Raw genomic sequence first — 57,671 nt, 5'->3', positions numbered from 1 at the left:
CCGAGGGGGCGGTCGTCGGTGTCGGCGGCGACATGGACCCGGTGGGTCTCGATGTAGACGGGCCCGACGGTGAGCCGGGTGACCATCGAGGCGTAGTGGCCGTCGTAGGCACGGGAACGGCGGACCATCCTGGTGAGCCGGGCCGCGTCGGCGCCGGTCGCCCGCCGGACACGGATGCCGTCGGCGCGGGGCGCCGGGACCGCTGCCGTGACGGGTGAGCTCATGGCGTGAGTATGACACGCGGGTCAGGTGTGCAGAAAAAGACAGAAAGGGTGACCAGCGGGGTCGAACAGCACCCGGACGTCGTCCTGCGGCCGGCCGGCCGCCTCGCGGGCGCCGAGGGTGAGGGCGTACGCGGCCGACGCGTCGAGGTCGTCGACGTGGAAGTCGAGATGGAGCATCTTCTGCTGCGCGCCCGGCTCCTCGGGCCAGACCGGGGGTTCGTACCCCCGCTCCCCCTGGAGGGCGAGCCGGACCCCGGCGCCGCCCAGCGGCTGGAGGAGGATCCAGTCGGGTTCGGCGGCCCGCACCTCCCAGCCGAGGAGCCGCCGGTAGAACTCGGCGAGCCGGGCGGCGTCGGCGCAGTCGAGGACCACGGTGGCGAGCACGGGCCGGGGCGGCGGGGGCACGGCGATCCTCCGGTGATCGGCCCGGCCGCCCCGCCGCCGGTCGGCGTCAGGCCGTCGCGCGCCAGTAACCGAGCGCGTTGACACGGTCCTTGGGGAGGGCGAGTTCCTTGCGGACGTACGAGCCGAGGGTACGGGTGGTGGCCGTGTCGCAGGCGATCCAGACGTACGCGGTCGTGGGGTCGCCGATCAGGGCGGGCAGGGCGGCCTTCACCTCGGCGACCAGCCGGGCGCCGCGGTCCTCGCGGGGCACCGTGCGCAGTTCGTGGAGGCCGGGGTCGAGCCGGAACGGCAGTCGCGCGTCGGACTCGTGGCCGGTCTCGAAGAAGACGGTCGCGGGCACACCGGGCAGGGCCTCGATGAGGGAGTTGAGCGCCGGGAGGGACGCGGGGTCGCCGACGGCGACGATCCGCCCGGGGGCCGGGTCGGGGACCGTGAACCCGGTGCCCTGGAGGGTGGCGTCGATCGTGTCGCCGTCCCGGGCGGCGCGCGCCCAGTCGCAGGCGGGCCCCTCGTGGAGGGCGAACTCCATGCTGAAGGTGCCCTTCTCCGGGTCGGGGTCGACCAGGGTGTAGGCGCGCTGATGGGGTTTGCCCGCGTTGTCGAACCAGACGCGGACCCACATCGTGGGATGGACACCGGTCTGCGCGAGCATGTCGCCGTCGGTGAAGTGGACGCGGTGGAAACGGTCGCCGACCGCCTCGGTCCCGGTCACGGTGAACCGGAAGTCCTTCCCCCGCATCAGCTTGAGGACCACACCCTCCCAGCCATGCCCCACGCCCGACTCCTTCCGCTTCGTTCGTGTTTGTTCATCCGAACGCTCGTGCAGTAACTTAGGTCAGCCTAACCTAAACGAGGTGGGTCGTGGTCATCGAGGGGCGGGACAGGTGAACTTCAAGGTCTACCGGGACGACTGGGGGATTCCGCATCTGCGGGCGGAGGGTGCCGACGGGCTGGCGCACGCGCAGGGGTGGAACGCCGCGGTCGACCGGGCGTGGCAGATCGAGGTGGAGCGGAACCGCTTCCAGGGCACATCCGCGTCCTTCCTGGGCGCGTCCGCCGCCGGCTGGGACCGGTTCGCGCGGCAGGCCCGTCTCGACGACACGGCGCGGCGCTGCTACGAAGCGCTGGACGACGCGACCGCCGCGTGGGTCCGTCACTACGTGGCCGGGGTGAACGCGGGCATGGCCGAAGGGGCCCGGCGCGCGCCCCAGTTCGCCGAGGTCGGTCTGGAGCCGCGGCCGTGGGAGCCGTGGGTACCGCTCGGGATCTGGCTCGGGACGCATGTCCTCTTCGCCGGCTTCCCCACCAAGATCTGGCGCGAGGAGGTGGCCCGCGCCCTCGGTGACGCGGCCGTGGAGCTGTTCTCCGCCGAGGGCGCCGACGGGTCGGGGAGCAACGGCTGGCTCGTCGGGGCGGGCGGTACCGCGCACGGCGCCCCGCTGATCGCCGGGGATCCGCACCGGCCGGTCGAGGACCCGGGGGTCTATCAGCAGATCCGGCTGGCCTGCGACGAGTTCGACGTGGTGGGGCTCGCGATGCCGGGGGTCCCCGGCATCGCGCACTTCGGCCACGCCGGGTCCGTCGCCTGGGCCATCACCAACGCCATGGCCGACTACCAGGACCTGTACCGGGAGCGGCTGCGCGACACGCCCGGCGGCGGACTGGAGGCCCTCGGGCCCGAGGGCTGGCGGCCGGTGCGCGTCCACACCGAGACCGTGGAGGTCGCCGGGGGCGCGCCGGAGGTCGTCGAGGTGCTGGAGACCGATCGCGGCCCGGTCGTCGTGGGCGGGCGCGGCGACACGGAGGTGCTCGCTCTGCGGACCCCGTCGCGGGTCACGTCGGATCTCGGCTTCGCCGCGCTGCCCGCGCTGCTGCGGGCGCGTACCACCGGCGACGTCGACCGGGCGCTCGACGGATGGGCGGAGCCGGTGAACGTGGTGCTGGCTGCCGATACCGAGGGCGGGCTGCTGCACCGGGTCGCGGGCCGGGTGCCCCGGCGGCCCCGGGAGAACCTGCTGCGGACCGTGCCCGCGTGGGAGGCCGCGTACGTCTGGCGGGGCTGGCGGACCCTGCCGGCGGCGGCCGTGGGGGCGGTCGCCGTGATGGCGAACGAACGGGGGATCGCGGAGCCCCTGGGCGTGGAGTTCGCCGCCCCCCACCGGGCCGAGCGGATCCGGGAGCTGCTCGGGACGCGGCGGCTGTGGACCGCCGACGGCATGTCCTGCGTGCACATGGACACCCGGCTCGACTCGGCCCGCCCCCTGCTCGCGGCGCTGGACCGGCTCGACGGGCTCGGCCCCGCCGCGACCGCGGCCCGCGCCCGGCTGCTGGAGTGGGACCGGCGGATGGACGCCAACAGCACCGACGCCGCCCTCTACACCGAGGTCCGGTCCGCCGTGGTCCGGCGGCTCGCCGCGCACCCCTTCTTCGCGGGGCTCGCGAAGGCCGTCGGGAACGGCGACTGGCCCGATGAACTGCTCCCGTGGACCGCGTTCGTGCCCCGGGTCGGCTTCGCCCTGGAGAAGCTGCTCGGCTCGGCGTTCCTGCCGCCCGGGGATGTGACGGCGGCGGTCCGCGGCGCCCTGGAGGAGGTCGCGACGGCACGGGCGGGCACCGCGCGGCAGGAGCCCGTATGGGGCGACCGGCACCGGCTCGCGCCCTGGCAGGCGCTGCCGGGCGGGAAGCACGACGAGGCGCCCGAGGGCGGCTGGCCCGGTCTGTCGGGCGACCACGACTGCGTCCTCGCCACCACGAGCGTCCCCGGCGTCACGGATCTGAGCTGGCGCGGCCCCGCCGCCCGCTATGTCTGGGATCTGGCCCGCCGCGACAACAGCCGCTGGATCGTGCCGCTGGGCGCCTCGGGCGTCCCCGGCGACCCCCACCACCGCGACCAACTGCCCCTGTGGCTGACGGGAGGGCTCGCGCCCGTGGTCACCGACTGGAACAAACTCACCGAGGAGAACCCGACCGATGTCCACTGAATCCCCCGAATCCCCCGCCGCCGCGCCCCCCGCGAGAACGGCTTGCCCCGCCGTGCGCGAGGCCGTCCACGAGCAGAAGGTCGACGGCTTCGGGACGGTACGCGTCGTACCGCTGGACCCGGCCGCCGACCTCGACGTCGTGCACGGATGGGTCACCGCTGAGCGCGCCCGGTTCTGGGGCATGCTCGACCACACCCGCGAGAAGGTGCGGGAGATCTACGCGTATGTGGACTCCCTCCCCACCCATCACGCCTTCCTCGTCGAACGGGACGGCACCCCGGTCGCGCTCTTCCAGACGTACGAGCCGGCCGCCGACCCGGTCGGCGAGTGCTACGACGTCCTCCCGGGCGATGTGGGCGTCCACATCCTGATCGGCCCGGCACCCGACGGGACCCCCACCGGGGAACGCGGCTTCACGACCGGGCTGATGACGGCCCTGATGGAGTTCGTCTTCGCGGACCCGGCGGCCCTGCGGGTCGTCGTCGAGCCGGACGCCCGCAACGAGAAGGCCATCGCCAGGATGCTCGCCGCGGGCTTCGAGGCGGGCCCCGAGATCCAGAAGCCGGAGAAGCGGGCCCTGCTGGCGTTCCTGGGCCGGGAGCGCTGGGCGGCCGCGGTCGGCTGATCCCCCGCCGCGTGCGGGGGCCGCGCCCGGGGAGGGGACGGGCGCGGCCCCCGCGCGCACCGATCGGGACACCGTATGCGGGAGACGGGGACGGACATCCGCCCGGAGACCGAAAGCCTTTGCGGGACCCGTCGATCGCACGGGTGTCTTCCTCCGGAGCCCCTTCCGCACGGCGCGCCCGGCAGGGTACACAGGGTGCTGATCACCCCGGGAGGCACCCGGCGCGCCCCGCTTTGGCATATGCCAACAGCATCGGCTGGTCGAGTGTTGCCAAATGCCTTACGAGCTCTCGCTCCCTGTGCAACAGTCGTAACGACCCTTGTTCCGACCGTGACCCAGACCGGCCCGAGGCCACGCCTGCATCGGAGTACGACATGCCGTCCCACGTGTTCGAGGACCGCCCCGGCGACCTTCCGGAGGACGGATCCGGCACGGGTTCCGTCGCCGTCGACGCGCTGATCAGCCGGACCCGCCGGCTGAGGGGGGCGGTGGACCGGGTCCGCCGTGACACCGTGACGGACGAGGATCATCCGCAGGACCGCTGGCGGCGGGCCCTGTGCGATCTGGCGGTCCATCAGCTCGATGATCTCGGCGCCCAGCTGGGGCAGTTGCGCCGGGGCCTGTCCGACGAGGCACCCGGCGGCGAGGGCGACCGCGCCCTCACCAGCCCGCCCGTCCGCCTCCCGTACCCCGATCCCTTCGAACAGGTCGAGCAAGTCCGGCAGGTCGAGCGGATGGCGCCGGCCGGCCCGCAGGAGCCGCAGCCGCGGTACGACGCGCCCGAACTCGCCGCGTACGAGGCGGATCACGCGCAGGGCTCGGGATCCCTGCTGAGCCGGGTCGGCAGCGCCGAGTGGAATCTGCTCACCGACGCGGTCAGCTGGTCCGACGAGCTGTACGGCATCCTCGGCCGGCCCGCCGGCGGTGACGCCATGACCCTCGACGAGCTGCCGTCCGTGGTCCACCCGGACGACCAGGCGCTGCTGACGACCCTGGTGACGGGGTGCCTGGTCGACGGACGCCCCATCGACGGGGAGTTCCGCGTCGTACGGCCCGACCGGCAGGTGCGTACGGTCCATATGATGGGCGAGCCGGTCCTCGGCCCCGACGGCTCCACGGCCTCGATGTGGGCGGTGTTCCGGGACGTCAGCGCCCTGCGCCGGAGCGAGCTCGCGGTACGGGAGAGCGGTGAGACCCTGCGGCGGCGGCGGCACGCCGAACTGGCCGAACGCCGGATGGCGGTCGAGTTGCAGGAGGCGGTCCTCCCGCCCTGGCGCGGCTCCCTCACCTTCCCCATCGGCGGACCGGCCGAACTCGACGTCGCGGCCCGCTACTTCCCCTCCGGCAACTCCGATCTGATCGGCGGCGACTGGTACGACGCGCTGGAGCTGCCGACCGGCGCCTTCGTCCTGAGCGTGGGCGACCTGACCGGGCACGGGGTGGCCGCCACCTCGTCGATGGCGATGCTCCTCGGCGCGCTGCGCGGGATGGCGGTGGCGGGCGTCGCCCCCGGGGCGGTGATGGGCCATCTGAACCATCTGCTGGAGACCTCCGTCCAGCCCACCCTCGGCAGCGCCGTCTGCTGCCAGATCGACCCGGCCCGGCACACCCTCACCTGGGCGCAGGCGGGCCATCCCGCCCCGCTGCTCTTCCGCGACGGGACGGGACGGACCCTGCCCCCGCCGGACGGCGTCCTGCTGGGGGCCACCTCGGCCCCGGAGTACGAGCAGAACGAGGTCCAGCTCCGCCCCGGGGACCTGCTGGTACTGCACACCGACGGACTGACCCGTACCGCCGCGGCCGACGAACCGTCCGGTACCGCCCGGCTGCTGGGTCTGGCACCGGTGTTAGCCGGGGCCCGCGACGCCCAGGACGGCGTACGGCTGGTCGCCGAGGCGTTCGGCGGCGCCGGACGCACGGACGACGCCTGTGTGATGGTGGCCAGGATCGGCGAGTAGGACTTCCCGCACGACCGGGCGACGGGGCGACGGGGCAGCCGGATGACGGGGTATCAGGTCGTGCTGAGCCGGGCCCGTTTCGACGGGCTGTACGGCAGCGCCCGCTCCAGCTCCTCCCGCAGGGCGCCGACCGTGGCGTGGTCCGAGTACCGCCCGGTCAGCCGGTACATCTCCCGCAGCCGGTCCCATGTCCGGTGCGACGAGGTCTCCCCCATAGACACCAGGGCGAGCCGGGCGTAGCGGTCGGCCTCCTCCGGGTCGTCGGAGATGAAGCAGGACGAGGCCATCGAGATGTAGTCGAAGATCTTCGACCGCTGCCGGCCGCCCTCCCGCAGCTCCAGCGCCTTGCGGGCATGGCCCTGCGCGACGGTGGCGGCCGACGGCTCGTGTTCGGCGAGCGTACGGTAGGCCAGCGCCTCCATCCCGTGCAGATCCGCCTCGTCGAACATCTGCATCCAGCACGGTGGCGGCACATCGCTCCGGTCGGAGACGAAGAGCTGCTCCGCCTCGCCGAGCTTGCGCCGCATGGCAGACCCCTCGCCCATCGCCGCCTGGGCCCATGCCTCGATGGTGCAGAACATCGCCCGGGTCCTCGGCAGGGTCTCCACCCCCGACCCGGACTGGGCCAGCTTCATCAGATCGAGGGCCTCGTCGGGACGGCCCAGATGGATCATCTGGCGGGCGGCCCTGGAGAGCGCCTCACCGGCCCGGGGCCGGTCGCCGCCCTCGCGCGCGGCATGCGCGGCGATGACGAAGTACTTCTGGGCGGTGGGTTCCAGACCGACGTCGTGCGACATCCATCCGGCGAGTACGGCGAGATTGGCGGCCACGCCCCAGAGCCGCTGCTGGATATGGCCGGGATGGCGGTAGGCGAGGATCCCGCCCACCTCGTTGAGCTGGCCGACGACGGCCTTGCGCTGGAGTCCGCCGCCGCGGGAGGCGTCCCAGGCCCGGAAGACCTCGACGGACCGTTCCAGGGCCGCGATCTCCTGCGATCCGATGGGCGCGGCCTCGTAGCGGTCGTACCCGGCGGGGTCGGCGAACGCGGCGGTCGTGGTGAAGGAGGAGTCGGTCACGAGTGCGGGTTCACTGTGCAGCACGTCGTACATGGCGCCGGTGAGTGCGGAGCCCGCGGCGAGCGCAGCGCCCGCGCCCACCAGCCCGCGTCGGTTGAGCATGAGGTCCATTCCCGTGAATTCGGTGAGGACCGACGCCGTCCGGTCGGGCGCCCAGGGAAGGCCGTCGGGGTTCGCCGCGTGCTCCACGGCCCGTGTGCCCTTGCCCCTGCCCGCTCTCCCGTTCCGGACGAAGCCCAGGTCCTCGGTGGTCACGACACGGCCGAGCCGCTCGGTGAAGAGGGCGGCCAGCACCCTCGGCACGGGATCGCGGGGGGTCTCCCCCATGTCGATCCACCGCCGTACCCGTGAGGTGTCGGTCGCCAGCTGCGGATGGCCCATGGCCGCCGCCTGCCGGTTCACGAGTCTCGCGAGTTCACCCTTGGACCAGCCGGCCATGCCGAACAGGTCGCTCAGACGGGTGTTGGGTCCGCCGGTCACGTAAGCCCCCAGATTCTCGGCTGAGTCGACAGTAGTCCTCCGCCAGGGGGGTGGCGACTATTCGCCAGGGTTCGCCAGGGTCCGCCACATGGTGTGCCACCCGTGCGCTGGTGTGACGTAGGAACGCGCCACCCCGGCCCCGCCGTAGGCCGCACTCCCCCCGGGTGCGGGGCCCTCGGGCCGGATCGGCGCAGGCAATCCGTCGGCACACGAAGGGATCTGCTCCCCCCATGTACACAGCATCGTCCTCCGTGTCCGTCCCGATCCGGCCACTGCGCCCCGGCGTGCCGGCCGGCGCCGGACCGTATCTCGATCCCAAGCCCGCCGCGGGCCGGTTGCGGCGGCCCGCGCCGGCGGTGGGCCAGCCGCTGAGCGGCAGAATCGATCTGTCCGGCCCCCAGGGCGCGCAGCTGAGGATGGCGGTCGCCTCGGTGCACCGGATCTGCCCGGAGTTCCATCCGGTGCAGGTGCTGCGGCGCAGCGGGCGTTCCGTGCTGATCGTCGGGACGACCGGGCGCACCACGGCCGTGGCCAAGTGTCTGCTGGACCACTCGCCGGCGTGGACGGAAAGGTTCCGGCACGAAATAGCGACGTACCGCACCTTCGTCCGGCACCGTCCCCAGGATGTCCGGGTACCGCGGCTGGTGGCCGCGGACCCGGAGAACTGCACCCTGGTGATCGAGCGGATGCCGGGCAGGGCGGCGGCGCTGAGCAGGCATCCGGCGGAGGCACCGCCGCGGCCCGATGTGCGGTCGGCGGTGGCCGCGATCACCCGGCTCAACGACTGGCGGCCGCCCGCCGGTCTGTTCGAGGCCCCGCTGGACTACGCGTCCCGGATCACCCGCTACCACGAGCTGGGGTTCTTCACCGATCGCGATCTGGGGGATCTTCAGAAGCTGCTGCGCGGTCCGTGGTCGACCGGCGGGCGCGGCACGGTCGCCGAGTTCTGCCACGGCGACGCGCTGCTGTCGAACATCCTGCTCTCGCCGGCCGGTCCCGTCCTGGTCGACTGGGAGCACGCGGGCTGGTATCTGCCGGGGTACGACCTGGCGACGCTGTGGGCGGTCCTCGGTGACGCGCCGGGCGAGCGGCGGCGGATCAGCCAGCTCGCGGGGCGCAAGGGACCCGCGGCGCGGGACGCGTTCCTGGTCAATCTGATGCTGGTACTGACCCAGGAGATCCGTACCTACGAGACGGCGGTGCAGCGGACGATGCGGGAGGCGCCGTCGGTGAGCGGTGCGACGGGCGGCGGGCCCGGTGGCCTTTCGGCCGGTGAGGAGCAGCGGCTGCTGCTGCGGCGGCTGCACGACGACTGCGCGATGGCCCGCAGGGCGGTACGGGCGGCGGTCGGTACCCGCTGAGTATCCTTCCGGGGGCGTGCGCGGACGTCCCCCCGGGTCGCGGTGCGACCCCTGCGATGGGCCCGGTGCCTCGGCACCGGGCCCGCCGCATGTCCGGGACCGCCCGATGGGTCCGGTGGGTCAGCGGGTGCGGCCGGTGACGTACCGGGCGAGCACTTCGGCGTCGGGGAAGCCGGGCGGCAGGGCGATCGTTTCCCGGTGGTCGCAGCGGTCGCGGTGGGCGGGGTCCGGCAGGGGGGTGACGCTGAGGGAGTGGACGCGGCGGATCTCGCGGCCGGCGGAGTCCTCCACCCGGGTGATGTGGTGGACGGCCCGGTCGATCTCGTCCCAGGCGAGGACGGTGGGCCGGTGGGCGCCCTGGCGGTAGTGCGCGAGGCCGTCCTCGTACAACTGGAACCAGATCGCGGGGCGTTCGGGGCCCGGCCGGTGGGCGACGGCGACGAGTCCGACGATGAGGGTGATGAGGTAGCCGAAGCCGAGTCCCAGGACGATCCAGCCCGCGTGGTCGGTGTCGCCCCACGCGCGCGCCAGTCCCCAGGTCGTGACGGTGCCGACCAGGAGGGCGATGGAGCCGATGGCGGCCGCCTGGAGCCAGGAGCCGTTGCGCCGGCGTCCGCCGACGGCGTGGTGGGCGGGGCCCGCCCAGCCGCGTTCGCGGGCGGCGTCGGTGAGGAGTTCGGCGATGTCGTGCGGGACTCCGACCCTCTGCATCTGCTCCCCCCACTGCCGGTCCCGGCACCGGTGCCGGGTGTTGGTGTACGGACAACCCGGCAGATCGTACACGGAGCGTCGAACGTCCGTCCCATGACCATTCCCGGGGTCCCGCCGCCGGTCGGCGGCCCGGACCGGTGGGACGGCGCGGATCGGGGCCGGGCGTCCACCCCGGGGCGGGCGCACCGGTGTTCGAGCCGCCGTTCCGCCGGGGGTACACAGCTCGGGGCGGCCGGGGTGCGGGACGCGCGCTCCGGGGCGTGCGGTCCGTCAGGGCTGGTGGGGCGGGGTGTCCGTCACCCCGGGGGGCGCGAGGCGAATGGCATGCGCCCCACAGGTGAATCCGTACGACGGTATGACTCGTTGAAGGGGAGTGTGCTCCGTCCGGGGGACGGGCAGACATGGGCCGCAAGAACGTTCCGCCCCGATCCGAGAGGCCCGGCACGCATGGCTCAGCCCTTCGTCCTGCCCGATTTCTACCTGCCGTATCCGGCGCGGCTCAACCCGCACGTCGAGACGGCACGGACGCATACCCGGGCATGGGCCCGGGAGATGGGGATGCTGGAGGGTTCGGGCATCTGGGAGGAGCGGGATCTGGAGGCCCACGACTACGCGGGGCTCTGCGCCTACACCCACCCCGACTGCGACGCGGAGACCCTCGCCCTGGTCACCGACTGGTACGTCTGGGTCTTCTTCTTCGACGACCACTTCCTGGAGGTCTTCAAGCGGACCCGGGACCGCCGGGGCGGCAAGGCGCATCTCGACCGGCTGGCCGCGTTCATGCCGGTGGATCCCGCGGCAAAGGTGCCGGAGCCGGTCGATCCGGTGGAGGCAGGGCTGGCCGATCTGTGGCGGCGTACCGTGCCCGCCATGGGCCGCGGCTGGCGGGCCAGATTCACCGAGTCCACCCGCAATCTGCTGAACGAGTCCGACTGGGAGCTGGCCAATATCGACGAGGGCCGGGTCGCCAATCCGGTCGAGTACATCGAGATGCGCCGCAAGGTGGGCGGCGCGCCCTGGTCGGCCCAGCTGGTGGAGTTCGCGGCGGGGGCGGAGCTGCCCGCGTCCGTGGCCCGCGCCCGCCCGCTGCGGGTGCTCACCGAGACTTTCGCGGACGCCGTCCACCTCCGCAACGACCTCTTCTCCTACCAGCGGGAGGTCGAGGACGAGGGCGAGCTGAGCAATGGGGTCCTGGTGCTCGAGACCTTCCTCGGCTGTACGACGCAGGAGGCGGCGGAGTCGGTCAACGATCTGCTGACCTCCCGGCTCCAGCAGTTCGAGAACACCGCGCTGACGGAGGTCCCGGCGCTCTGTCTGGAGCGGGGGCTGCCCCCGGACCAGTGCGCGGCGATCGCCCTGTACGTCAAGGGGCTCCAGGACTGGCAGTCCGGCGGCCACGAGTGGCATCTGCGCTCCAGCCGCTATATGAACGAGCACGCCGGGACCCGCGGCGGCCCCTTCGGCAACTCGCTCTTCGGCGGCGCGCTCGGCAGCTCCGCGCTCGATGTGCGCACGCTCTTCGGCCGGCCCGCAGCCGCCCGGCGGCGGGCCCTGTCGCACACCCCGCACCGGCGGACCGGCCCGTCGCTGCTGCCCGAGTTCGATCTGCCGTTCCCGCTGCGACTGAGCCCGCACCACGCGCGGGCCCGGGAGGCGTCGATCGCCTGGACGGAGCGGATGGGGCTGCTCGGGGACATCTGGGACGGTCCCATGCTGCGCGGATTCGACCTCGCGCTCTGCTCTGCGGGGATCGACCCGGACGCCACCCCCGAGGAGCTGGAACTCAGCGCCCTCTGGCTGACCTGGGGCACCTACGCGGACGACTACTACCCCATCGTCTTCGGCCGCCCCCGCGACGTGGCGGGCGCCCGGCTGACGAACGAACGGCTGATGGGCTGCCTGCCGCTGGACGACCCGGCCGCCGCCCCCGCGTTCGCGGTGAGCCCGCTGGAACGCGCGCTGGCGGATCTGTGGGTACGGACCGCCGGGCCGATGACGCCCGGGGCCAGGACCGAACTGCGGACCGCGATCGGGGCGATGCTGGACAGCTGGATCTGGGAGCTGGGGAACACGGCACAGCACCGGGTGCCCGATCCGGTGGACTATCTGGAGATGCGGCGCGCCACCTTCGGCTCCGATCTGACAATGCTGCTCAGCCGGCTGCGGCACGAGCGGGGAGTGCCGGAAGCGGTGCTGCGCAGCGGCCCGGTGGCCGCCCTGGAGAGCGCCGCCGCGAGCTACGCCTGTCTGGTCAACGACCTGTTCTCGTACCAGAAGGAGATCGAGGTCGAGGGCGATCTGCACAACGCGGTGCTGGTCGTGGAGACCTTCTTCGGCTGCGACTATCCGTCGGCGGTGGGGATCGTGGCCGATCTGATGCGGGGCAGGCTGCGGCAGTTCCTGCATATCAAGGCGCATGAACTGCCCCTGATCTGCGCCGACTTCGGACTCCGGGCGGCGGAGCGCGCGGCCCTCTCGGCCTATGTCGGCGAGCTGGAGGACTGGCTGACGGGCGTCCTCCACTGGCACCGGACGGTACGGCGCTACGGCCCCGACGACGTCCGGTCGGGGGCGGGGACGGCCCGGCTCGGGCAGCCGTCCGGGCTGGGGACGTCCGCGGCCCGACTGGCGACCCTCCTGGCCCGCTGACCGGAACCGGGAACCGGGACGGATATGGGAAAGCGCCGGGCGGCCCGCCGGGGCCGCGCGGCGCTCCGCGGACTCAGCCCTGCTGGAACAGCTCCGCGGGCAGCGGCTTGAGCAGCGCGTACAGATCGTCCGTGATGGGGCGGTCCCAGCTGGCGATGGTCACCAGGACATGGTCGCTGCGGTCGAACTGGACGCAGGAGATCCGGCTCTCGGAGAGCTTCAGCCGCCGTACGATCAGCAGATTGTCGCCCTGCATCACGGGGACGTCCTCCGAGCCTGTGACCTCGACGGGCTCGTCGTTCTCCAGGGCCAGCAGCAGCTGGGCGACCTCGAAGGGGATCTGGCCCTCCTCGAGGTCCCGGGCCGGGGAGCCCTCCGGAAGATTGCCGATGATCATGGCGGGGCCCCGGCCGCCGAACAGGTCGTACCGGAGGAAGACGCCCTGGCAGGTGCCGTCGGGCGCGGGCAGCAGCCCCGCGCCGAGATTTCCGGGCCAGTCACCCGGGTCCATGGCCAGGACGTCGAAGTCCGGGCCCGCGGGTGTGGCGGGGCTGCGGCGGCGGAGGAAGGACATACCGCCATGGTACGTGGCCGGACGCGGTGACCGGACTCCGGGCGGGCGCCTTCAGGTGGTGGGGGGTTCGGCGCCGACCAGCCACATCGCGAAGAACTGGGACCCTCCTCCGTAGGCGTGGCCGAGGGCCCTGCGGGCCCCGTCGATCTGGTGCTCACCGGCCTCGCCCCGCACCTGCTGGGCCGCCTCGGCGAAGCGGATCATGCCGGAGGCGCCGATGGGGTTGGTGGAGAGCACTCCGCCCGAGGGGTTGACCGGGAGATCGCCGTCGATTGCGGTGGCGCCGGACTCGGTGAGTTTCCAGCCCTCGCCCTCGGCGGCGAAGCCGAGGTTCTCCAGCCACATCGGCTCGTACCAGGAGAACGGGACGTACAGCTCGGCGGCGTCGATCTCACCGCGCGGGTCGGCGATCCCGGCCTGCCGGTAGACCTCGGCCGCGCACTCCCGGCCGGCCCGCGGGGAGACGAAGTCCTTGCCCGCGAAGAGGGTGGGCTCACTGCGCATCGCGCCGCCGTGCATCCAGGCGGGCGGGCGCGGGGAGCGGGCGGCGCCCGCCCGGCCGGTGAGCACCATGGCGCAGGCGCCGTCGGACGAGGGACAGGTCTCGGAGTAGCGGACCGGGTCCCAGAGCATCGGGGACGACAGGACCTTCTCCAGGGTGATGCCGGGCTCGTGGAGATGGGCGTACGGGTTTCTCAGAGCGTTGCGGCGGTCCTTGTAGGCGACGAGGGCGCCGGTGCCGGCGGGGGCGCCGCTGCGCCGGATGTAGGCGCGGACATGGGGGGCGAAGAAGCCGCCGGCCCCGGCGAGCAGCGGCTGCTGGAAGGGGACGGGCAGCGAGAGGCCCCACATGGCGTTGGACTCGGACTGCTTCTCGAACGCGACGGTGAGGACGGTGGTGTGGACGCGGGCGGCGACGAGCTGGGCGGCGACCAGCGCCGTTGAGCCGCCGACGGAGCCCGCGGTGTGGACCCTGAGCAGCGGTTTGCCGACCGCGCCGAGGGCGTCGGCGAGATACAGCTCCGGCATCATGACGCCCTCGAAGAAGTCGGGGGCCTTGCCGATGACGACGGCGTCGACGTCCGCCCAGTCCAGTTCGGCGTCGGCGAGGGCGCGCAGGGCCGCTTCGCGGACGAGTCCGGCGATGGAGACATCGCGGCGGGCGGCGGTGTGCGCGGTCTGGCCGACGCCGACGACGGCGACGGGCTCTTTGGACACACGGGGGGTCGGCATCACCGGGGGTCCCCTTCCAGGACGGTGACCAGGTTCTGCTGGAGGCAGGGGCCCGAGGTGGCGTGGGCGAGGGCGCGGTCGGCCTCGCCGCGGTGGATCGCGGCGGCGGCCTCGCCGATCCGGATCAGTCCGGCGGCCATCATCGGGTTGGCGGCGAGCGCTCCGCCGGACGGATTGACCCTCACGCTCCCGTCGAGGTCGAGGGCCCGGCGCAGCACCACCTCCTGGGAGGTGAAGGGGGCGTGGAGTTCGGCGAGGTCGAGGGGGCGGCCGAAGGCCCCGGCGCCCTTTGCGGCGAGCCGGGTCGACGGCGAGTCGGTGAGATCGCGGACGCCGAGCGAGTGGGCCTCGGTCCGGTGGTCGGCGCCGGTGATGTAGGCGGGCCTGGCGCACAGGTCCCGGGCCCGGTCCCCGGCGGCGAGGATCACGGCGGCGGCGCCGTCGCCGACGGGCGGGCAGTCGCCGGTGCGCAGCGGGTGGACGACGGGTTCGCCGTGCGGGACGGCGCCGCGGAGCTGGGCGGCCGGGTGGTGGGCGGCGTCGGCGCGGCTGCGGGCGGCGATCGCCGCCAGCGCGGGTTCCGTGGTGTGTCCGGCGTCGATCAGGGCGCGGGCCTGGAGTGCGGCCAGGGACACCGAGTCGGGCCACAGGGGGGCGGTGTAGTAGGGGTCGAGCTGGCGGGTGAGGACGTCCCGCAGCGATCCGGGGGACGACTTTCCGTGGGCGTAGACGAGGGCGGTGTCGGTCTCGCCGGTGAGGAGCCGTACCCAGGCCTCGTAGAACGCCCAGGCGCCGTCGGTCTCGACATGGGACTCGGAGATCGGGGGCCAGGCGCCGACGCCGTCGAGGGCCATGGTGAAGGAGAAGGCGCGGCCCGCGAGGTAGTCGCAGGAGCCGGAGCAGGTGAAGCCGATGTCGGCGGTGCGCAGACCGGTCGCGTCCAGGACCCGGTGCAGGACCGGCATCAGCATCTCGACCTCGGAGACGTCGTCGGCGCGCCGCCGGTGGACGGTCTGTGCGAAGGCGACGACCGCGACGGGGACGGTGCCGGGTGGCGGTGTCACAGCAGCTCCTTGTAGGTGTCGTAGGCGGCGTCGGGTTCCCCCGTGGGGCGGTAGTGGTCGGGATGGCGGGCGTCGCCGGTCCAGATGGGTTCGACCCGCAGTCCCATCCGGACCTCGTCGTAGGGGATGCCGGCGATCCGTCCGTGGAGGGCCAGGTCGGCGCCGTCGAGGGCGATATGGGCGTAGACGTAGGGCACCTCGATATCGAGGTTGCGGGCCTTGATGTTGACGACGCAGAAGGTGGTGACGGTGCCGCGGGGGCCGACGTCGACCTGGTCGGTGGTGGCGACCCCGCAGGTGGGGCAGGCGCCGCGGGGCGGGACGTAGACCTTACGGCAGGAGGGGCAGCGCTCACCGGTGATCCGGTGGCCGGCGAGGGCTTCGAGATGGCGGGTCTGGGCGCGGCCGGGGGTGTGGGTGTAGTCGAGCCGGGCAGGGGTGACGATGCCGGTGACGGGGTCGTCGAACACGCCGTCGTGGGGGTGGGGTGCGCCTCGGGCGGGCTCCGCTGGGTCCGTGCGGTCCGCGAGTTCGAAGCAGGCAATGTCGGTGATGGCGCCGGTCCGTCGTCCGGCCCAGCGGATCCGGACCCGCGCCCCGGTCCGTACGGCTTCGGGTCCCGGCGCGTCGAGGACGTGCAGCAGGGCCGTGTCGGCGCCGTCGAGCCGGACGAGGACCCAGGCGAACGGTGTGGTGAGCGGCTGGTTCGGGCGCGGGTCCGGGTTCCACGCCCAGGTGGTGACGGTCCCGGTGGTGCCGACCTCGACCAGGTCGCGGAGTTCCGCGGCGGTGGCGGGGTCGTACTCGACGGGCGGGACGAGGACCCCGCCGCCCGTGGTGCGCACCCCGAGGACGACGCGTTCGCGCAGCCCGGTGAGGAAGGCGCTCTGGACCGGGCCGAGGGACCGGGTGAAGGGGAACTCGACGGTCAGGGGGGCGGTCGGGGGGCGGCTTCCGGCCGGGACGGGGGCGGGCACGGTGGTCATACGGGCGGGCTCCTCGACGGATCAGCTGCGGCGGTAGACGGGGGCGCGCTTCTCGGCGAAGGCGCGGGCGCCCTCCTGGGCATCACCGGTGTCGAAGACGGGCCGGCCGCGGGCCAGCTCGGCGGCGAGGCCGTCCTCCTCGGAGAGGGCGGCGGTCTCGTACACCGACGCCTTGACGGCCTCGACGGCGAGCGGTCCGCAGGCGTTGACCAGCTCCGCGACGGCCAGGGCCTTCGCGAGGGCGGTGCCGTCGGGGACGACCTGGCCGATCAGTCCGATGTCGCGGGCCTCGGCGGCGCTGTAGGGGCGGCCGGTGAGCAGCATTTCCAGGGCGTGGGTACGGGGGATCTGGCGCGGGAGCCGTACGGTGGAGCCGCCGATGGGGAAGAGGCCGCGGCGTACCTCGAAGAGTCCGAAGACGGCGCTCTCGCCCGCGATCCGGATATCGGTTCCCTGGAGGATCTCGGTACCGCCCGCGACACAGGGGCCCTCGACGGCGGCGATCACCGGTTTGCGGGGGCGGTGGTGGCGCAGCATCGCCTTCCAGTGCAGATCGGGGTCGGCCTTGAGCCGGTCGCGGTACGGGTCGCCGGGTGCCGGGCGGCCCGCCAGCGCCTTGAGGTCCATGCCCGCGCAGAACGCGCCGCCCGCGCCGGTGAGGACGATCGAGCGGACGGTGTCGTCGGCGTCGGCGGCCAGCCAGCCGTCGTGGAGGCCGACGAGCATGGGCGGGGAGAGGGCGTTCCTCGCCTCGGGGCGGTTCAGGGTGAGGATCATCGTGGCGCCCTCGCGGGTCACCGTCAGATGTTCGGTACCGGTGGTACCGGTGGTACCGGTGGTACCGGTGCCGTCGGTGGGGGTGGTGCTGTCGGTGCCGGGCGCCGGTCCTGTCCCGGTGTCCGCCGTGCCGTCGTCGTCGTGCCGTGCCATGCGCGGGCCTCCCGTCGTCGGACGGGAACAGGTTGCAGCAGCCGGGCGGCTGGTACAAGGGTTTTCTGACAGATAGTCAGATCATCTGTGCGGGCCCTCTTCCCACTTGGGCCGCCGGGCGCTCTAATGACCGCCTGTCCGCCGGTTCGGCACGCCTCGCGGGGTGTCCCGGCACATGTGTCGCCCGTACGGCGGCCGGGCCGCGGACGCCCTCTTCGCGCGTGGGTCGTACGGGCGGGGAGACGAGCCGGCAGCACCCGCGGAGTCCCGAGCACCCGGAGCAGGGGGCAGGAGGAACGGTGGAGTACAACCTTGCCGACCTTTTCGAGTCCGTCGTCGACGTCGTCCCGGACCGTGAGGCGCTGGTCTACGCGGACCATCCCGGTACGGGCGCCGAGCACAGGCTGACGTACGCGGAGCTGGACGCCGCCGCGAACCGGGTCGCGCACCACCTGGCGGCGGCCGGGCTGCGGCCCGGGGAGCACCTCGGTCTCCATCTCTACAACGGCGTCGAATACCTCCAGACCGTGCTGGGCTGTCTGAAGGCCCGGGTCGTACCGGTCAATGTCAACTACCGCTATGTGGCGGACGAGCTGGCCTATCTCTACCGGGACGCGGATCTCGCGGCGCTCGTCTTCGACGCCGGGTTCGCCGGGGAGGTCGCGAAGGCGGTGCCGAGGGCCGGGCGGCTGCGGCATCTGCTGCGGGTGGGTCCGCCGCCGGCGGACGCGCCGGGTCCGGCCGCGGTCCCCTTCGAGGAGGCGACGGCCGGGGCGTCGCCGGAGCGCGGCTTCGCCGCCCGGTCGGCGGACGACCAGTTCATCGTCTACACCGGCGGGACCACCGGGATGCCCAAGGGGGTGATGTGGCGTCAGGAGGATCTGTTCTTCGCCGGGCTCGGCGGCGGCGCGCCGACGGGTGAGCCGGTGCGCCGCCCCGAGGAGCTGGCGGAGCGGGTGGCCGCCGGGGGCGACGGGATCACCTTCTTCCCCACGGCCCCGCTGATGCACGGCACCTCCACCCTGACCGCCTTCATCGGCTTCGACTTCGGCCAGCGGGTGGTGCTGCACCGGCGGTTCGTGCCGGGCGAGGTGCTCCGTACGATCGAGAAGGAGCGGGTCACCTCCGTGTCACTGGTCGGGGACGCGATGCTCCGGCCGCTGGTCGACGCGCTCGCCGGGCCGCTGCGGGGCACCGATCTGTCGGCCCTGTTCAGCGTCTCCTCGTCGGGCGCCGTCATGTCGGAGACCGTACGGGCCCAGTTCGCGGCGCTGGCCCCGGGTGTGCTGCTGCTGAACAACTTCGGTTCGTCCGAGTCGGGTTTCAACGGGACGGCGACCGAGGACTCCGGGCCCGAGCGGGGTTTCCGGCTGCGGATGAACGAGCGGACGGCGGTGGTCGACCCCGTGACATTCGCCCCGGTCGCGGTCGGCGAGCCGGGCCGGATCGCCCAGCGGGGCCATGTCCCGCTGGGCTACTACAACGACGCGGCGAAGACCGCGGAGACCTTCTTCCGGCGCGGCGACGAGCGGTGGGTGCTGCTCGGCGATATGGCGACCGTCGACGAGGAGGGTGTGGTCACGGTCCTCGGCCGGGGGTCGCAGTGCATCAACACCGGCGGCGAGAAGGTGTATCCGGAGGAGGTGGAGCAGGCCCTGAAATCGCATCCGGACGTCTACGACGCCCTGGTGGCCGGGGTGCCGGACGCGACCTGGGGCCAGCGGGTCGCGGCGGTCGTCCAGGTGCGCGACGGGGCCCCGCCGCCCACGCTGGACGAGATCCGGACGCACTGCCGGGGCATGATCGCCGGTTACAAGCTGCCCCGCCGGCTGGTGGTCGCGGCGGAGATCCGCCGCTCCCCCACCGGCAAGGCGGACTACCGCTGGGCACGGTCCGTGGTGTCGGAGGCCGCCCCGGGGTGAGGGACGCCCCCGGACCCCGGGGCCAGGGCCGCGCGGATCAGCTGGACCGGGTGCCAGGCCGTGCGTTCGGTGCCGTGGAAGATCTGCTGGCGGCAGGAGACCCCGGTGGCGACGATCACGGTGTCGTCGCCCTCGGCCCGTACCGCGGGGAAGAGCCGGTCCTCCCCCACGGTCAGCGACACCTCGTAGTGCTCGGACTCGAAGCCGAACGAGCCCGCCATCCCGCAGCAGCCCGCGTCGACCTCGACCACGTCGGCGCCCGGGATGCGGCGCAGCAGTTCGACGGTGGCGGCGGTGCCGACCTCGGCCTTCTGGTGGCAGTGGCCGTGGTAGAGCAGCCGTCGTCCGGCCGGCCAGCTCTCGGCGTCGAGCCGGAGCGCGCCCTCGTCGATGGCTTTCACCAGCAACTCCTCGACCTGGGCGACCCGTCCGGCGATATCCGCGACGGCCGAGTCGCCGGGCAGCAGGGCGCGGTGCTCGTCGCGCAGGGTCATCAGACAGGACGGTTCGCAGCCCACGACGGGTGAGCCGGGCGGGGTGGTCTCGGTCAGCAGGTGCGCCAGTTTGAACGCCTTGTCGGCGGCGTCGTCCACCAGCCCCTTGGAGAGGCTGGACCGGCCGCAGCAGCCGCGGCTCTCCAGCCGGACGTCCCAGCCCGCGCGTTCCAGCAGCTCGATCGCGGCCCGCCCGATCTCCGGCTCGGTGTAGGTGGTGAAGGAGTCGGCGAGATAGGTGACGGCGCCCCGGCCGCCGGGGGCGGGGGCGTGGCGCCGGTGGCGGCGGAACCAGCCGACGAGGCTGCGGCGGGCGAACCGGGGCAGCGGTCGCTCCCGGGCGATCCCGAGGAACCGGTCCAGCAGGATCCGCAGCGGCCCGATCCGGCCCGGGAGGTTGGAGAGCGGCGCGGTGGCCGAGCCCAGCCGGTTGAGGAAGCGGATCGATCCGAAGATCCGGGACCGCAGCGGGACACCGTGGAGGTCGTGGTGGTGCGAGAGCGCCTCGGCCTTGAGGGTGGCCATGTCGACGCCGAGGGGGCATTCGCTCTTGCACGCCTTGCACATCAGACAGAGGTCGAGGACCTCGTGGAGGCGTTCGTCGCCGAGCGCCTTCTTGGGGTCGGGTTCGGAGAGGGCCTTGACGAGGGCGCCCGCCCGGCCGCGGGTGGCGTCCTCCTCGTTGCGGGTGGCCATATAGGAGGGGCACATGGTGCCGGTGCCGCTCTTGCGGCACAGGCCGATGTTCATACAGCGGTCGGCGGCGCCGCGCATTCCGCCGAGGACGTCGAAGTCGAGCCGGGTACGGAACTCCGGGGCGGGCGGCAGGGCCGGATCGCGCAGATGGTCCGTCATCGCGGGCGCGTCGACGATCTTCCCCGGGTTCATCCGGTCGTCGGGGTCGAATACCCGTTTGACCTGGCGCATCGCCTCGTACAGGGTGTCGCCGAAGATCTCCCGGTTGAACTCGCTCCGGGCCAGACCGTCGCCGTGCTCGCTGGAGTTGACGCCGCCGTACTCGGTGACCAGGTCCTTGATCTCCTCGGCGACGGTCCGCATGGTGGCGATCTGCCCGGGGTCGGTGAGGTCGAGGAAGGGCCGGATGTGGAGACAGCCGACGGAGCAGTGGCCGTAGAAGCCGGCGGACAGCCCGTGGGCGTCGAGGATCTCCTTGAAGCGGGCGGTGTACTCGGCGAGATGGACCGGGTCGACGGCGGTGTCCTCGACGAAGGCCAGGGGCCGCCGGGTGCCCTCGCCCGCCGCCATCAGGAGCCCGAGTCCGGCCTTGCGCACCTTCAGCAGCGCGCCCCGCTGCTCCGGGGTGGTGGCGAGCAGGGTGTGGTAGCCGTGGCCCTCGGCGCGCCACAGTGATGTCAGCCGGTGCAGCCGGTCCTTGAGTTCGGCCTCGTCGTCCCCGGTGAAGGCGACGAAGAGGAGGGCCTCGGGGTCGCCTTCGAGCAGGGCGCCCAGGGACGCGTACTCGATCTTGCGGCGGGAGAGTTCCAGGATCGTCCGGTCCATCAGCTCCACGGCCGACGGGTCGAGGGAGAGGGCGGACTCGGTGGCCCCGATCGCCCCGGCGACGGAGGTGAAGTGGCCGACGGCGAAGAGGGTGTGCCGGGGTTTGGGCACCAGGTCGACCAGGGCCCGGGTGGCGATGACCAGGGTGCCTTCGGAGCCCACCACGAACTTGGCCAGGTCGAACGGGGTATCCGTGCGGGCCAGCCGGTCGAGGCGGTAGCCGCAGGCGCGCCGCCAGAACCGCGGGAAGCCGTCGGCGATCGCGTCCGCGTTGGCCCGCACGATCTCGGGGAGTTCGCGGTAGAGCCGCCCCTCCAGGGTGGCGCGGCCGGCCCGGCGGGCGCGTTCCGCCTCGTCGACGGGTTCGAAGCGGGCGGTGGTGGCGTCGGAGAGGACCACGTCGAGGGCGCGGACGTGGTCGATGGTCATCCCGTGGCGCACCGAGCCGCTGCCCGCGGAGTTGTTGCCGATCATGCCGCCGAGGGTGGCCCGGTTGCTGGTGGAGGTGTCCGGGCCGAACATCAGCCCGTGCGGGGCGGCGGCCCGGTTGAGCCGGTCCTGGACGACACCGGGTTCGACCAGGGCCGTACGGGAGGCCGGGTCCAGCTCGATGATCCGGTTCATATGGCGGGACAGGTCGATGACGAGGCCGGGTCCTACGGTCTGGCCGGCGAGGCTGGTGGCCGCGCCCCGGGGCAGGACGGGCAGACCGTACTCGGCCGCGGCGGCGACCGCGGCCCTGACGTCGTCCTCGTGCCGGGGGAAGACCACGCCCCTGGGCACGATGGCGTACATGGAGGCGTCGCGGGAGAAGAGGTGGCGGGTGTAGTCGTCGAAGGCGACCTCGCCGTCCAGCTCCCGGCTCAGCCGGCGTTCGAGAGCGCGGTCCGCGGCGGGGGAAGAGGCGGGGTCCGGGGCCGGGGGCACGGCCTCGGGGGTTTCGTGGACGGATGTCATCGGCGCGGCTCCCAGGAGAGTGCGGTCGGGCTGCGGTGCGTCACGGCGTGCTGAGCACCTCCAGGGCGGCCGGGAGTCCGGCCGGGTCGGCGGAGACTCCGGCGAGGCCGAGGCCCATCTGCACACCCGCGAGGGTGCCGGCGAGCGTCAGATCGTTGAGGTGGCCGAGGTGGCCGATGCGGAAGACCCGGCCCGCGAGCTTGCCGAGGCCCGCGCCGAGCGACATGTCGAAGCGCTCCAGCACGATCTCGCGGAGCTTGTCGGCGTCGTGCCCCTCGGGCATCAGAACGGCGGTGAGGGAGCCGGAGTACTCCCGCTCGTCGGCGCAGAGGACCTCAAGACCCCAGCCCCGGACGGCGGCCCGGGTCGCCTCGGCGTGGCGGGCGTGCCGGGCGTAGACCTCGGGGAGCCCCTCGGTGTGGAGCATCTCGACGGCCTCCGCCAGCCCGTACAGCAGGTTGGTGGCGGGGGTGTACGGGAAGAAGCCGCGCCGGTTGGCCTGGAGGATCGGTCCCCAGTCCCAGAACGAGCGGGGCAGCCGGGCCTCTTCACGGGCGGCCAGGGCCTTGGCGCTGACCGCGTTGAAGCCGAGGCCCGGCGGGAGCATCAGGCCCTTCTGCGAGCAGGAGACGGTGACGTCGACGCCCCAGGCGTCGTGGCGGTAGTCGATCGAACCGAGGGAGGAGATGGTGTCGACCAGCAGCAGGGCGGGGTGTCCGGCGTCGTCGATGGCGCGGCGGATCTCGGCGATCCGGCTGGTGACTCCGGTGGAGGTCTCGTTGTGGACGACGCAGACCGCCTTGACGGTGTGTCCGGTGTCGGCGGCGAGCCGGCGGGCGAGTTCCTCCGGGTCGGCGCCGTGCCGCCAGTCGCCGGGCACGACCTCGGTGACCAGACCGAGTGCGGTCGCCATCTCCTCCCACAGGCCGGCGAAGTGACCGGTCTCGAAACAGAGCACCCGGTCGCCGGGGCTGAGGGTGTTGACCAGGGCGGCTTCCCAGGCGCCGGTGCCGGACGAGGGGTAGATCACGACGGGTCCCGTGGTGCCGAACACGGGCTTGACGACGTCGAGCAGACGGGTGGTCAGGGCGGCGAACTCGGGGCCGCGGTGATCGATGGTCGGGGCAGACATGGCGCGGAGCACCTGGTCGGGAACGTTGGTGGGGCCGGGGATCTGAAGGAAGTGACGGCCGGTGCGAACGGTCATGGAAGGGACTCCTCCAAGGGCTTGTGCCGTGTCGCGGCACGTTGTACCGTAAGATGGCACGGGGAGAATGACACGGCCCGACCGGGGAGTCAATGCATGCAGAACGTTCTCAACGCGCTCCGCACCCTCGAAGAGGTCGCGGAGCGGCAGCCGGTGGGGGTCGCGGAGCTGGCCCGCGCCCTCGGCCTGCCCAAGAGCTCGACCCAGCGCGCGCTGGTGACGCTGCACGAGGCGGGGTGGATCAGACCGGCGCCGGGGACTCCCACCCGATGGGCGGTGACCACCAAGGCACTCCATGTCGGACGGCGCGCCACGGGCGAGTTGAGCCTGCGCGACATCGCGGTGCCCGTGATGGAGGAGCTGCGCAGGCGGACGGACGAGACGGTGCATCTGACCGTGCCCGAGGGCGGCAAGGTGGTGCTGATCGAGCGGCTGGAGACCAGTAAGCCGGTACGGATCATCCTGCCGCTCGGGCACGCGCTGCCGGTCCACGCCTCGGCGAACGGCAAGGCGCTGCTGGCCGCGGGGGCGCCGGAGGCGGTGGAGCGCCTGATCACCGGGGGCCTCGAACAGTTCACGGACACCTCGATCACGGACGCCGGCGCCCTGCGCGCCGAGCTGGCCCGGATCCGGGAGCGGGGGTACGCGACCAACCGGGGCGAATGGCGGACGGACGTCTCGGCGGTGGCCGCCGCGGTCCTGGACGCGGACGGCACCCCCGTGGCGAGCATCAGCGTCAATGTCCCCAGCAGCCGGATGACCGACGAGAGCCGGGCCGCCCTCGGAGCGGCGGTCCGGGACGCGGCACGGGCGGTCGGCGAGGCGCTGGGGCGGCGGACCGGGTCAGGGTGACGGGTCGGGGCGACGGACGGGGGTGACGGGACTGAGGTAATGAGACCGGCGGGCGTACCGGGATACGGCACGAACCGGGGGCGGAGCCGGGCCGTTTCGGGGATTTTCCGCGCGACCCCTTGACGGGGCCGGGGAGCGGGTCTTGCATACTCCTCATTGCAGAATTCATATTCCATATGGCGGAAAACATGTGATGCGTGGGGACAGCGCGTCACCCATCCCGCCCCCTCGGCACCGCCCCCCACCTCCGCACGCCCCGTCCGGCGACGGCCGCACCCGGTCTCGCCGGCCGCCGGCGCGCGGATCCGACGGTGCCCCGCCCGCCAGTGACCATCGGCCGAAGGCGAGGAAGCCTCGTGTCAGATCACGTCATAGCCATTACCGCCCTGGCTCTGGTATTCACCATTGCCACCGTCACCTCGGTTCATATGGGGGCTCTGGCCATCGTGGCCGCCTTCATCACCGGGACATTCTTCTTCGAACAGACGTCGGACGACATCTTCGGGGGCTTCCCCGGCGATCTCTTCGTCGTTCTGGTCGGCGTCACATTCCTCTTCGCCATCGCCCGTAACAACGGCACCGTCGACTGGCTCGTCCAGGCGTCGGCGCGGGCCGTCCGGGGCCGGATCGCCCTCATTCCCTGGGTGCTCTTCCTCGTCACCGCCGTACTCACCGCCGTGGGAGCGGTGGTCCCCGCCGCGGTCGCCATCGTCGCCCCGATCGGCGCGGGCTTCGCCGTCCGCCATCGCATCAATCCCGTCCTGATGGGCCTGTTCATCATCAACGGGGCCAGCGCCGGGGGCTTCTCCCCCATCAGCGTCTTCGGCAGCATCACCAACGGGGTGGTGGAGCGCAACGGACTCCCGGGGAATCCGTCGCTGCTCTTCGCCAGCTCCTTCGTCTTCAACGCCCTGCTCTGCCTGGTCGTCTTCTTCCTCTTCGGGGGACGCGGCCTGCTGGGCCGCCGGGTGGGCGCCGAAGGACCGCCCGGCGGCGCGGCCGGGCACTCCGGGAGCGGATCGGGACCGGACTCCCGGCCCGTACACCCCGACGGCGGCGGGGTATCCCCGCCACCGGGCGGCGGCCGGGGCGGCGTGGCGGTGGCACCGGCCCGCGCCACGACCGGGACGGTCACCGCCGAGCCGCCCGAACTCCGGCTCGACCGCGTACGCGCCCTGACCCTGCTCGGGCTCGCCGGACTGGTGGCCGGCGCCCTCTTCTTCGATCTCCATGTCGGACTGCTCGCCCTGACCGTCACCGTGGTCCTGTCGCTGCTCTCCCCGGAGTCGGCGAAGGGGGCCGTGGACCGCTGCGCTTGGTCGACGGTGCTCCTGGTCTGCGGGATCGTCACCTTCGTCGGGACGATGGAGCGGATCGGCACCATCGAGTACCTGGGCACCAGGGTGGCGGACGTCGGCGCGCCCCTCTTGGGCGCCCTGCTGATCTGCGCGATCGGGGCCGTCGTCTCCGCCTTCGCCTCCACGACCGGCATCCTCGGCGCGCTGATCCCGCTCGCGGTGCCCTTCCTGCTGGCCGGGGAGGTCGGCGCGGTCGGTCTGGTGATCGCCCTGGCGATCTCGTCGTCGGTGGTGGACTCCTCCCCCGTCTCCACCAGCGGCGCGCTGGTGACCGCGAACGCGCCGGAGGCCGAACGGGAGACGGTCTTCCGCCGGCTGATGGTGTGGGGGTTCGGTATGGCGGCCGTGGCGCCACCGCTGACCTGGCTGCTGTTCGTGGTGCCCGGCTGGCTCTGAGAGCGGCCCCGGCGGAACATCCGCGGCGGGGAGCGGCCGGCGCCGCCGAGCGGAAAGGAGATCACCGAAAGGCCCCCGGCCCGTCCGCGATGTACGGCGGACGGGCCGGACGTTCGCCCGTCGCGGGGGCGGTCTTCCGGCCATCCTCCGGCGGGCGGCGGCCGGGCCGGACGGCGGCGGATGCGGAGGGAAACGTACCGGTGCGGGTCCACCGGAACCGACCGGCGCGGAGGAACGCATTCCTCTGCCCGGTCGCACTGCCTGGAAAAGGCGGAAAACAATTCCTCCGAGCCGAGTTACCGGCGGGTCATATTCCGGACGTGGATTCCGGCCAGCGCCCGAACGCCACCGGGCGTATTAGTCACTTAGTCAGTGGTGCGGGTTTCAACCGTGCTGAACTGGTTAACAGTGGCGCACAGCGCGTCAGGCAGACGCGCTGTGGGTGTGGAGTCGCGAGTGGAGGAACATCACATGACGAGCGTTCTGCTGGTCCACGCGGTGTCGCTGTGGCGGGCGTCTTTGGCCTGTCTGCTCAGTCAGGACGGAAGCCTGGAGATCCGTGCCACGGACAAGGGCGGGGTGAAGGCCGCGGTGGCGGAGTGTCCACCGGACGTGGTGGTCACCGACCTGGAGTGTCCGCACTCCATGGAGGTTCTGACCTTCATGGAGTCTCTGCGCGCCGACGCCGAGTTCCGCCCCGGTCTGGTCGTGCTGGCCCGCGCGGACCGGACCGGCGATCTGCGCCGGGCCGGGGACGCCGGGGCCACCGGGTACGTCGACAAGCTCGGTCCCGTGGGCAGTCTCGGGGACGCGGTGAGCAAGGTGGCGGCGGGCGGGCGGCATATCGACGAGTCGCTGGCTTTCGGCCTGTTGCGCGCTTCCGAAGTGCCGCTGTCACCACGGGAGTTACGCGTGCTCGAACTGGCGGCGGAGGGCGAGTCGGTGACCTCGATAGCCAGCGCCCTGCATCTGGCGAGCGGCACGGTGAGAAACTATCTGGCGGCGGCGATACGGAAGACGGGCGGGCGCAACCGGCTCGACGCGATACGCCTGTCCAGAGACTTCGGCTGGTTGTGAGAGCGGCGACCGGGCGGGCGGAGGGCCGCCGCGGGCACCGGGATCAACGGGGGCGGTGGGCGAGGTCCGCCGGAGACGGGGGCGCGGACGCCGGGGCCGACTCGGGCGCCGGAGACGGGGGCGGGGACGGTTCGGGCGCCGGGGACCGGAGGCCGGTGAGTTCCCGGAAGAAGGCGGAGCGGGCGGGGAGTTCGTCCGGGGTGCCGTACGCGGTCCTGGTGCCGTCCATGACCAGGACCCGTGCGGCGCGGCGGGCCGAGGCGAGCCGGTGGGCGATGACGACGAGGGTGTCGGCGCGGGCCGCGAGGGCGCGCTCGGCACGGGCCTCGGCACCGGGGTCGAGATGGCTGGTCGCCTCGTCGAGGACGAGCAGTGGCGCGGTCGCGACATGGGCGCGGCCCAGGGCGACGAGTTGCCGCTCCCCCTGCGAGAGGAGCCGGGGGTCGAGAACGGCGTCGAGGCCGCCGAGCCGTTCGGCGAGGGCGCCGAATCCGATGGCGGTGACGGCGGCGAGGAGTTCGCGGTCGGGGGCGTGGGGGCTCAGATAGCGCAGATTGTCGCGGAGCGTGCCGGTGAAGACGTACGGGCGCTGGGGCAGCAGGGTCCGTACGGCGGTGGGTTCGGCCTCGGCGGTGGGGCGGCCCAGCCAGCGGACCTCGCCCGCGGTCGGGAGGGCCAGGCCCGCGAGGACGGCGGCGAGGGTGGACTTGCCGCTGCCGCTGGGGCCGACGACGGCGAGATGGTCGCCGGGGCGCAGGCGCAGGTCGAGCCGGTCGAGGACCGGGCGGGCGTGGGGCCCGTACGCGAACGAGACGGACCGCAGCTCGGCCAGGGGGGCGGGAGCCGGCGCGCGGGCCCCGGGTACGGTCCCGGGCCCGGGATCCGGCGCGGGGGCCGGGTCGGGGGACGAGGCCGGGTCGGGGTGCGGCCCGGGATCCGGGTCGGGCGGCAGGGTCACCGGGCCGGTGAAGCGGTCGAGGACGACCAGCAGCCGTCCGCCGGCGGTGCCCAGCGCGGCCAGCAGGGCGTTGAGCGCGGGCCCCAGGGACGTCGTCAGATAGGTGAAGGCGCCGACGAGTTCTCCGGTGGTGAGGCCGCGGCCGAGCAGCCACGGCGCGGTGGCGAGGAGCAGCAGCGGGGGCAGCCGCTCGCCGACGGCCAGGGCCAGGATCCGTACGGCGCTCCAGCGGGCCAGCGACCGGGCGGCGCCGGTCTGGGCGGCGGCGAGCTCCCGGGCCCGCTCCCCCACCGGTCCCGCGGCCCCGGCGGCGGCGATGTCGCGCAGGGACGCCGCGGTGCGTCCGGCGTGGGCGGCGAAGTCCTCGTCGGCGTCGAGATAGGCGCGTTGCCGGGCCCCCATCGGGGCCAGGGTGGCCAGGAACAGTCCGATGCCGGCGAGCAGCGGCGGTACGACGACGACCAGGAGCAGCGGGGAGAGCGCGGCGAGTCCGGCGAGTGCGGCGGCGGCGGTGAACACGAAGCCCCGGACGGCCAGGACCAGTCCGGCCCAGCCGTCGCGGGCGATCTCGCTCTGGTGCGTGACCTGCGAGACGGCGCCGGTGGTGGCGCCCGGGTGGCCGGGGTCGGTGGCGAGGGCGCGGGCGGCGGACCGTCGTACGAGTCCGTCGCGCAGCGGTTCCACGAGGTCGGCGAGGGCGGCGAAGACGCCCCGCTGGGCGAGGAAGGCGGGGACGACGGCGACCGCGGAGACGGCGAGCCAGAGCATTCCGGTGGCGGGCGCGCCGGAGAGGAAGCCGTCGTCGAGGGCTCGGGCCACGGCGAAGCCGCCGACGAAGGTCTGGGCGAACTCCAGCAGGGACCAGGCGGTGAGCCGCCGGAGCGCCGGGCGGCGCGCCCGCAGGAAGGGGAGCCCTTCGGCGGTGACGCGGCGGACGGAGCCCCGGGCGGAGGGGGCTTCGGCCGCGGTCACGGCCGTACCTCCTGCACGGACCCGGTGGACGGCTCGCCCGGCTGGTCCCGGGGCTCGGCGGTGTCGAACACGGCGCGGTACTCCGGGTCGTGCCACAGCTCCCGGTGCGGTCCGACCGCGCGGATCCGGCCGTCCGCCAGCCAGACGACGCGGTCGGCGGCGGCGGCCGTCGCGGCGCGGTGGGCGACCACGAGCCGGGTGCAGCTGCCCGCGCGGCGGGCCAGGGCGCGCTGGACCCGGGCCTCGGTGACGGTGTCGAGGCTGGCGGTGGCGTCGTCGAGGACGAGCAGCCGGGCGGGCCTGACGAGGGCGCGGGCCAGGCCGAGGCGCTGGTACTCGCCGCCGGAGAGGGGCGCGTCGGCGAGCGCCGTGTGCCGCCCGTCGGGCAGCAGGGCGACGAAGCCGTCGGCGGAGGCGTCCCGCAGGGCCGCCTCGATCTCGGCGGGCGCCGGCCGGTCGGGGCCGAGGGCCACGGTGTCCTCGATGGTCGTCCCGAGCAGGGCGGGGCGGGCGAAGGCGCAGGCGACGTCGTGGCGGAGCCGGACGGGATCGACGCCGTCGAGGGGCACGCCGTCGAGGGCGACGGTGCCGGCGTCGGGGTCGGTGAGGCGCCCGGCGACGGCGGCCAGCAGGGACTTGCCCGCGCCGGAGCGGCCGACGACGGCCGCGGACGTACCGCCGGGCACGGTGAGCGTGACGTCCGTCAGCAGGGCGCGGCCGTCGCGGTGGATGCCGATACCGCGCAGCTCCAGCCGTCCGGGGCCGCCGTCGGGGAGGGTGAGGGACCGGTGGGGTACGGGGGCGAGGGCGAGCAGCGGGTCGAGGCGCCGGGCGGCGGCGCGGCCCCTGGCCAGGGCGCCGAGGGTGGCGGTGAGGGCGCCGAGGCCCATGGCGAGGACGGCGTAGCGGGCCACGGCGAGCAGTTCGCCGACGGTGATGGCGCCCGCCGCGAGCCGGGTTCCGGCGACGGCGAGGACGAGGACAGTGAGCAGCGGCATGAGCACGGCGGCTTGGCCGGTGGCGGTGCCCTGGATGCGCCAGGTGCGCCGGCCGTGGGCGGCGAGCCGGGTGAGGGGTTCGGTGATCCGGCGGTGCTCGCGGGTCGCGGTACCCGCGGCGCGTACGGTGGCGATCCCGTCCACGGCCTCGGTCAGCCGGGTCGCGACGAGGGCCTGTTCCCGCTGGTAGTCGGCGGCGGCGTCGGCGCTGCGCCGGACCAGGGCCCCGAGCAGCAGGGCGACGGCGGGCAGTCCGGCGACGAGGGCGATACCGGTCCACGGGTCGACGGCCAGCAGGGCGATCGCGGCGCCGATGGGCAGCAGGGCCGCGGCGACGGCGGCGGCGGCCGATACCGGGACGGACGCGGCGTCGGCGGCGTTGGCGGTGGCCCGGGTGGTGAGGTCGCCGGGCGGCAGCTCTCCGGCGCGGTCGGGCGCGGCGCGCACCAGCCGGTCGACGACCGTGGTGCGCAGCCGGGCGGCGCGGACGGCGGTGCTGGTGCCGCCGAGGAGGGCGACGAGTGCGTCGAGCCCCGCTTCGGCGGCGGTCAGTGCGGCGCAGAGCGCGAGTCCGGCCCAGGGGACGCCCTTTCCGGCGATCGCCTGGTCCAGGGTCCGGCCGAGGGCTGCGGGCAGGGCGACGGCGGCCAGGGCGGCGCCGACGGAGCACAGGACGAGGGCGACCGGCACGGCCCGTCCCGCTCCGGCCGGTGGCGCGGGTGGCTGGACGCGGGTCATCCGGGGCGGTCCTTCCGGGGTGCGGGCGGGGAGGTCCGGGTCGTGTCGTGTCCTGCGGATCGGGGCGCGTGAGCCGGGCGGGACGTTCGCGGGGCGGCCCGGGACGACGGGACCGGTCCCGGGCGCGGGGCCCGGGACCGGTCCGTATGCGCCGCGAGGGGCGTCAGCAGGCCAGCAGGCTCAGGTAGCTGTGGTGGCCGCAGGACGTGAGGCTCAGGTTGCTGCCGGTCTCGACGTCGCCGAAAGCCTCTTCCTCGACGGTGTCGAGGGCCTGGAGGTCGAGAAGCGCCATGGGGTTCTCCTTCATCAGTGGGGACGGTTGTGTTGCTCAGTGGTGCGCGACCCCTGGGTGGGGCCGGTCTGTGGGCCGCGGCGGGCGCGGCGTGAGGAAGGGCAGGGTCGCGGGGGTGTCCGCGTACACGCTGCCGAGGGCGAGCAGGACCCCGGCGGTACCGGTGGCCAGGTCCATCGAGCGGCGCATCAGCTGCTCGCCGGGGAAGGCGAGTTCGCCCTGGTAGGGGGTGGCTTCGAGGCCGAGGAGCCGCAGATGGCGGGTGATCGCCCGGCGGCGGTCCGCGGGGTCGCCCAGCGGGCTGCGGGCGAGCTGGAGGACGAGTCCGGCCACCCCCCGGAAGAGCCCGGGCTGCACGTAGAAGGCGGAGCACACGCCGGGTGTGATCGCCCGGCGGGCGGCCTCGAACCGTTCGTCGGTGCGGTGGGCCAGATACTCGTCGAGTACGAGGGCGAGTCCGGCGCTGCCCGCGCCCAGATAGGGCATCAGCCGCTTGCCCTCGACGACGAGGAGGGCGTCCCCCGCGCCGGGCTTGCAGCGGTCGAGGTCCCTGGAGAGGGCGGCGGCGGCCAGGTCGAGCAGGGCCGGGTCGCCGGTGGTCTCGTAGCGGCGGATGAAGAGGAGGGCGATCCCGGTGGCGCCGTGCAGCAGCCCGGTACGGGGCGAGGGGCGTCCTTCGGTGAGGGAGCGGGCGGCGTGGGCCGCGCAGCGGTCGGCGGCGGCCTTGAGGATGCGGGCGTCGGTTCCGGAGGCGTCCCCGGCGAGGTCGTCGAGGGCGAGGGCGATACCCGCCTGGCCGCTGTGGAGGTCGGCGGAGAACCGTTCGAGGGGCTGTTCGGCGACGAGCCGGGCGAGTTCGGCGGCCCGGTCGTGGTGGCCGATGCGGTGCAGGGTCCAGGCGATGCCCGCGAGCCCGTCGTGGAATCCGGGCGGGGTGCCGGGCTCGACGGTCTTGGTCCGTGCCAGCAGCCATTCCTCGGCCTCGGGGGACGGCGGGGCGCCGGTCTCCCGCAGGGCGTAGAGCACTCCGGCGGCGCCGGTCGCGAAGCACTGTCCGCCGGCTCGGGTGGTGAACTGGGTGATGTCGCCGGGGAAGCAGCGGTCGTCGCGCTCGGGGGTGAAGGAGGCGGCGATCGCCCTGGCCATGGAGTCCCGGCTGCGCGGCCAGTCGCCGGGTTCGGGGACGTCGGGCCCGGGGGTGTGTTCGGCCGGGGTGCCCCGGACGATCTCCCGTACGGCGGGGGCGAGCGCGGCCTCGTCGGTTCCGAAGAGCCGGGCGGCGTCCCGGGCGAGCCTGGGGGCGCGCCCCCGGTCGACGAAGAAGAGCGTCGTCAGGGGCAGCAGCAGGGCGAGCCTGAGGCAGGCGAGGGCGTACCGGTCGATATCGCTGCCGGTCCGGTCGGCGGGGGCGACGAAGGCGGGGTTGGCGACGGTCTGGCGGCGGTCCGTGTCGGTGGTGGGGAACGCGGCCTCGAAGTCGAGGAGGACCACCCGGGTCTCGTCCTCCGTCACCATGATGTTGTTCATGTGGAGATCGCTGAAGACGAGGCCGCGGTCGTGGACGCGGCGGACGGCGTCCTCGACGAGGCCGTGGATCCGGGCGGCCCAGTCGGCGTGCTCGGCGGCGGCTTCGGCGGACGGTTCGGGCACATTGAGCGGGAAGCGCCGGGCGAGCAGGGTGTTGAGGGTGTGCCCCGGTATGTGCTCCAGGGCCAGGAAGTGGTGGCCGCCGATGTCGAACGCCTCGTGGACGGCGGGTACGCAGTCGAGTCCGGCGAGCTGTTCGAGCGCCGTGCGTTCGCACTCCAGCCGGGTGACGGCGTCGGCGCCGTCGGCGGCGAGTCCGGCGTGGGGCCTGGCCTCCTTGAGGACGACGGTCGCGCCGGTACGGGTGTCGCGGGCCCGGTAGACCCCGCCGCCGTTGGAGAAGTGCAGGGCCGCCTCGATCGCGTACGGCATCCCGGTGGTGCCGAGGGCGGCCCGGGCTTCGAGGTGCGGACGGAGGAAGGCGGGCGGGGTGACCCAGGCGGGGGTCTTGAGGGACGGGCCGCGCGGGTCGGGTACGAGGGTGCCGTCGGGGTCGGCGATCGCGACCACGGGCCGGCCGTCGGGGCCGAGACAGTACCGGGCGGCGAAGGCCCCGTACCGGACGTACACCGGTCCGTCGCCCAGCCGCAGATCGCTCAGGACGTACGGTCCGTGCTCGCCGTCCAGCAGGGCGGTCAGATCGTCGCAGACCTGCTGGAGGGTCTCGTCCCCGAGGGGGTAGACGGTGATGAACTTGCCGCTGCCGGCGCGGTCCGCGTACTTGGCGTTGCGGATGTGCAGCAGCCGGGGCGAGGGGACGAACTTGTGCGGCAGCCGGTGCGTCAGACAGTAGTCGTGCACCCGTCGCAGCACGGAGGCGGCGTTGTCGGCGGCGGCCGAGACATGGATCTTCCAGCCCTGGGCGGGCAGCTCGGTGCCGGCCGGGTGGAAGCCGAGCCAGTCGCCGTCGGGGTGGGTCTCCCAGCCCTCGGGGACGGCGGCGCCGGCGGGGGCGAAGAGCGACGCGTCCGGAGCGGTGGCGGTGGAGCGGGCCCGGTGCGGTGCGTCGTAGAAGTCACCGTCGGCCTGGCAGTACACGCCGTACTCCGGGTTCACTCGGCCTCCCTCTCCCTCGTGTGCCGTTCGGATCCGTGGCCGCGGCCCGGGCCGAGGCGTCCTCGTGGGTCGTGACGCCTTCGGGGTCGTGGGCCCGGACCGCGGTGCTGTCGCGGGTGCCGTCCGGCCCGACCGTTCGTACGGGCTTTCGCGGCGAGACAGAGATTTCCACCCGGGCGGGGCGGGCGGACAGTCGTCGATGTCATGTCTCGTTCATGCGCCGGACACATGGGGAACGTGTGAGTAGCACATGGGACCGCGCACGGACGGGCCGCACGAACGGGGTGTGCGGGCGCGGCGCGCCGACGGGGCGCGCACCGCCGGGGCCGGAGCTGCGGCCGGGGCCGTGACCAGGCGGGAAGGGCCGCGGTACGGCGGCGGGAAGAGCCTTCGTCAGGGCAGTCGCCGGGGCCTCGGCACGGGAGGGTTCGTCAGGGGCTGAAGGAGAGGAAGACGAACGCGGCGAAGATCACCAGATGGACGCCGCCCTGGAGCAGGGTGGCCCGGCCGGGTACCACGGTCAGGGCGCTCACGACGGCCGTGAGGGCGAGGAGGACCGTGTTGGTGGGGCCCTCGCCGAGGATCAGCGGTCCCGACAGCCAGATACTGGCCAGCGCGATGACCGGGATCGTCAGTCCGATACTGGCCATGGCGGAGCCGTAGGCGAGGTTGAGGCTGGTCTGCGTCCGGTCGTTGCGGGCGGCGCGGACCGCCGCCAGGGTCTCCGGGAGCAGCACCATCAGGGCGATGACCACACCGACGGCGGCGCTCGGCAGTCCGGCGCTCTCGACGCCCCGTTCGATCGAGGGCGAGATGAGTTTGGCGTTGCCGACGACCCCGACCAGGGCGACGAGGAGCAGCGCCAGACTCCCCCAGGTCTGCGGGACGGTGGGGGGTTCGGCGTGTTCGTCGGGTCCGCACGGGGAGCCGTCGGGCCGTACCGGCAGGAAGTAGTCGCGGTGGCGGACGGTCTGGACGCCGATGAAGAGCCCGTACAGCAGGAGGGACGCCACCGCGGCGAAGGCGAGCTGGCCGCCGGTGAACTCGGGGCCCGTTTTGCCGGTGGTGAAGGTCGGGACGATCAGGGTGAGGGTGGCCAGGGTGCAGCCGATGGCGACGGCGCCGCCGGAGCCCTCGGCGTTGAAGACGGCGATCCGGTTGCGCAGGGTGGCGACGAGCAGGGAGATGCCCACGATCCCGTTGCAGGTGATCATCACGGCGGCGAAGACGGTGTCCCGGGCGTAGGTCGACGCCTTGTCCCCGCCGCCGATCATCAGCATGACGATCAGGCCGACCTCGATGATGGTCACCGCGACGGCCAGCACGATGGAGCCGAAGGGCTCGCCGACCCGGTGGGCGACGACCTCGGCGTGGTGGACGGCGGCGAGTACCGCCGCGAAGAGGCAGAGCGCCAGGACCGCAACCGCGACACCGGGCAGTTCGCGGCCCCAGGCGGCGACCAGGGCGATCACCGCGACCAGCGGCGCCCAGGTGGTCCACTGCGTCAGGAGCACTGGCTGCCCGTTGCCGGTCTTCATGACCGCCACGGTGCCATCGGGGGCGGCGGGGCGCGCGAGGAGTTGCGCCGATGGTGTCGGGGGAGGTGGTCTCGGGGGCTGTGGTACCGGGGCGGTAGTACGGGGCGGGCGCGGCCGGACCCGTACCGGCGTCGGCCGCGCCGGATCACAGCGGGCGTTCGCGGCCCTCCCAGTAAGGGGCGCGCAGGGTGCGTTTGTACAGCTTGCCGTTGGGGTCGCGGGGCAGGGCGCCGGAGAAGTCGATACTGCGGGGGCGTTTGTACGAGGCCAGCAGCCGGGCGCAGTGCGCGAGCAGTTCGCCGGCCAGTTCGGCGGTGGGCTCCCGGCCTTCGGCGGGTTCGACGACGGCCTTGACCTCCTCGCCCCGGTCGGGGTGGGGGATGCCGAAGACGGCGGCGTCGGCGACCGCCGGATGGGCGAGCAGCGCGCCCTCGATCTCCGCCGGGTAGATATTGACGCCGCCGGAGATGATCAGGTCGATCTTGCGGTCCCGCAGGAAGAGGAAGCCGTCCTCGTCGAGGAGGCCGAGGTCGCCGACGGTGAACCAGTCGCCGATCCGGTTCCGCTCGGTCTTGGCGTCGTCCTTGTGGTAGCGGAAGCCGCCGGTGGACATCCTCAGATAGACGGTGCCGACCGTGTCCGGCGGCAGCCGCTCGCCGTCGTCGCCGAAGACGGCGATCTCGGTGATGGGCCAGGGGGCGCCGACCGTGCCCGGCTTCCTCAGCCAGTCCTCCGCGCTCGCGAAGGTCCCACCGCCCTCACTCGCCGCGTAGTACTCCTCGACACAGCTCCCCCACCACCCGATCATGGCGCGTTTGACCTGCTCGGGGCAGGGCGCGGCACCGTGGACGGCATGGCGCATCGACGAGACGTCGTACCGCAGCCGGACCTCGTCGGGCAGGGCGAGGAGCCGGTGGAACTGGGTGGGCACCATATGGGTGTGGGTGCAGCGGTACGTCTCGACCAGGCGCAGCATCTCCTCGGGCGTCCACCGGTCCATCAGGACCAGGGGGTGGCCGATGTGCAGGGAAGCGGCCGCGAACTGGAGGACGGCCGTGTGGTACAGCGGTGAGCAGACCAGATGGACATGGCCGTCGAAGGGGTGGATGCCGAAGAAGCGGAGGAAGCCGCCGAGGTGGGTGTCCTCGGGGAGCCGTCCGCCGAGGGGGCGGCGGATGCCGCGGGGCCGTCCCGTGGTGCCGGAGGTGTAGTTCATCACCCAGCCGAGTTCGCGGTCGGCGGGCGGGGTCCCCGGGTGTCCCGTGAGCAGTTCGGCGTACGGGCGGAAGCCTTCCACCGGGCCGACGGCGTGGCGGGCGGCCGGTGGCAGTCCGGCCTCGTCGGCCGCCGGGGCCGCGGTGTCGGCGAACCGTTCGTGGGCGATGAGGACGCGGGCGCCGGAGTCGGTGAGGATATGGGCGATCTCGGGGGCGACGAGATGGTGGTTGACGGGGACGAGGTACATCCCGGCCTGGGTGGCGGCGAGCTGGGCGGTGAGGAGTTCGGCCCCGTTGGGGAGGACGACGGCGAAGGCGTCGCCGCGGCCGACACCGGCCGCGCGCAGCCCGTGGACCAGCCGGTTGGCGTCCCGATGGAGCCGTCCCGCGGTCCACTCCTCCCCCTCGGGGGTGATCAGTACGGTGCGGTCCGGGTCGGCGGCGGCCTGGGCCCAGAAGCCGTGGGGAGGGCCGGACGGGGGCGCGGGGATCCCGGACCGCTCGGGCCGCCCGGTCATCGGCGGTCCCTCCCCGCGACGCGGACGACCCGGTCGACGGCGGCCTCGAACTCCCGGGTCAGTTCGTCCAGTACGGCCCTGACGGGGCGTTCCTCGGTCATCCGGCCGACGATCTGGCCGACCGGGGTGCCGAGCAGCGGGGCGACCTCGTACCTCTGGATCCGGGACACGGCCTCGGCGACCAGCAGGCCCTGGAGGGGCATGGGCAGCGGTCCCGGCCCCCCGGGATCGTCCCAGGCGTCGGTCCACTCGGTCCTCAGCTGACGGGCGGGCTTGCCGGTGAGCGCTCGGGAGCGGACGGTGTCGCCGGATCCGGCGGCGAGGAGTTTGGCGGTGAGCGCGCGGGAGTGGAGGTCGGCCTCGGTGGTGGTGAGCCAGATCGAGCCGAGCCAGACCCCCTGGGCGCCGAGGGCGAGTGCGGCGGCGATCTGCCGTCCGCTGCCGATGCCCCCGGCGGCGAGTACGGGCAGCGGGTCGACGGCGTCCACGACCTCCGGGGTGAGGACCATGGACGCGATCTCGCCGGTGTGGCCGCCGGCCTCGTACCCCTGGGCGACGACGATGTCGATCCCGGCGTCGGCGTGGTGGCGGGCGTGCCGGGCGCTGCCGGCGAGCGCCGCGACCCGGACGCCCCGTTCACGGGCGCGGGCGACGACATCGGCGGGCGGGGAGCCGAGGGCGTTGGCGAGCAGCCGGATCGGATAGTCGAAGGCGACGTCGAGCTGGCTGCGCGCGACCCGCTCCATCCAGCCGGTGATCCGCCAGCCGGACTCCTCGCCCTCGGGCAGCGGCGGCACGCCGTGGCGGTCGAGGACGTCCGCCACGAACCGCCGGTGCCCCTCGGGGATCATCGCCTCCACATCGGCCTCGGTCGGTGTCCGGCCGCCGGGGGACGCGGCGACGTCGGTGGACGCGGCGGACTTGGCGGGCATGACGACATCGAGTCCGTAGGGCTTGCCGCCGGTGTGCTTCTCCATCCAGTCCAGATCGCGCCGCAGCTCGTCGGGGTCGGTGTAGCGGACGGCGCCGAGGACACCGAATCCGCCCGCGCGGGTGAGGGCCGCGGCCACCGCCGGGAACGGCGTGAAGCCGAAGATGGCGTGCTCGACGCCGAGGGATGTGCTCAGCTCCGTCTCCATGGGCGCAGGATGCCGCAGCCGCCCGGAGACCGGAAGACATTTTCTGATGCTACGTCAGATAACGGAGTGTCAGCGATCATGAGGGAAAGAACGGTTGACAGCGGCGGCGCGCCGGAAGAACGTTTCATCTCGGATCGACTCCACGAAAGATACTTTCAGCGGTACGCGACGGAATCGAGGCGCGGGTGACGAAGGACGCGGCGGCGGAGGGCAGAGGCATCAGCCGGAGGAGACTGGGCGGCGGGGTTCTGGCGGTGGGCGGCGCGCTGGCGCTGGGCCCGGTCGCCTTCGCCCACGCGGCACCGGAACCGGGTACGGCGGGCGGCGGCGCGGGAGGCTTCCCGGCCGGGGGCTCCGGCGGACGGCCGACCCTGCGGCACGGCGGTCCGCGGCGCGCGGGGCTGATCCCCGAACAGCTCGATCTGCTGGTCACCGACGCGGAATCGTTCCTCCGCCCGGCCCCGAACCGCCCCTGGTACGCGGGCGCCGTCCTGCTCGCCGGGCGCGGCGGTACGGTCGCGCTGCACCGGCCGATCGGACTGGCCAGGCGCTATGCCGCGTACGACGAGAAGACCGACACGGGCGTCGAGCTGCCCCCGGACGAGCAGATCCCGATGACCGGGGACACCGTCTTCGACCTGGCGTCGGTCTCCAAGCTCTTCACCTCGATCCTCGCGGTCCAGCTCGTCGAGCGGGGGAAGCTCGCGCTGGACACCGCGGTGGCGTCGTATCTGCCCGAGTTCGGCGCGGCGGGCAAGGAGGGCATCACGGTACGTCAGCTGCTGACCCACACCTCCGGGTTCCGGCCGTGGATCCCGCTGTACCGGGAGCCGACCCGGGAAGGCAAGCTGCGGATGCTCATGGCGGAGCGGCCCGCGGCCGCGCCGGGCAGCGCGTACGTCTACTCCGACCTCAATCTGATCACCCTCCAGCTGATCCTGGAGAAGCTCACGGGCCGCCCGCTGGACGTGCTGCTCCACGACGAGATCACCGGCCCGCTGGGCATGGTCCGCACCCGCTTCAACCCGCCGCCGTCGTGGCGGCCGGGGATCGCCGCCACGGAGGACTCCCGGCCGCCGTGGTCCGGGCTCGACCGCGGGATGGTGTGGGGCGAGGTCCACGACGAGAACGCGTACTCCTTCGGCGGGGTCGCCGGGCACGCGGGCGTCTTCTCCGACGCCTGGGACCTCGCCGTCCTGGCCCGTACGCTCCTCAACGGCGGCTCCTACGGCCGGGCGCGCGTCCTGCGCCCCGCATCCGTCGAGCTGATGTTCACCGACTTCAACACCGCGTTCCCGGGCGACGAGCACGGTCTCGGCTTCGAACTGAACCAGCACTGGTTCATGGGGGCGATGGCCACTCCCCTGACCGCGGGGCATACCGGGTTCACCGGGACGAGCCTCGTCCTGGACCCGACGACGGACTCGTTCCTGATCGTCCTCGGCAACTCGGTGCACCCGGTGCGCACCTGGCGCTCCGGCAGCGCGCCCCGGGTCGCCGCCGCCGACCGGATGGCCCGCGCGGTGCCGGTACGCCCGGCCGACGGCCGTACCGCCTGGTTCTCGGGGACGGCCTCCGGCACCACGGCCACCCTGACCCTGCCGGAGCTGCCCGCGTTCGGCGGCCCGGCAGGGCGTCAGCGGCTGCGCTGCTCGTTGTGGTGGGACACCGAACCGGCCGCCGACGCGCTCTTCCTGGAAGCCACCACCGACGGCGGCGCGACCTGGCGGCCGGTGCCGTTTCGGACGTCCCGTCCCGGGGAGCCGGACCGGGATCACCCCACGGGGGCGGTCACCGGCTGGTCCGGGCGGGTCTGGCACCGGCTGACGGCCGATCTGTCCGCGTGGCGGGAGACCGGTCTCCGGCTGCGCTGGCGGTACACCACCGACCGGCGGTACGTCGGGCGAGGGGCGTACGTGGACGGGATCCGGGTCGAGGACGGGCGCCGTACGGTCTTCGACGAGTCCAGGCCCCGGGACGCGGCACGGATCGAGCCGGCCGGCTGGACGGCGTCGAAGGACTGAACGGGCTCCGCGCCGAGCAGACGCAGCGGGGCGGCGGGTCGGCTCAGCGGCCCAGGACGGCCATCGCCGCGTTGTGTCCGGGGACGCCGCTGACGCCGCCGCCCCGGACCGCGCCCGCGCCGCACAGCAGGACGTTGGCGTGCCGTGTCTCCACGCCCCACCGCCCGGTGTCCTCGGTGGCGTACGGGAAGGAAAGGTCCCGGTGGAAGATGTGTCCGCCGGGCATGCCCAGCTCCCGCTCGACGTCGAGCGGGGTCTTCGCCTCGACGCAGGGCGCGCCGTCGGCGTCGGTGGCGAGGCAGTCCGCGATCGGCTCCGCCAGCCGGGAGTCCAGCTCCGCGAGGGTGCGGGCGAGGAGTTCGGCGCGGGTGCCGTCGTTGTCGCCGGCGAACAGCCGGGCCGGGGTGTGCAGCCCGAAGAGGGTGAGGGTGTGCAGTCCCCGGGCCGCCGGGCCGGGACCGAGGATCGACGGGTCGGTCAGGGAGTGGCAGTAGATCTCCGACGGCGGAGCGGTCGGCAGCCGGCCCCCGGCGGCCTCCCGGTAGGCGGTGGCGAGCTGTCCGTATCCCTCGGAGATATGGAACGTGCCCGCGAACGCGTCGCGCGGATCGACCGATGTGTCCTTGAGCCGGGGCAGCCTGCGCAGCAGCATGTTCACCTTGAACTGCGCGCCCTCGGGGGCGGGGACGGGCGGCTCGTCCCCCAGGAGCCGGGCGAGTTCGCGGGGCGCGGCGTTGACCAGGACGTGGTGGGCGGCGACGGTGCCGTCGGTGCCGTCGCCGTGCTCCGTACGGTAGCCGACCTCCGCCGCGGTGCCGTCGGTGGCGATCCGCGTCACCTCGTGGCGGGTGGCGATCTCGGCGCCGGCGGCGCGGGCCGCGTCGGCGAGGGCGTCGGTCAGCGCGCCCATGCCGCCGACCGGTACGTCCCAGTCGCCGGTACCGCCGCCGATGACGTGGTAGAGGAAGCAGCGGTTCTGGACGAGACCGGGATCGTGCGCGTCGGCGAAGGTCCCGATCAGCGCGTCCGTCAGCACCACGCCCCGGACCAGGTCGTGCCGGAACCGGCGTTCGACGGCGACACCGATCGGCTCGTCGAAGAGCTCCCGCCAGGCGGCGTCGTCGTCGATCAGGGCCCGTAGCCCGGCCCGGGTGGGCAGCGGCTCGGTAAGGGTGGGGAAGACCCGGCGCGCGACCCGTCCGGTCAGCTCGTAGAAGGCGCGCCACGCCTCGTACTCGCGGTCGTCGCCGGTGAGCGCCGCGAAGGACTCCCGGGTCCGTCCGGCCCCCACCAACAACCCCCCGGTGCCGTACGGGGTGTAGGACGACACGGTCCGCTTCCGTACGGCGAAGGAGAGCCCGAGGTCGCGCACGATGCTGCCGGGCAGCAGGGAGACGAGGTACGAGTAGCGCGAGAGCCGGGCGTCGACCCCGGCGAACGGCCGGGTGGAGACGGCGGCACCGCCGGTGACGGCGGCCCGTTCGAGCACCAGGACGGAGCGGCCCGCGCGGGCCAGGTAGGCGGCGGCGACCAGGCCGTTGTGGCCACCGCCGACGATCACGGCGTCGTACGCGGTCTGTGCGGGCATAGTGCGGACCTCGGGTCGGGGGTCGGGGGTCGGGCCGGACGAGTGCGCGGATCCGGGGCCGTGGTCACGAAGCGGGGGGCCGGATTCTACGCGGTGGCGGTGCTCCCCCCGGGCCGTCGGCCTCGGTACGGGCGCGGTGCCCCGGTCCGCTTCGGCGGAGGCGCGGAGTGCGGAGTGCGGAGTTCAGCCGAGCGCGTCCAGCAGCTCCCGCTCCCGCCCGGCGCTCAGCCCGGCCCGCCGCTCCCGGTCCAGCCCCTGCTCCCGTTCCCATCGCAGGACGTCCGCCAGCAGCTCCTCCCGCGACCTGTGCCGCAGCCCTTGCGCGCGCGCCGCCGCCCCGCTGCGTGCCGAGAAGCCCTCCCAGCCCGGCTCGGTCAGCCACATCGGCAGCGACTCGGCCCCCATGTACTCGGCCACGCCCCGCTCCAGCAGCCATGCCGACTCCGCGGTCACCACCTCGCCCAGATGGCCGCCGGTCCGCCGGGACAGCGCGATCCACTCCGCGAACGGAACCACCGGACCGACCGCGTCGTACGTGCCGGTACGCCCGCCCTCGGCGCAGTCCAGCAGCCACGCGGCCAGGTCCCGTACGTCCACGGTCTGGGTCGGCAGCGCGGGGGTGTCGGGCACCAGCATCGGCCCGTGCGGGTCGCGCGCGGCCCGGGCCGCCCAGTAGCCGGACCGTCCGCTGCCGTCACCGGGACCGCCGATGAGACCCGCGCGGGCGATCAGCAGCCGGTCGCCCACCGCGTCCGCCGACGCCCGCTCGCACACCACCTTCGCCTCGCCGTACACCGTCCGGTCCACCTCGTCCCGGCCGGTCACGGCGGCGGTCGGGACGAGCAGGGGCGTGGACTCGTCCGCGCCCGGCGTGCCGTGGGAGCCGTAGGCGCTACAGCTGGAGACATACGTCCAGTGCCCGGCCCGGCCGCCCAGCGCGTCGAGCGCCCCGCGCACGAAGCCCGGCTGCCACGACACCTCGACGACGGCATCCCACTCCCGGTCGAGCAGCGGCCCGTACGCGCCGGGCTCGCGCCGGTCGCCGACCACCAGCCGCGCCCCGTCGGCCACCGCCCCGCTCGCCCCGCGCGCCAGGCATGTCACCCGATGTCCCCGCTCGACCGCCTGCCGCGACACCTCACGGCCCACCCACGCCGTACCGCCCAACACCAAGATCTCCATCACCCCATGCAATCAGCGCGGCAACGGCAACTCCAGGACGTTCGCCGACAGCTCAGCCGGAGGACCTTCGGCTATCCGGCGCGGGCCGCGCGCGGGACTCCCCGGGAGGCCGGGTGGGGAGTGGTGCCGCGGAGGGCGTCGAGGAGAAGGAGCAGGGCGGGGTGGCCTCCGGGGGCGGTGCGTACGGCGGCGCGGAGCGGGCGTACGGGTTCGGGGCCGCGGACCCGGCGGACGGCGATCCCGGGGTGGCGGGCCCCGAGGCTCAGCGCCGGGGCCAGGGCGACGCCGAGGCCCGCGGCGACCAGGCTCTGCACGGTGGCGTGGTCCTCGCCGCCGACCACGACGTCGGGCGCGGCCGCGGTCACGGCGGACGGGCGGCGCGGCGCGGGGGCCTCGGAGACGATCCACGGTTCCCGGGCGAGGTCGGCGAGATCGACCACGCGGCGCGCGGCGAGCGGATGTCCCGCGGGCAGGACGGCACGGTAGGGGTCGTCCAGGAGATGTACCAGCCGGACCCCTTCCGGCACGCCCCCGGCAGGTCCCGGGAGGCCCGGCGCGTCGGCGACGACGGCGAGATCGACCAGTCCCCGGCCCACGTCGGCGAGCGCGTCGTCGCCGTCCACGGGCCCCACCTCGATCCGTACCTCGGGGTGCGCGGCCCGCAGCCGGGCCAGCGCCGGGGCGATCAGCGGGGCGCCGCACCCGGCGGCGTACCGCACCACGAGCCGTCCGGTGCGCCCGGCCCTGAGATCGGCGAGGGCGGTCTCGGCCTCGGCGATCTGCCGGCCGATGAGCACGGCGTGTTCGGCCAGCAGCCGTCCGGCGGCCGTGGGCCGCACCCCGCGCCCCACCCGTTCGAGCAGTACCGTCCCCGTCTGCCGCTCCAACGCGGCCACCTGCTGGCTCACGGCGGACGGCGTGTATCCCAGCCTCGCGGCCGCCGCGGTGACGGATCCTCCGGCGACCACGGCGCACAGAACCCGCATACGCCTCACGTCGAGCACATCCAGAGCTTAGGCCCCCGGGGACCCGCCCCGCACGATCCCCGCCCCGTGGTACGGGCGGGCGGGACGGAATAGGGGTGGGGAGTGGTCGTCGTGGTGCTCGGAGGCTGGCGAACGGAACCCGGCGCGCGGGGAGTCCGCCCGGCGCGGGCCGGGCACGCGGGACCTTCCTCGACGGCCCTAGACCGCGCGACCGTCGCGCAGGGACGCCACGCGGCGGTAGAGGGCCATCGCCTCGTCGTGGCGGCCGAGTTGTGCCAGGCAGTGGGCCTCGTCGTTGCGGCTGGCCAGGGCGTCGGGGTGGGCGGGGCCCAGGACGCGGTCGCGGGCCGTGGCGACCGCGGTGTAGGCCGTGAGGGCCTCCTGCCAGTGGCCGAGCCAGCCGAGGGCGACGGCGACCTCGCGGCGGCTGACGAGGGTGTCGGGATGGTCGGCGCCCAGGGCGCGTTCGCGGCGGGTGGTGATGTCGCGGGCCTGGTCGAGGGCCTCCTGCCAGCGGGCCAGCCGGCCCAGGTTCACCCCGAGGCCGTGGCGGGCGCGGAGGGTCTCGGGGTCGTCGGGCCCCGAGACGCGGACGCGGTCGGCGACCAGGGCGCGGTAGTGGTCGAGCGCCTCCGCGCCGCGGCCCAGGCGGCCGAGGCCGATGCCGACCTCGTAGCGGGCGGCGAGGGTGTCGGGGTGGTCGGCGCCCAGGGCGCGTTCCCGGGCCGCGACGACCTCGCGGTAGTGGTCGAGGGCCTCGGTCCAGCGGCCGAGCTGACCGAGGGCGTACGCGACCTCGTACCGGGTCACCAGGGTGTCGGGGTGGTCCTGTCCCAGCACCCTGGCCCGGGCGGCGGCCACGTCGCAGGCCATCCGGAACGAGTCCTCGACCCGGCCGAGCCGGTTGAGGTTGAAGGCGAGGTTGTGGCGGCAGCGCAGGGTGTCGGGATGGTCGGGGCCCAGGGCGCGTTCCCGGGCCGCGAGTACGGCCGTGTAGCCGTCGTGGGCCTCCAGATGGCGGTTCAGCTGGCCGAGGACGTACGCGGTCTCCTGCCGGGCGGCGAGGGTGTCGGGATGGTCGGCGCCCAGGGCGCGTTCGCGGCCCGCCGCCACCTGCTGGAAGGCGCGGAGCGCGTCCTCGGCGCGGCCGGTGCGGCTGAGGGTGAAGGCGACCTCGTAGCGGCTGGCGAGGGTGTCGGGATGGTCGGGGCCCAGGGTGTGTTCGCGTTCGGCGGCGACCGAGCGGTGGACCTCGCCCGCCTCCTCCCAGCGGCCGAGGCGGCCCAGGCTGAGTCCGGCGCTGTGGCGGCTGGCGAGGACGGCGAGCGCCTCCGGGAAGGGCGTGGGCCGTTCGCGGCGTACCGGCTGCCGGGCGAGCGCGGCCCGCACCGCGGTCCCGGTGGTCCACTCGCCGGTGAGTCCCGCGGTGTGGTCGGGGGGCAGCGCCCGCGCCGTGGTCGCCGTGGCGTGGTGGCCCCCGGTCATCCCCCGCTCCCAGACGGGCCAGGCGGGCAGCGGCGCGGGTCCCGCGGGGAGCCCGGCGGCCGGTGTCCTGTCCCCGCTCCGGGTCAGCCGCAGGCTCAGGTCGCGGGCGTGCGCGGGCCGGTCGTCGGGGGACTTGGCGAGCAGGTCGAGCACGGCGTGCTGGAAGTAGTCGGGGATCTGGGGCCGGTGGACCCGCAGCGGCTGCGGAACGGTGTCGCGGTGCCCGACGAGGACCGCCCAGGCGTCCTCGTCGTCGAAGGGCGGGACGCCGGTGGCGATCTCGTACAGCACACAGCCGAGGGAGTACAGATCGCTGCGGTGGTCGACGGCCTGTCCGCCGCCGATCTGCTCGGGCGACATGTAGTGCGGGGTGCCCATCGCGATACCGGTACCGGTGAGCCGGGACGAGGTCGCCGCGAAGTCGCCGAGGCGCGCTATGCCGAAGTCGCAGATCTTCACGGTGCCGTCGGTGAGCCGGACGATGTTCGCGGGCTTCAGATCGCGGTGGACGACTCCGCGCCCATGGGTGTAGGCGAGGGCGTCGGCGACCTGGACGGCGATGTCGACGACGTCGTCGACGGGCAGCGGCAGATTGGCGTTGTCCTCCAGGAGCTGGCTCAAGTTGCGTCCGTCCAGCAACTCCATGACCAGGTAGAGCACCCCGTCGTCCTCGCCGAAGTCGTGGACGACGGTCACGCCGCGGTGCTGGAGCGCGGCCGCGACCCGGGCCTCCCGGCGGAACCGCTCGCGCAGGACGCCCGTGACGGCGGTGTCGTGATGGGGGGTCATCGGTTTGAGGCATTTGACGGCGACGTTCCGGCCGAGGGACTCGTCCTGGGCGCGCCACACCTCGCCCATCCCGCCGCGCCCGATCACGTCGATCAGCCGGTACCGGCCCTGGATCAGCCTGGTCTCCGCCATTGCCTTCGGTCGCCCCCGTCGGTGTGCTCCGCTCTCCCCCGGAGGTCCAGTATGGCCGGGCGGGCGGGCCGTGTGTACGGGCAGGTCCGCGTCCCGGGACGGGGTGCGGCGCCCGGCCGGTGGCGGACTGGCGGGACACGGCGGTACGAGCCGTCGGCGGACGCGCCCTAGCCCGGCGGTACGAGCCGGTGACGGACGCGCGGGAGCCGACCGTACGGGCCGGGGCGGGGCGGTACGGGCCCGGTGGCCGGGCCCGTGCCGCGGCGTCAGGAGCCGTATCGCAGGGCGATGGTGTCGCCGACGCCGATCACCCGGTCGCGGGTGGCTGCGCTGGGGGCGGAGCCGTCGACGCCCGCCTTCCAGACGGAGGTGCCGCTGTTGGCGGTGCCGTTGACGGCGGTGACGGCTCCGGTGCCGGACGCGGGGGTGACGGAGGTGACGCAGCCCGCCGGGGTCGCCCCGGTGGTGGCGGCGTCGAGGACGGCTCCCAGGGTGGTCGTGCCGGCGGTCGGGGTGAACGCGACGGAGCAGACCTTCAGCGCGCCCGAGCCGTCGTCGATGGTGAGGGCGAGCCGGGTGGCGGTGCCGGGGGTGAAGGCGCTCTGCGCGACCCAGCGGGTCGCGCCGGGCGTCACCGGGGTCGGCGGGGCGGCGGTGAAGCCGCCGCCGGCGACGGCGCGCACCGCGTCGGTGGAGGAGTAGGCGGACGGGCTGGTGTCGCCGGGCTTGTAGCGGAAGCCGCCGCCGGGGGTGAACTGCTGGGCGATGACGAAGTCGATCGGAGTCTTCCCGGACGGGGCGAGGAAGGGACCGGTCTGGGGGTTGATGCCGCAGGCGTTGAGGCCGGAGACGGCCCAGGCGTTGGAGCTGGAGTTGATGCCGTACATCGCGGTGAAGGCACCGGTCGAGGTCAGCTTCCCGGCGAGGAAGTCCCGGCCCTGGACGACGTCGGGGTCGCTCGCGGGGACTCCGGCGGTGCACAGGGCCGCCATCGCGGCGCCGGTCATGTCGATGTCGCCGGGCGCGGCGAGCCGGGTGGGGTCGCCCTCGGCCTTCTGGTAGTCCCAGCCGCCGTCGTTGTGCTGGTTGGCCCGGATCCGGGTGACGATCGTGTCGAGGAGGGCCTGCGGTACGCGCTGTGCCCCGGTCTGGGTTCTGGCGCCGGCGAGGGCGAGGCCCGCGAAGACGGTGCCGTTGAAGTTGCCGGAGGGGCCGAAGTATCCGGGCTCCGCGGTCTGCCAGTAGCGGTGGATGTCGGCGATCAGATTGCGGGAGGCGGAGACGCGGGCCGGGTCGATGCCGGCGGCGTAGGCGTTGAGGGTGCCGCGTTCGTAGTCGGTGACATAGGGGGTCGCCGACGGCCAGCCCGGGGTGGCGAGCAGATTGCGGTAGACGGTGCGGGCGTTCTTGGTGGTGTCGCCGCCGGGGGCGACGTCGGCGGGGGCGGTTCCGGCGGCGGCGAAGGCGCTGAACGCCCACTCGTTGGAGAGTCCGGAGCCGGCGTAGGAGCCGTCCGCGGCCTGGAGGGTCTTGAGGTAGGCGACGCCGTTCGTCTTCGACGCGGCGATCTGCGCCGGGGTGGAGGTGGCGGACGCGGTGGGCGTACCGAGCGCGAGGGTGAGGGCGACGGCGGCCGCGGGGACGGCGAGCGCGCGCGGCCGGAGCCGCCGGATACGGGGCGCCGCGGTGCCGGTGCCGGTGCCGGGGGTACGGGACATATGGCCTGCTCCTTGGTGGGGGACGCCGGCCGGTCCGCGCCACCGCGGCCCGTCGGGGCTCGGGGGGCGTCGGGCCGCCGTCCGAACGCGAGGTAACGGCTTCCTGGATGGTGCGTCGCCGCATGGGCATTCGGACTCGGTACGGCTCCCGCCGTCCCACACCGTTGCGCGTCAGTCCCGGATTCGCACCGGATTCCCCCATGTGACAGCCCTGGACGGTACCCGAGGGTCAACAACCGCGCCACCGGCCGCGTTTCGGCCCCGCAAAGGTTTCCCGGGAGGGGGCGGGGCCGTCTTGACGGTCTCTTCGGCCACATGTTCCACTGCGGCTGATACACGCTCATCCCCAGGGGAAGCCGGTGCGAATCCGGCGCTGACCCGCAACCGTGGGCCCGCCGTACGGCGGGCGAGCCGGACTGCCTGGGGTGGGTGCTCTTTTCTGCGAGAAGCGCCGTCGAGGACTACGGCGTGGTCGACCGGCTCCACCGGCGTCTGTGCCGTGCCGTGGGGCCGCCCGCCACGTGTCGGGCCCGCGCGGACGAACGAGGGGCCGTGGTGGGGACGTACCGACGCTCGATTCAGCGCGCCGACCGGTGGTGGAGAACCCGGCGGCACGGCCGTGGCCGCCCGGGGGCGCCTGTCGCCGTACGCGGCCCGGCTCTGTCCGGAGTGTCCGTCCTGACCGCGGTGTTCCTGCTCGTCCAGGGCGCGGTGTACGCCGCCGCTCCCCCGGCGGCCGCCGAGGCGCCCGAGAAGTGCACCTCCACGAAGGGGTCGGTCGTCGCCGTCGACTTCGGCGCGTTCGACGGGCCGGTCGTCCGGGGCTGCGACACGACCCCCACCACGGGCTTCGAACTGCTGCGGACCGGCGGGTTCACCACGGCCGGGACCCAGCACGACGGCGACGCGTTCATCTGCCGGATCGGCCACCCCTCGGCGCCCGACGGCAAGCAGTATCCGACGCCCGACCGGGAGAAGTGCCTCGAAACCCCGCCCGCCCAGGCGTACTGGTCGTACTGGGTCGCGGCGCGCGGTGACAAGGACTGGCGGTACAGCGATCTGGGCGCCAAGTCGCGGCGGCTGAAGCCGGGCGATGTGGACGCCTGGGTCTTCGGCGCCACGCAGATCGGCGGCGCGGGCGGGAAGCCGTCCTTCACACCGGACCAGGTGCGGGCGGGCATCGGGGCGGACGAGGTACGCACCCGGGCCGCGGGCGCCTGGGCGCAGCGGCTGCTCGTCGACGGCGAGCGGGTGGAGCTGGAGCCGGGCCGGGCCAGTGATCTGCTGACCACCGAGGCGGCGTACGCGCTGGCGGCGACGGTCGGGAAGAGCGGTGTGCTGGACCGGGTCTCGGGGTATCTGCGCTCCCGGGTCACCGACTACGCGTATCCGCGGGGCGCGGACCAGGGCCCGGATCCCGAGGCCGCCGCCCGGCTCGCCCTGCTTGCGGAGATCACCGGGAAGGACCCCGCGGACTACGGCGGCCACGATCTGCCGCGCGATCTGCTGGCGGCCGTCTGCCCCCGGCACACCGATGGGAGCCCGCTGCCGGGCTGTTCGGCCGAGGGCGACTTCCGGCACGCCGGGACCACCGAGGCCCAGGTGCTGGCGTTGCTCGCCCTGATACGGGCCGGGGCCGAGCCCCCGGACCGCGTCGTCGCCCGGCTGACCCGGCTGGAGTGCGCCGACGGCGGCCACGGCTCCCTGCTCGAACCGCCCGGCACCCGCTGCGACGGCGAACCGCGCGCCACGGCCCTGATCGTCCTCGCCCTGCACGCGGCGGGGGGCTACGAGGGCGCCCTGGAGGAGACGGCCGCCCAGTTGCGGGGCCAGCAGCGTACGGACGGTTCCCTGCCGGTCTACACGAACGGCACCGGGCACGGGGACGTCGCCACCACGGCGCTCGCCGCCCAGGCGCTGCGGGCCGTCGGGGACCGGGCCCGGGCCGACAAGGCCGTGGCCTGGCTGGCCCGTCAGCAGTTCCCGCTCGGCGGGTTCAGCAGCGACGCGCTGGCGCTGGAGCCGCATCTCTTCCCGACCTCGGCCGCCGCGCTCGCGGGCGCCGACACCGATCTGCTGACCCTGGTCGCCAAGGTCGTCCCGCCGGACCCGGAGGAGCCGGGCGGCCCCGGCGACCCGGGCGGCCCGGGGGACCCCGGCGGTCCCGGGGAACCGCCGGGTGAGGAGGACGGGATCCGTCCCGACCTCAAGAAGGGTGTCGCCTATCTCACCGGCCCGGAGCGGCTGTTGCGCGGCCGTTACTACACCGTCCCCGGTACCCGGCGGGCCGACTTCGGACTCACCATCGACGGCGCGTTCGCCCTCGCCGCGACGGGGCACGACAACGACACGCTCCGCGGGATGGTCGACTTCCTCGACCGGGGCGGCGAGGACGGCGACGGCCGTACGCTCCACGACTGGACCCGCGCGGGGACCGACCGCCCCTCCGGCGGTTCGATCGGGAAGGCCGCCCTGCTGGCCGAGTCCGTGGGCCGCGATCCCCGGAAGTTCGGCGGCCGGGATCTGATCGCGGCGCTGGAGAAGGCGACGTGTCCGGCGGCCGCCGAGGCCGACGGCTGTCTCGCCACCGGGAACTACCGCAACGCGGAATCCGTGTTCTCGCAGTCTTTGGGGATCATCGCCCAGGTCCGGGCGGGTGAGCGCGAGGCGGCGGCCGCGCCGGTGGCGTATCTGCTCTCCTTGCAGAAGGAGTCGGGGGCCTGGCCGAGTGTGCTTCCGGCGCGGGACCCGGCCGACCAGGAGGTCGACTCGACCGCGATGGCCGCCATGGCGCTCGCCCTGGTCGGCGGCGAGCGGGCGGACGCGGCGGTGAAGCGGGGTCTTACGTGGCTCGCCGGGCGGCAGTTCTCCGACGGCGGCTTCCCCGGCGCCTCCGGGAACTCGGTCAACTCGGCGGCCCTCGCGGTCCAGGGACTGGCCCTCGACAAGGGGGCGTACGGGAAGCGGATCGCGAAGGCGCGGGAGTTCCTCGCGGGTCGGCAGAACGCCGACGGCGGCTTCGACGTCGCGAAGGACGGCCGGGACGGCTCGGACGTCCGCGCCTCGACCCAGGCGGTCGGCGGCTCGACGGGGATCTCGTTCGGGGTGCTGGAGCGGAGCCTGGCCGGTACGTCGCCGCGGCCCGACCCGGGGCCCGGCACGGACGAACCGCCGGTGATCGTCACCCCGGGCGACACGTCCGGCGGGTCGGCGGGCGGCCCGGGGAGCGGCGGATCGGGCGGCGGCGGCAATCTCGCGTCGACCGGCATCGACGCCGTGGCGCTCGGCGGGATCGCCCTGGTCCTGCTGGTGGCGGGTGGGGGCGCGGTCGTCTTCGTACGCCGCCGCGGGACGGGACGGCGCCCGTGAGGCGGCGGGGCGGTTCGGACGGACGGTCGGGGGGCCGTTTCGCCCGGACGGCCGCCGCCCTGGGGCTGGTGGTCGCCGCGGCGCTCGCCGCCCCGGTGTCCCCGGCCGCCGCGGAACCGCAGCCGATGGGGCGGTGCACCACCTCGTCGGGCGCGGTGCTCGCGGTGGACTTCAGCCGGTGGGGCGGGCCGGTCTACCGGTCCTGCGGGACGACCCCGACGACGGGCTACGAGCTGTTGAACCAGGGCGGCTGGCGGACCGCCGGCACCGGTCACGACGGTCCGGCGTTCATCTGCCGGATCGGCTACAGCGGCCACCGGGGCGGGAAGATGTTCCCGCCGCCGGAGCAGGAGGACTGCGTCCTCACCCCGCCCGCGTCGGCGTACTGGTCGTACTGGCACGCCGATCCCGGCGAGAACACCTGGGAGTACAGCCAGTTGGGGGCGATGCTGTACGAGCCGAAGCCCGGCTCCGTCGATCTGTGGATCTTCGGGGGTACGGATATCGGCGGTACGAAGGGGCGGCCGAAGGTCACCCCCGACCAGCTGCGCGCCCACAACACCAGGCCGTCGGGGGACGCGGCGGCGACCCCGCGGTCGACGGAGAAGGCGCCCGCGCCGCCGCCCGGGACGGATACCGGACCCGACCCGGTCCGGCCGGTGACACCGTCGCGGCCGCCCGCCGCGCCGTCGTCCGCCCGGCCGTCGCCTTCGCCGTCCGTCGCGGCTTCGCCGTCGCCCTCCCCGTTGGCGGCGGCCTCGTCGCCCGGGGCGGTGGCCGCGCCCGGCGGCGGTCCGACGGTGGTGGACGCGGCCCCGGCCGCGGATAGCGCGCACGACCCGGGGTCGGTCGTTCCGGTGGTCGCCACGGTGGGCCTGGTGGTGGTGCTCGGTGCCGCCGCCGCGGTCACCGTCCGGCGCCGCCGCCGGCCGGAGTGACGGGCCGCCGGGTGATCCGTACCGACTCCGGCGCGGCGCCGGACCCGGGCGGGCGGCGGCTGCCCCGGATCCTGCATCCGGTGGCCTGGTGGATCTGGGCGCTGGCGCTGGCCACCGCGGTGAGCAGGACCAACAATCCGCTGCTGCTGCTCCTGGTGCTCGCGGTCCTCGGCTATGTCGTCACCGTCCGGCGTACGGAGGCGCCGTGGGCCCGGGGCTTCCACTACTACCTGTATCTGGCGCTGGTCGTGATCGCGATCCGGGTGGTGTTCCGGGCCGTGTTCGGTACCGGGATCACCCCGGACGACCATTTCCTGTTCTCCCTGCCGACGGTGCCGACCCCGGACTGGTACGCGGGGATCCGGATCGGCGGCCCGGTGTCGCTGGAGGCGCTGCTGTCGGCGGCGACCGAGGGGCTGCGGCTGGCGTGCATGCTGTGCTGTATCGGCGCGGCCAACACGCTGGCCAACCCCAAGCGGGCCCTGCGGGTGCTGCCGGGGGCCCTGTACGAACTCGGGGTCGCCGTCACCGTCTCCATCAGCGTCGCGCCCCAGCTGGTGCAGAGCGTGCGGCGGGTCCACCGGGCGCGCAGGCTGCGCGCGGGCCGGTCCAAGGGCCTGCGGGCGCTGCGCGGGATCGCGGTGCCGGTGCTGGAGGACGCGCTGGAGCGGTCGCTGCGGCTGGCGGCCGCGATGGACTCGCGCGGCTACGGCCGGGCGGGTTCGGCGACGAGGGCGTCGCGGCGGCTGACGGGCGCGCTGATGCTGCTCGGGATGTGCGGTCTGTGCGCGGGCGCGTACGGGCTGCTCGACGCGACGGCGCCGCGGCTGCTGGGGCTGCCCGCGATGGCCGTCGGCGCGGTGCTGTGCCTGGCGGGTCTGCGGCTCGGCGGCCGCCGGGTGACCCGTACCGTCTACCGGCCCGATCCATGGCGGCTGCCGGAGTGGGCGGTCGCCGGGTGCGGGGTGCTCTCGGCGGTGCTGCTGTTCAGCGGGGCCGGGTTCGACGCGGCCCAGCTGAACCCGTCGCTCTATCCGCTGGGCTGGCCGTCGCTGCCGCCCGTGCCGGCCGCGGCGATCCTGCTGGCCGGGGCGGCCGGGTTCCTGGCGCCGCCGCCCGCGCCCCCGGCCCTGCCGGTCGCCGCCTCTCCGGCCCGCCCGGCCGGTTCCGCCCCGCGCGCCGCCGCGCGCCGTACCGAGGACGCCCTGTGATCACCTTCGACGAGGTCTCCGTGGTCTACGACGGCGCGGCCGAACCCGTGCTGCACGATGTGGACCTGACCGTGCAGGAGGGGGAGTTGTGCCTGGTGACCGGGCATACCGGGGTCGGGAAGTCGACGCTGCTGGGGGCCGTCAACGGTCTGGTGCCGCACTTCACCGGCGGCACGCTCTTCGGCCGGGTCGTCGTCGACGGCCGGGACACCGCCCGGTATCCGCCGCGCGAGCTGGCCGATGTGGTGGGGGTGGTGGGCCAGGATCCGCTGGACGGCTTCGTCACGGACACGGTCGAGGAGGAGCTGGCGTACGCCATGGAACAGCTCGCGGTGCCGCCCGCGACCATGCGCAAACGGGTGGAGGAGACCCTCGATCTGCTGGGCCTGGCGGATCTGCGGCACCGTCCGTTGTACGAGCTCTCCGGCGGTCAGCAGCAGCGGGTGGCGATCGGCTCGGTGCTGACGGCCCATCCGCGGGTGCTGGTCCTGGACGAGCCGACGTCGGCGCTGGATCCGACGGCCGCGGAGGAGGTGCTGGCGGCGGTCGTCCGGCTCGTCCACGATCTGGGTGTGACGGTCCTGGTGGCGGAGCACCGGCTGGAGCGGGTGGTGCAGTACGCGGACCGGGTCCTGCATCTGCCGGGGGACGGGCGGGTGGTGTCCGGGCCGCCCGCCGAGGTGTTCCGTACGTCGGACATCGCGCCGCCGGTGGTGGAGCTGGGCCGGACGGCCGGCTGGTCGCCGCTGCCGCTGTCGATCCGGGACGCGCGGCGGGCCGCCGCCCCGCTGCGGGCCCGGCTGGACGGTGTCGCGCCGCCCCCGGCGCGGGCCGCTCCCCCGGCGGACGCGGCGGCGGTGCTCACCGCGCGGGGCGTGACGGTCTCCTACCGGGGGGTGCCCGCGGTCCGTGAGGTGGGTGTCGAGCTGCGGGCGGGCGAGGTGACGGCGCTGATGGGCCGTAACGGCTCCGGGAAGTCGTCGCTGCTGTGGGCGCTCCAGGGGTCGGGCCCCCGGCAGGCGGGCAGCGTACGGGTCGGCGCCGCCGGGGAGGACCGGCCCCGGGCCGCCGATCCGGGGAAGCTGTCCGCGGCCGACGCCCGGCGGCTGGTGGGGCTCGTCCCGCAGACCGCGACGGATCTGCTGTATCTGGAGAGCGTCGACCAGGAGTTGGCGCAGGCGGACCGGGAGTCGGCGGTCGCGACGGGCCCGGGGGCGGGTACGGTGCCGGTCCCGGCCCGGGACATCCTCGACCGGCTGGTGCCGGACGTGGCGGGTTCGACGCACCCCCGGGATCTGTCCGAGGGCCAGCGGCTGGCGCTGGTGCTGGCGATCCAGCTGACGGCGGCCCCACCGGTGGTGCTGCTGGACGAGCCGACCCGGGGGCTCGACTACCGGGCCAAGGAACAGCTCGCCGGGATCGTGGACGGGCTGGCGCGCGAGGGGCGTTCGGTGGTGATCGCCACACACGACGTGGAGTTCGTGGCGCGGGCCGCGGACCGGGTGGTGGTGATGGCGGAGGGCGATGTGGTCGCCGACGGGCCGACGCCCGAGGTGATCGTGGCGTCGCCGGTGTTCGCGCCGCAGATCGCGAAGGTGGTGGCGCCGCTGCCGTATCTGACCGTGGGACAGGTCGCGGCGGTGCTGGCGGGCCCGGGGGGCGGGGCGTGAGCGGCGGCTCCCGGGACCCGGGCGGGCGACCGGCCCCGCGACCGGCCCCGGCGATCAGGATCGGGCCGCGGGCCGGGGTGGTGATCGCGCTCGCCGCGTTCCTCGGTCTGGTGGCGTTCTTCTGGCCGTTCCTGGTGGCGCCGGGGACGTTCGCCTCGCACTACGCGCCCCCGCTGATCTTCGGGGTGCTGCTGGTCCTGGTGCTGTGCGTGGTGGTCTCCGAGATCGCCGAGGGCGGTATCAACTCGAAGGCCCTCGCGATGCTGGGGGTGCTGTCGGCCGTCAACGCTGCGCTGCGTCCCCTGGGGGCGGGCACGGCGGGCGTGGAGACGGTCTTCTTCGTCCTGGTGCTCGCGGGCCGGGTGTACGGGCCGGGGTTCGGCTTCACCCTGGGCTGTACGTCCCTGTTCGCGTCGGCCCTGATCACGGGCGGGGTGGGGCCGTGGATGCCGTACCAGATGTTCGGCTGTGCCTTCGTCGGGATGCTCGCCGGGTTCCTGCCGAGGGCGACGGGCCGGCGGGAGGTGCTGCTGCTCGCGGTCTACGGCTCGTTCTCCGGCTATCTCTTCGGCTTTCTGCTCAATCTGTCGTTCTGGCCGTTCTCGGTGGACCCGGGGAGTTCGATCGCCTATCTGCCGGGGCTGCCGTTCACCGAGCAGTGGCAGCGGTACATCGCCTTCGACCTGGCGACGTCCCTGGGGTGGGACACGGGGCGCGCGGTCACCAACTTCGTCTGCATCCTGCTGGCGGGTCCCGCCGTTCTGACGGTCCTGCGACGCGCGGCGCGCCGGGCGCGGTTCCAGGCACCGGTACGGTTCGAACAGCCGCGCGAGTAGGGCGGAGGGTGTCCTGCGGGCCGGGGCGCCCCGGCCGGTAGGCCGTGTCTTCAAAGTAGCGCCGTCCGCCCGCAGGGCCCCGACCAGCACGGACACGGTACGTCCGTGTCCCGGACAGGGGAACATCTTGCCCGGCCCGGGCGGTTTCGGCACGCTGGGAGAGGATTCGGCGGTGGAACCCGTTGGCAGCTCCCGGAGTCCTACCGCCGGCACTCGCCACGGTTCGACAGAACCGAAAACCTGTACTCCGCAACTCGTCGCGGTGGACCGATGCCGTGTGTGGGAGGGCTGCGGAGCGGTGGGAACCGGCTCCGCCGGGCCGGGACGCGGAAGGCCGCGCGACGCCGCACCGGTGGACCGCGCCAGGTCGGCGGGGGCACCGGTGACGGCCCGTACCGCCGCGGTACGGCGACACGGTCACGGCGCCCCGGCCACCCGGGCGGCGCTCCCCACCTCCCGGTCGTTTGGGGGACCTTTGATCGACACGATGGTCAACGCCGAGAACGCATCTCCGTGGAAGCCGTCCCGGCAGGGTTACGAATGCACCAGAGGCGCCGAGTTCAGCAGGTATTTGGAGGACCTCGCCGACACCCGGTTCCTGAAGTCGACCCTGGTACGCGGGTCCACCGCCCTGCTGGCCACGGACGAGAAGGTATACGCGTCGTCGCTGAACACACGACGGAAGCGGGAGGTCTTCACGGAGGCGAACCCCGAGAACTATCTCTTCGCCTCCATCCGCTCCGGCTCCGCCGCCGTCTGCCAGCTGGGGCGTGAGACGGTCGCCCGGACGGGCGATCTGGTGGCCATCGACACCTCGAACCCGTTCCGCATCTGGTACGGCGACGGCACGCAGGATCTCCTCGTCGTCTCCAAGCGGCTCCTGCCACTGCCGCCGTCGCAGGTCAACAGGTTGCTGGCCAGACGTCTCACGGCGGACGAGGGCATCGGTTCGGTACTCGTCCGCTGTCTGCACGAGCTCGCCCAGGAAGGCGACCGGTACCGGCCCGCCGAACTCCACCGCATTCTCGACATCGCGGTCGACCTGCTGGCCACCCTGCTCATCCATGAACTGGACACGCTGAGTTCACTGCCGCCGGCGAGTCCGGAGCAGGCGCTGCTCACCCTGGTCGACGCCTTCGTCCGGGAGAACCTCGGCGATCCCGGACTGACCCCGAAGGCGATCGCGGCGGCCCACCATGTGTCCCTGCGCAGGCTCCAGCAGGTGCTGGCGGCCGACGGGACGACGCCCGCGGCGCTGATCCGGAACCGGCGGCTGGAGCGATGCCGGCGGGCCCTGGCGGATCTCCGGCAGCGGGAGCGGCCCGTGCACGCGGTCGCGGCGCGCTGGGGCTTTCCCGACCACGCGCATTTCAGCAGGTTGTTCAAGAGCACCTACGGCGTCTCGCCGAGCGAGTACCGCGCGTCCTTCGAACCGCTCGTGCGCGGATAGACAAGGACGTTGCGCGCCCGGACAACGACGGGGCGGGGCCGACCCGGAAGTCTTGGCCCCGTAAGTCACCGCCGTCAACGGCGAGACAGGGATGTGATCGCCATGACCACACATGACGAGGCACCGGCGCTCATCGAAATCGGAGACTTCTCCACGAAGACCCGGTGGGGCTCCTGTGGCTTCTTCCGGGACCTGGTCGGCGGCCGCTTCGGCTGCTGATGCCCCGACCGCGCTCCGGT

At 74.0% G+C, this 57,671-nt stretch carries 41 protein-coding genes and 2 riboswitches (1 of these 43 running past the window's edge); of the genes, 17 read left to right on the top strand and 24 right to left on the bottom strand.

Annotated elements, in window-relative coordinates:
• The 3 genes in view from ACFXG1_RS05655 to ACFXG1_RS05645 are tightly spaced (at most 46 nt apart) and all read right to left on the bottom strand, a layout consistent with a single transcriptional unit that may run on beyond the window.
• Nucleotides 1-224, bottom strand: the beginning of a protein-coding gene (locus ACFXG1_RS05655) for a GNAT family N-acetyltransferase (protein WP_384722583.1). The gene continues 274 nt to the left of window position 1, outside the view; only the first 224 of its 498 coding nucleotides appear in the window; it begins with the start codon at nucleotides 222-224; its stop codon lies beyond the left edge, outside the window.
• A 21-nt stretch (nucleotides 225-245) separates the two neighbouring features.
• On the bottom strand, nucleotides 246-629 hold the full coding sequence (locus ACFXG1_RS05650; protein WP_384722580.1) for a VOC family protein: 384 nt from the start codon (nucleotides 627-629) through the stop codon (nucleotides 246-248).
• Between the two features lie 46 nt (nucleotides 630-675).
• Nucleotides 676-1,404, bottom strand: coding sequence for a siderophore-interacting protein (locus ACFXG1_RS05645; RefSeq protein ID WP_384722577.1), 729 nt, complete (start codon nucleotides 1,402-1,404; stop codon nucleotides 676-678).
• Between the two features lie 109 nt (nucleotides 1,405-1,513).
• Between ACFXG1_RS05645 and ACFXG1_RS05640 the strand changes: the two genes are divergently transcribed.
• The 3 genes from ACFXG1_RS05640 (at nucleotide 1,514) to ACFXG1_RS05630 (ending at nucleotide 6,193) form a co-directional block, all read left to right on the top strand.
• Nucleotides 1,514-3,610, top strand: a complete 2,097-nt coding sequence (locus tag ACFXG1_RS05640) for a penicillin acylase family protein (protein ID WP_384741274.1) — start codon at nucleotides 1,514-1,516, stop codon at nucleotides 3,608-3,610.
• Nucleotides 3,600-4,235 carry a GNAT family N-acetyltransferase gene (locus ACFXG1_RS05635; protein ID WP_384723000.1) on the top strand — a complete coding sequence of 212 codons (636 nt, stop codon included), beginning with the start codon at nucleotides 3,600-3,602 and terminating at the stop codon, nucleotides 4,233-4,235. The genes ACFXG1_RS05640 and ACFXG1_RS05635 overlap by 11 nt, the downstream gene beginning before the upstream one ends.
• Before the next feature lie 374 nt (nucleotides 4,236-4,609).
• Entirely contained in the window at nucleotides 4,610-6,193 is a 1,584-nt protein-coding gene (locus ACFXG1_RS05630) for a PP2C family protein-serine/threonine phosphatase (RefSeq protein WP_384722250.1), read from the top strand.
• Nucleotides 6,194-6,246: 53 nt separating this feature from the next.
• Here ACFXG1_RS05630 and ACFXG1_RS05625 read toward each other — a convergent pair whose 3' ends face one another.
• A complete protein-coding gene (locus ACFXG1_RS05625; RefSeq protein WP_384741270.1) occupies nucleotides 6,247-7,749 on the bottom strand; it encodes a hypothetical protein in 1,503 nt (500 codons plus the stop codon).
• Nucleotides 7,750-7,979: 230 nt separating this feature from the next.
• Here ACFXG1_RS05625 and ACFXG1_RS05620 point away from each other — a divergent pair, with 230 nt between their 5' ends.
• Nucleotides 7,980-9,110: an aminoglycoside phosphotransferase family protein gene (locus ACFXG1_RS05620; protein WP_384715569.1), complete on the top strand. Its 1,131-nt coding sequence runs from the start codon at nucleotides 7,980-7,982 to the stop codon at nucleotides 9,108-9,110.
• Nucleotides 9,111-9,230: 120 nt separating this feature from the next.
• Here ACFXG1_RS05620 and ACFXG1_RS05615 read toward each other — a convergent pair whose 3' ends face one another.
• Nucleotides 9,231-9,821, bottom strand: coding sequence for a hypothetical protein (locus ACFXG1_RS05615; RefSeq protein ID WP_384715572.1), 591 nt, complete (start codon nucleotides 9,819-9,821; stop codon nucleotides 9,231-9,233).
• A 447-nt stretch (nucleotides 9,822-10,268) separates the two neighbouring features.
• Between ACFXG1_RS05615 and ACFXG1_RS05610 the strand changes: the two genes are divergently transcribed.
• Nucleotides 10,269-12,470, top strand: coding sequence for a germacradienol/geosmin synthase (locus tag ACFXG1_RS05610; protein ID WP_384715575.1), 2,202 nt, complete (start codon nucleotides 10,269-10,271; stop codon nucleotides 12,468-12,470).
• 73 nt (nucleotides 12,471-12,543) lie between these two features.
• Here the strand turns inward: ACFXG1_RS05610 and ACFXG1_RS05605 are convergent, their stop codons facing one another.
• Genes ACFXG1_RS05605 through ACFXG1_RS05585 form a run of 5 tightly spaced genes read right to left on the bottom strand, consistent with a single transcriptional unit; the run spans nucleotide 12,544 to nucleotide 17,104 of the window.
• Nucleotides 12,544-13,044, bottom strand: a complete 501-nt coding sequence (locus tag ACFXG1_RS05605; RefSeq protein WP_384715578.1) for a hypothetical protein — start codon at nucleotides 13,042-13,044, stop codon at nucleotides 12,544-12,546.
• Between the two features lie 51 nt (nucleotides 13,045-13,095).
• Complete coding sequence (locus ACFXG1_RS05600) at nucleotides 13,096-14,277, bottom strand: thiolase domain-containing protein (protein WP_384715581.1); 1,182 nt, start codon at nucleotides 14,275-14,277, stop codon at nucleotides 13,096-13,098.
• On the bottom strand, nucleotides 14,277-15,341 hold the full coding sequence (locus ACFXG1_RS05595; protein WP_384741264.1) for a thiolase domain-containing protein: 1,065 nt from the start codon (nucleotides 15,339-15,341) through the stop codon (nucleotides 14,277-14,279). The genes ACFXG1_RS05600 and ACFXG1_RS05595 overlap by 1 nt, the downstream gene beginning before the upstream one ends.
• Nucleotides 15,338-16,327 (bottom strand): OB-fold domain-containing protein, encoded by a 990-nt coding sequence (locus ACFXG1_RS05590; RefSeq protein WP_384723959.1) that lies wholly within the window; start codon nucleotides 16,325-16,327, stop codon nucleotides 15,338-15,340. The genes ACFXG1_RS05595 and ACFXG1_RS05590 overlap by 4 nt, the downstream gene beginning before the upstream one ends.
• A gap of 21 nt (nucleotides 16,328-16,348) precedes the next feature.
• Nucleotides 16,349-17,104, bottom strand: coding sequence for a crotonase/enoyl-CoA hydratase family protein (locus ACFXG1_RS05585; RefSeq protein WP_384741305.1), 756 nt, complete (start codon nucleotides 17,102-17,104; stop codon nucleotides 16,349-16,351).
• 452 nt (nucleotides 17,105-17,556) lie between these two features.
• On the opposite strand from ACFXG1_RS05585, the gene ACFXG1_RS05580 reads away from it, so the two are divergent.
• Nucleotides 17,557-19,179: an acyl-CoA synthetase gene (locus ACFXG1_RS05580; RefSeq protein WP_384741261.1), complete on the top strand. Its 1,623-nt coding sequence runs from the start codon at nucleotides 17,557-17,559 to the stop codon at nucleotides 19,177-19,179.
• On the opposite strand, the gene ACFXG1_RS05575 is transcribed toward ACFXG1_RS05580, so the two are convergent.
• Both ACFXG1_RS05575 and ACFXG1_RS05570 read right to left on the bottom strand, forming a co-directional pair.
• Nucleotides 19,134-22,151 carry an FAD-binding and (Fe-S)-binding domain-containing protein gene (locus tag ACFXG1_RS05575; protein WP_384741258.1) on the bottom strand — a complete coding sequence of 1,006 codons (3,018 nt, stop codon included), beginning with the start codon at nucleotides 22,149-22,151 and terminating at the stop codon, nucleotides 19,134-19,136. The genes ACFXG1_RS05580 and ACFXG1_RS05575 overlap by 46 nt on opposite strands.
• Before the next feature lie 40 nt (nucleotides 22,152-22,191).
• Nucleotides 22,192-23,358: a pyridoxal-phosphate-dependent aminotransferase family protein gene (locus tag ACFXG1_RS05570; RefSeq protein WP_384741255.1), complete on the bottom strand. Its 1,167-nt coding sequence runs from the start codon at nucleotides 23,356-23,358 to the stop codon at nucleotides 22,192-22,194.
• Between the two features lie 96 nt (nucleotides 23,359-23,454).
• On the opposite strand from ACFXG1_RS05570, the gene ACFXG1_RS05565 reads away from it, so the two are divergent.
• The 3 genes from ACFXG1_RS05565 to ACFXG1_RS05555 all read left to right on the top strand — a co-directional run bounded on the left by ACFXG1_RS05565 (nucleotide 23,455) and on the right by ACFXG1_RS05555 (nucleotide 27,041).
• Nucleotides 23,455-24,210 (top strand): IclR family transcriptional regulator, encoded by a 756-nt coding sequence (locus ACFXG1_RS05565; RefSeq protein ID WP_384741253.1) that lies wholly within the window; start codon nucleotides 23,455-23,457, stop codon nucleotides 24,208-24,210.
• Nucleotides 24,211-24,566: 356 nt separating this feature from the next.
• On the top strand, nucleotides 24,567-25,964 hold the full coding sequence (locus ACFXG1_RS05560) for an SLC13 family permease (RefSeq protein ID WP_384741249.1): 1,398 nt from the start codon (nucleotides 24,567-24,569) through the stop codon (nucleotides 25,962-25,964).
• A gap of 471 nt (nucleotides 25,965-26,435) precedes the next feature.
• A complete protein-coding gene (locus tag ACFXG1_RS05555; RefSeq protein ID WP_384741246.1) occupies nucleotides 26,436-27,041 on the top strand; it encodes a LuxR C-terminal-related transcriptional regulator in 606 nt (201 codons plus the stop codon).
• Between the two features lie 43 nt (nucleotides 27,042-27,084).
• On the opposite strand, the gene ACFXG1_RS05550 is transcribed toward ACFXG1_RS05555, so the two are convergent.
• The 7 genes from ACFXG1_RS05550 to ACFXG1_RS05520 all read right to left on the bottom strand — a co-directional run bounded on the left by ACFXG1_RS05550 (nucleotide 27,085) and on the right by ACFXG1_RS05520 (nucleotide 38,054).
• Nucleotides 27,085-28,971: an ATP-binding cassette domain-containing protein gene (locus ACFXG1_RS05550; RefSeq protein WP_384741243.1), complete on the bottom strand. Its 1,887-nt coding sequence runs from the start codon at nucleotides 28,969-28,971 to the stop codon at nucleotides 27,085-27,087.
• Nucleotides 28,968-30,707: an ATP-binding cassette domain-containing protein gene (locus tag ACFXG1_RS05545; protein WP_384741240.1), complete on the bottom strand. Its 1,740-nt coding sequence runs from the start codon at nucleotides 30,705-30,707 to the stop codon at nucleotides 28,968-28,970. The genes ACFXG1_RS05550 and ACFXG1_RS05545 overlap by 4 nt, the downstream gene beginning before the upstream one ends.
• Nucleotides 30,708-30,870: 163 nt before the next feature.
• Nucleotides 30,871-31,014: a SapB/AmfS family lanthipeptide gene (locus ACFXG1_RS05540; protein ID WP_384741237.1), complete on the bottom strand. Its 144-nt coding sequence runs from the start codon at nucleotides 31,012-31,014 to the stop codon at nucleotides 30,871-30,873.
• A 21-nt stretch (nucleotides 31,015-31,035) separates the two neighbouring features.
• Entirely contained in the window at nucleotides 31,036-33,642 is a 2,607-nt protein-coding gene (gene lanKC / locus ACFXG1_RS05535) for a class III lanthionine synthetase LanKC (protein ID WP_384741234.1), read from the bottom strand.
• A 431-nt stretch (nucleotides 33,643-34,073) separates the two neighbouring features.
• Nucleotides 34,074-35,180, bottom strand: coding sequence for a calcium:proton antiporter (locus ACFXG1_RS05530; protein WP_384741231.1), 1,107 nt, complete (start codon nucleotides 35,178-35,180; stop codon nucleotides 34,074-34,076).
• Between the two features lie 145 nt (nucleotides 35,181-35,325).
• Nucleotides 35,326-36,915, bottom strand: a complete 1,590-nt coding sequence (locus tag ACFXG1_RS05525) for an acyl-CoA synthetase (protein ID WP_384741228.1) — start codon at nucleotides 36,913-36,915, stop codon at nucleotides 35,326-35,328.
• Entirely contained in the window at nucleotides 36,912-38,054 is a 1,143-nt protein-coding gene (locus ACFXG1_RS05520; RefSeq protein WP_384720633.1) for a nitronate monooxygenase, read from the bottom strand. The genes ACFXG1_RS05525 and ACFXG1_RS05520 overlap by 4 nt, the downstream gene beginning before the upstream one ends.
• 185 nt (nucleotides 38,055-38,239) lie before the next feature.
• Here ACFXG1_RS05520 and ACFXG1_RS05515 point away from each other — a divergent pair, with 185 nt between their 5' ends.
• Nucleotides 38,240-40,078 (top strand): serine hydrolase, encoded by a 1,839-nt coding sequence (locus tag ACFXG1_RS05515; RefSeq protein WP_384720630.1) that lies wholly within the window; start codon nucleotides 38,240-38,242, stop codon nucleotides 40,076-40,078.
• A 43-nt stretch (nucleotides 40,079-40,121) separates the two neighbouring features.
• On the opposite strand, the gene ACFXG1_RS05510 is transcribed toward ACFXG1_RS05515, so the two are convergent.
• The 5 genes from ACFXG1_RS05510 to ACFXG1_RS05490 all read right to left on the bottom strand — a co-directional run bounded on the left by ACFXG1_RS05510 (nucleotide 40,122) and on the right by ACFXG1_RS05490 (nucleotide 47,958).
• The gene (locus ACFXG1_RS05510) at nucleotides 40,122-41,666 is read right to left on the bottom strand and encodes a phytoene desaturase family protein (RefSeq protein ID WP_384741224.1); all 1,545 of its coding nucleotides are present in this window, start codon (nucleotides 41,664-41,666) and stop codon (nucleotides 40,122-40,124) included.
• Nucleotides 41,667-41,849: 183 nt separating this feature from the next.
• Nucleotides 41,850-42,848 (bottom strand): oxidoreductase, encoded by a 999-nt coding sequence (locus ACFXG1_RS05505; protein WP_384717863.1) that lies wholly within the window; start codon nucleotides 42,846-42,848, stop codon nucleotides 41,850-41,852.
• Nucleotides 42,849-42,919: 71 nt separating this feature from the next.
• Complete coding sequence (locus ACFXG1_RS05500) at nucleotides 42,920-43,834, bottom strand: LysR family transcriptional regulator (RefSeq protein ID WP_384741303.1); 915 nt, start codon at nucleotides 43,832-43,834, stop codon at nucleotides 42,920-42,922.
• 198 nt (nucleotides 43,835-44,032) lie between these two features.
• Nucleotides 44,033-46,240 (bottom strand): tetratricopeptide repeat protein, encoded by a 2,208-nt coding sequence (locus ACFXG1_RS05495; RefSeq protein ID WP_384741220.1) that lies wholly within the window; start codon nucleotides 46,238-46,240, stop codon nucleotides 44,033-44,035.
• Nucleotides 46,241-46,506: 266 nt separating this feature from the next.
• Nucleotides 46,507-47,958: a hypothetical protein gene (locus tag ACFXG1_RS05490; RefSeq protein ID WP_384741218.1), complete on the bottom strand. Its 1,452-nt coding sequence runs from the start codon at nucleotides 47,956-47,958 to the stop codon at nucleotides 46,507-46,509.
• 124 nt (nucleotides 47,959-48,082) lie between these two features.
• Nucleotides 48,083-48,157: riboswitch (cobalamin riboswitch) on the bottom strand.
• 110 nt (nucleotides 48,158-48,267) lie between these two features.
• Nucleotides 48,268-48,397, top strand: a riboswitch (cobalamin riboswitch).
• Between the two features lie 230 nt (nucleotides 48,398-48,627).
• Between ACFXG1_RS05490 and ACFXG1_RS05485 the strand changes: the two genes are divergently transcribed.
• From ACFXG1_RS05485 to ACFXG1_RS05455, 7 genes are all read left to right on the top strand, one after another.
• Nucleotides 48,628-51,327 (top strand): prenyltransferase/squalene oxidase repeat-containing protein, encoded by a 2,700-nt coding sequence (locus tag ACFXG1_RS05485; RefSeq protein ID WP_384719003.1) that lies wholly within the window; start codon nucleotides 48,628-48,630, stop codon nucleotides 51,325-51,327.
• Nucleotides 51,324-52,265, top strand: coding sequence for a hypothetical protein (locus tag ACFXG1_RS05480; protein WP_384741215.1), 942 nt, complete (start codon nucleotides 51,324-51,326; stop codon nucleotides 52,263-52,265). The genes ACFXG1_RS05485 and ACFXG1_RS05480 overlap by 4 nt, the downstream gene beginning before the upstream one ends.
• 11 nt (nucleotides 52,266-52,276) lie before the next feature.
• The gene (locus ACFXG1_RS05475) at nucleotides 52,277-53,476 is read left to right on the top strand and encodes an energy-coupling factor transporter transmembrane component T (protein WP_384741212.1); all 1,200 of its coding nucleotides are present in this window, start codon (nucleotides 52,277-52,279) and stop codon (nucleotides 53,474-53,476) included.
• Nucleotides 53,473-55,146, top strand: coding sequence for an ABC transporter ATP-binding protein (locus ACFXG1_RS05470; protein WP_384741209.1), 1,674 nt, complete (start codon nucleotides 53,473-53,475; stop codon nucleotides 55,144-55,146). The genes ACFXG1_RS05475 and ACFXG1_RS05470 overlap by 4 nt, the downstream gene beginning before the upstream one ends.
• Nucleotides 55,143-55,982, top strand: a complete 840-nt coding sequence (locus ACFXG1_RS05465) for an ECF transporter S component (RefSeq protein ID WP_384722398.1) — start codon at nucleotides 55,143-55,145, stop codon at nucleotides 55,980-55,982. The genes ACFXG1_RS05470 and ACFXG1_RS05465 overlap by 4 nt, the downstream gene beginning before the upstream one ends.
• A 487-nt stretch (nucleotides 55,983-56,469) precedes the next feature.
• Nucleotides 56,470-57,432: a helix-turn-helix domain-containing protein gene (locus tag ACFXG1_RS05460; protein WP_384722395.1), complete on the top strand. Its 963-nt coding sequence runs from the start codon at nucleotides 56,470-56,472 to the stop codon at nucleotides 57,430-57,432.
• Between the two features lie 102 nt (nucleotides 57,433-57,534).
• The gene (locus tag ACFXG1_RS05455; RefSeq protein WP_384741205.1) at nucleotides 57,535-57,651 is read left to right on the top strand and encodes a lasso RiPP family leader peptide-containing protein; all 117 of its coding nucleotides are present in this window, start codon (nucleotides 57,535-57,537) and stop codon (nucleotides 57,649-57,651) included.
• Nucleotides 57,652-57,671 lie beyond the last annotated feature (20 nt).

It is taken from the genome of Streptomyces sp. NPDC059248, from assembly GCF_042753905.1.
Lineage (GTDB): Bacteria > Actinomycetota > Actinomycetes > Streptomycetales > Streptomycetaceae > Streptomyces.
This window is presented reverse-complemented; position numbering and strand designations above follow the sequence as displayed.

What these genes read in the sequence shown, in the direction of transcription:
- ACFXG1_RS05635 (WP_384723000.1), top strand. Translation starts at nt 3,600, where the DNA reads ATGTCCACTGAATCCCCCGAATCCCCCGCCGCCGCGCCCCCCGCGAGA.
- ACFXG1_RS05630 (WP_384722250.1), top strand. Translation starts at nt 4,610, where the DNA reads ATGCCGTCCCACGTGTTCGAGGACCGCCCCGGCGACCTTCCGGAGGAC.
- ACFXG1_RS05620 (WP_384715569.1), top strand. Translation starts at nt 7,980, where the DNA reads ATGTACACAGCATCGTCCTCCGTGTCCGTCCCGATCCGGCCACTGCGC.
- ACFXG1_RS05615 (WP_384715572.1), bottom strand. Translation starts at nt 9,821, where the DNA reads ATGCAGAGGGTCGGAGTCCCGCACGACATCGCCGAACTCCTCACCGAC.
- ACFXG1_RS05610 (WP_384715575.1), top strand. Translation starts at nt 10,269, where the DNA reads ATGGCTCAGCCCTTCGTCCTGCCCGATTTCTACCTGCCGTATCCGGCG.
- ACFXG1_RS05605 (WP_384715578.1), bottom strand. Translation starts at nt 13,044, where the DNA reads ATGTCCTTCCTCCGCCGCCGCAGCCCCGCCACACCCGCGGGCCCGGAC.
- ACFXG1_RS05600 (WP_384715581.1), bottom strand. Translation starts at nt 14,277, where the DNA reads ATGCCGACCCCCCGTGTGTCCAAAGAGCCCGTCGCCGTCGTCGGCGTC.
- ACFXG1_RS05590 (WP_384723959.1), bottom strand. Translation starts at nt 16,327, where the DNA reads ATGACCACCGTGCCCGCCCCCGTCCCGGCCGGAAGCCGCCCCCCGACC.
- ACFXG1_RS05585 (WP_384741305.1), bottom strand. Translation starts at nt 17,104, where the DNA reads ATGATCCTCACCCTGAACCGCCCCGAGGCGAGGAACGCCCTCTCCCCG.
- ACFXG1_RS05575 (WP_384741258.1), bottom strand. Translation starts at nt 22,151, where the DNA reads ATGACATCCGTCCACGAAACCCCCGAGGCCGTGCCCCCGGCCCCGGAC.
- ACFXG1_RS05570 (WP_384741255.1), bottom strand. Translation starts at nt 23,358, where the DNA reads ATGACCGTTCGCACCGGCCGTCACTTCCTTCAGATCCCCGGCCCCACC.
- ACFXG1_RS05565 (WP_384741253.1), top strand. Translation starts at nt 23,455, where the DNA reads ATGCAGAACGTTCTCAACGCGCTCCGCACCCTCGAAGAGGTCGCGGAG.
- ACFXG1_RS05555 (WP_384741246.1), top strand. Translation starts at nt 26,436, where the DNA reads ATGACGAGCGTTCTGCTGGTCCACGCGGTGTCGCTGTGGCGGGCGTCT.
- ACFXG1_RS05545 (WP_384741240.1), bottom strand. Translation starts at nt 30,707, where the DNA reads ATGACCCGCGTCCAGCCACCCGCGCCACCGGCCGGAGCGGGACGGGCC.
- ACFXG1_RS05540 (WP_384741237.1), bottom strand. Translation starts at nt 31,014, where the DNA reads ATGAAGGAGAACCCCATGGCGCTTCTCGACCTCCAGGCCCTCGACACC.
- ACFXG1_RS05530 (WP_384741231.1), bottom strand. Translation starts at nt 35,180, where the DNA reads ATGAAGACCGGCAACGGGCAGCCAGTGCTCCTGACGCAGTGGACCACC.
- ACFXG1_RS05525 (WP_384741228.1), bottom strand. Translation starts at nt 36,915, where the DNA reads ATGACCGGGCGGCCCGAGCGGTCCGGGATCCCCGCGCCCCCGTCCGGC.
- ACFXG1_RS05520 (WP_384720633.1), bottom strand. Translation starts at nt 38,054, where the DNA reads ATGGAGACGGAGCTGAGCACATCCCTCGGCGTCGAGCACGCCATCTTC.
- ACFXG1_RS05510 (WP_384741224.1), bottom strand. Translation starts at nt 41,666, where the DNA reads ATGCCCGCACAGACCGCGTACGACGCCGTGATCGTCGGCGGTGGCCAC.
- ACFXG1_RS05505 (WP_384717863.1), bottom strand. Translation starts at nt 42,848, where the DNA reads ATGGAGATCTTGGTGTTGGGCGGTACGGCGTGGGTGGGCCGTGAGGTG.
- ACFXG1_RS05500 (WP_384741303.1), bottom strand. Translation starts at nt 43,834, where the DNA reads ATGCGGGTTCTGTGCGCCGTGGTCGCCGGAGGATCCGTCACCGCGGCG.
- ACFXG1_RS05495 (WP_384741220.1), bottom strand. Translation starts at nt 46,240, where the DNA reads ATGGCGGAGACCAGGCTGATCCAGGGCCGGTACCGGCTGATCGACGTG.
- ACFXG1_RS05490 (WP_384741218.1), bottom strand. Translation starts at nt 47,958, where the DNA reads ATGTCCCGTACCCCCGGCACCGGCACCGGCACCGCGGCGCCCCGTATC.
- ACFXG1_RS05460 (WP_384722395.1), top strand. Translation starts at nt 56,470, where the DNA reads ATGGTCAACGCCGAGAACGCATCTCCGTGGAAGCCGTCCCGGCAGGGT.
- ACFXG1_RS05455 (WP_384741205.1), top strand. Translation starts at nt 57,535, where the DNA reads ATGACCACACATGACGAGGCACCGGCGCTCATCGAAATCGGAGACTTC.